Below are 57,671 nucleotides of genomic sequence, written 5' to 3'. Positions count from 1 at the left end.
TAATTGAGACGTTCCTGCTCCTCCAGCGTCCAGCGAGCCATTTCCACCAGCCGGGCGAAATGCGGAAAAGGCTGGATCAGTTTTTCTTCATTGGCACGCAGACAAGCATTGATCAGTGTTTTTCGCTCTTCCGCGTGAACCGGTTGCACCGGTGAATCCAGCGCGATCAGCAACGGATCTTTAAGCCGGCCGGTTCCCTTGAAACGACCTTTGAGCTGGTCGTCGTAATCTGCCAGCTGTTCCAGCAGGGTCGGAGCGAAGTTGACCACGGCCCTGGCATCAGGGACATTCTCCAGATGCCAGGCCATATCCACATAGTCTTTAATCGCGTGCAGGTAGGTCCAGGGTAGCTGATACAGCCCCCCCATCGGTTCACTGTACTGCGGCTGGTGCATGTGCCAGCAAAGAACGACCTTGAGTTTATCTGACATAACGATAGTTTTGTCCTAACATTTCAGGTGTAACCAGAACGACACCTTTCGGTGACACATGGTAGCGCTTGGCATCCTGCTCCGGATCCTCACCGATCACTGTTCCTTCCGGAATCACACAACCTTTGTCGATTACCACCTTTTTCAGTCGGCAATGGCGACCGATAGTCACATCCGGCAACACCACCGCATCTTCCACCAGTGAATAGCTGTGCACCTCCACATTGGAAAACAGCACCGAGTGACGGACCGTCGATCCTGAAATAATGCAGCCGCCGGAAACCATGGAATCAACCGCCATGCCCCGCCGGTCATCATCATCAAACACAAACTTGGCGGGTGGCTGCTGTGCCTGATGGGTCCATATCGGCCAGTCATCATCGTAGAGATTGAGTTCCGGGGTCACGCCAATCAACTCCAGATTGGCTGACCAGAAAGCATCGATAGTCCCGACATCACGCCAGTAGCCGGGATCATTGCCCTGGACATCTTTGTATGGAAAGGCAACAACTTTATAGTTTTTAATCAGGCTGGGAATGATGTCATGCCCGAAGTCATGAGTGGAACCGCGGGTATCGGCATCTTTAATCAGCTGCTCGTACAAAAAGGCGGCATTGAAAACATAGATACCCATGGACGCGAGTGCCACATCCTCACGACCCGGCATCGGCGTTGGGTTATCCGGTTTTTCATCGAACGCGACGATGCGTCTGTTAACGTCGACTGACATAACCCCAAGCGCTTTGGCTTCGTTGATCGGCACTTCGATACAGCCGATGGTCATGTCAGCATTCTGAGCAACATGCTCTGCCAGCATATCACCATAGTCCATTTTGTAAATATGATCACCAGCCAGAATGAGAACGTACTCAGGGCCGTGATTCCGGAGGATATCGATATTCTGGTAGACCGCGTCAGCGGTACCTTCATACCAGCCTTTTTCATTACGTTGGGAGGCCGGCAACAGTTCCACGAATTCACCCAGAGCACCCCGCATGAACCCCCAGCCCTGTTGAATATGCCTGATTAACGAATGGGCTTTGTACTGGGTTAGCACCCCGACCCGGCGAATCCCGGAATTCACACAATTGGATAGAGGAAAATCAATAATTCGAAATTTACCACCAAACGGCACAGCAGGCTTCGCTCGCCAGTCAGTCAACTGCTTGAGTCTGGAACCTCGACCACCAGCTAGAATCAAGGCCAAAGTATCCCGCGTTAATCGACTGACGAAACGCGTGCTGTTGTTCTCACTCATACGATAATTCTCCGGCCAAAGCCCTATGATTTGTGGTGTAATACTGTTAGCCTGCCATAAGCGTGCGGCAATCAGCAATTAAAAGATTATACGGGATATTATGGCGATGATTTTTGACAAGAATTTGAACGAAGACATTATAAAAATCATTGAAGCGCGCCACCACGATCCTTTCAGTGTGCTGGGCTTTCATCAGCAAAACGACAAAGCCATTATCCGCGCTTTTCTACCCGATACTGCGGAAGCGAAAATCGATAATACATTGCCAATGACCCGCATCGAAGGCAGTGATGTTTTCGTCTGGCTGGGTGATGCCAGTGAGCTCAAATGGCCTTATAAAATTCATCGCCAGCGACACAATGGTGAAGCAGTTGCCTTCCATGATCCATACAGCATCATGCCGCAGTTGTCTGAATATGACTTGCACCTGTTTTCTGAGGGCAAACACTGGCATGCCTATAAAGTCCTTGGGGCGCACGTCCATGAGGTCGAGGGCATCAAAGGCACTCTGTTTGCTACCTGGGCGCCGGGCGCTGAACGTGTCAGTGTTGTCGGCAATTTCAACCAGTGGGATGGCCGCAGACATCCGATGCGTGTTCGCGGTAATACCGGTGTCTGGGAACTGTTTATTCCTGAAATTGAACCGGGCGAACTCTATAAGTTTGAAATCCGTAGCCGCCACGACGGCGCGCTGCATCTGAAAATGGATCCTTATGGCCAGCAATGCGAGCTGCGCCCCGGCACGGCTTCCGTGGTTACCCGCCCGACTTTGCATCACTGGCAGGATGAAGACTGGATGGATGCCCGTGAACATGCGGACTGGCTTCACGAGCCGCATTCGGTCTATGAAGTCCATATGGGATCCTGGAAACGTCACCCCGACGGCAGCTTCTACAGCTACCGGGAGTTGGCTGAAGACCTCGTGCCTTATGTCAGCAAAATGGGCTTCACCCACATTGAGTTACTCCCCATTACTGAACATCCGCTGGATATTTCCTGGGGCTACCAGACCACCGGTTACTTTGCTCCCACCAGCCGATTCGGCAGCCCGGATGATTTACGCTATTTTATTGACTGCTGTCATCAGCATAATATTGGTGTGTTGCTTGACTGGGTACCCGGTCATTTCCCCAAGGATGCACACGGCCTGGCCCGTTTTGATGGCACCGCACTGTATGAACATGCTGATCCCCGCCGCGGCGAGCATCAGGACTGGGGCACGCTGATTTTCAACTATGGTCGCAGTGAAGTATTCAACTTTCTTCTGTCCAGTGCCTTTTACTGGCTGGAGGAGTTTCACATCGACGGTCTGCGTGTCGACGCAGTCGCTTCAATGCTCTATCTCGACTATTCCCGAAAAGAGGGTCAGTGGCTGCCCAATGAATATGGCGGTCGCGAAAATCTCGAGGTGATCGACTTTCTCAAACATGTGAATTCGGTGCTGCACAAGGAGCACCCAGGCTGCATTATTGCTGCTGAAGAGTCGACCTCCTACCCGATGATTTCACGGCCGGTCCATATGGGGGGACTCGGCTTTTCCATGAAGTGGAATATGGGCTGGATGCATGACATTCTTGAATACATGCAGCAGGATCCTATTCACCGTCGCTATCACCATGATGCGCTGACTTTCGGCCTGCTTTACGCCTTTACCGAAAACTTTGTTTTACCCTTCTCGCATGATGAAGTCGTACACGGCAAGCGTTCGATGATCTACAAAATGCCCGGGGACGAATGGCAGCGTTTTGCCAACCTGAGGCTGTTGTACACCTTTATGTATAGTTACCCGGGTAAAAAACTACTGTTTATGGGCTGTGAATTCGGTCAGGGTAATGAATGGAATTGTGAAACCTCGCTGGACTGGTACGTGCTCGATTATCCGATTCATCAGGGACTGCAGAAGCTGGTTGCCGATTTGAATCATCTTTACCGGGAAACGCCCGCTTTGCATTCGCATGATTTTGATCCGCATGGATTTGAATGGATTGACTGTAATGACCGAGAGCACTCAGTGCTCAGTTATCTGCGTAAAGATGCCAAGAGCTTCATCGTCGCAGCCTTTAATTTCACGCCCATCCCCCGTGACAACTACCGCATTGGCGTACCTGAAGCCGGTCATTATGAAATTATTCTTAACTCCGACTCCGAGTTTTATGCCGGCAGCAATTATCACAATGCGCTCGTGATTGAGAGTGAAGAGCTGCCCTGTGCTGATCGTCCCCATTCAATCAGGGTCAACCTGCCACCGCTTTCCGGGCTGATCCTTAAAAAGCAGCATTAAAAAGCGTCAACAATGGCCCGGCCCAAGCGAATTTCAGGCAGCTATTATCAGCAGCAAAAAGAGCTGCTGCAGATGGAGCTGCTGAAAGTCCAGGACTGGGCTATTGAAAACAGTGAACGCATTGTGATTTTATTTGAGGGACGTGATGCTGCAGGTAAAGGTGGGGCCATCAAGCGCTTTGCCGAGCATCTCAACCCACGCGGTGCCCGTATCGTTGCACTGGGCAAACCCAGCAATGTGGAACAGGGACAGTGGTATTTCCAGCGTTATCTGACACAGCTGCCTTCGGCGGGTGAAATCGTGATGTTTGATCGAAGCTGGTATAACCGTGCCGGCGTTGAGAAAGTCATGGGCTATACCACGGAAGAAAAGTATCGCTTGTTTCTGGAGCAGGCACCTGAGCTTGAACGTTTACTGATTGATGACGGTATCAGACTCTTTAAATACTGGTTTGCCATCAGCCGTAAGGAACAGCAGGCCAGATTTGAAGCCCGGCGCAAGAATCCGCTTAAAACCTGGAAATTGAGTCCGGTCGATATTGCCGCTCAGGAAAAGTGGGAGCATTACAGCGAAGCGCGCGACAAGATGTTTCAGTTAACCCACACCACGCATTCCCCCTGGACGGTCATTGAAGCCAATGACAAACGGGCGGCCAGGATTAACTGCATGCGCCATTTCCTGCACCATCTGCCCTATCCTGAGAAGAATAAAAAGCTGGTGAAGCTACCGGATGATACCCAGGTTTATTCACCGCCCTACCCGGCATTCAGGCGCCGGGCGGACGATAAGAAGTGATTACTGACGTAGCTCGCGAATCAGTCTGATCAGACTGGTGGTGGAGCTGTCGTGAGATGAAATTTCAGAACCGTCCTGTAAATCAGGAATAATGGCTTTGGCCAGTTGCTTGCCCAGTTCCACACCCCACTGGTCAAATGAATTGATGTTCCAGACAACACCCTGAACAAAGACTTTATGCTCATAAAGTGCAACCAACTGGCCCAGCATTTCCGGTGTCAGTTTAGGGAATATGAGCACATTGCTGGGGCGATTGCCGGGAAAGACCTTATGTGGCAACAGCGCTTCCAGTGCCTTGCCTTCAAAGCCTTCTTTCACCAGTTCGGCACGAACCTCTTCCGCGGTCTTACCTTTCATCAGCGCTTCAGCCTGCGCCAGACCGTTAGCCAGCAGAATCGACTGGTGATCACATTCAGGGTAATGACTGTTGACCGGCAGCACAAAGTCGACCGGGATCAGCTGTGTGCCCTGGTGAATCAACTGGAAGTAGGCATGCTGACCGTTCGTGCCGGGTGTGCCCCAGATAACCGGGCCGGTTTTGTAGTTGATTCGCGCACCTTCACGGTTGATAAACTTACCATTGCTTTCCATATCCAGCTGCTGCATATGGCTGGGGAAACGTGCCAGTGAGTGGTCATAAGGCACGATGGCATGGGTCTGAGCACTGAAAAAGTTGATATACCAGATTCCCAGTAATCCCATGATGACAGGAATATTTTCTGCCAATGGCTGATTACGGAAATGCTGATCCATCTGGAAACCGCCTTCCAGCAGCCGTTCGAAGTTATCCATACCCACGTACAGTACAATCGGCAGACCAATCGCACTCCACAGTGAATAACGACCGCCGACCCAATCCCAGATTTCGAACATGTTCTCGGTGTCGATACCGAACTTGGCTACTTCCTTGGCATTGGTGGATACCGCCACGAAATGCTTGGCCACATCTTTCTGGCTGGCTGACTTCAGGAACCAGTTACGCGCCGATTGCGCGTTGGTCAGTGTTTCCTGCGTTGTGAAAGTTTTTGAGGCCACCACAAACAACGTGGTTTCCGGGTTCAGTTTTTCCAGTGTGGTACTGAGATCAGTGCCGTCGACATTGGAGACGAAATGTACACTGATGCCATCAATACCGTAGGGTTCCAGCGCATCGCAGATCATTGCCGGGCCCAGATCAGAGCCGCCGATACCGATGTTGACAATATCGGTCATTTTCTTACCGCTGTAACCCAGCCAGCTGCCATTATGAACCTGTTCAGAAAAACGGCGCATTTTGTCCAGCACGGCATTGACTTCCGGCATCACATCTTTGCCGTCGACCATGACCGGTGTATTGGCACGGTTTCGTAAAGCGGTGTGAAGAACAGCACGACCTTCGGTGTGGTTGATCGTGTCACCCTTGAACATTTTTTCAGTCCAGTCCTCAAGCTCAACGGCTTCAGCAAGCTGGATCAGCTTATCCATGGTTTCCTGGGTAATCCGGTTTTTGGAATAATCCAGCAGCAGTTCACCGCTTTTGGCGGAAAAACGCTCGAAACGGCCGGAGTCCAGTGCGAATTGTTCGCGCATTGAGAGGTATTTCAGGTCCTCATAGTGACGGACCAGAGATTGCCATTCAGGTATATTCAAAGGTGTCATAGTTCTGCTATATCTATATTATTTATAATTATTGACTCAGGTACGTTGCCAGGTCGTACCAGCTGACGGTTTCCTGCTCGCCGGTAGCCATGGTTTTAACACCGACCGTCTCGTTGTTTATTTCTTCTTCACCCAGAATCAGGGTCCAGCGCGCACCACTGCGGTCAGCGCGTTTGAATTGGCTTTTAAAACTACCACCACCACAGTGGCTTATCAACTTGAAACCGGGTATCGCATCACGCAGTGATTCCGCCAGGATCGGTGCCTGTTCAGCAGCGATATCACCAACAGCCACCAAATAGGCATCTGTTTGTGTAATTTCCGGTAAGGCGTTAGTGGCTTCCAGTAAAGCAATCAGTCTTTCAATACCGATCGCAAACCCGATCGCCGTCGCGCCCTTGCCACCGAGTTGCGCAACCAGGCCGTCATAACGGCCACCGGCACAGACTGTGCCCTGCGAGCCCAGTTGATCGGTCACCCATTCGAAGACGGTTTTGCCGTAATAATCGAGACCTCGTACCAGACGGGGATTAATTTCATAAGCAATCCCGGCCTTGTCCAGTGTCTGGCACAGCGCCTCGAAGTGGGCTGTTGATTCCTCATCCAGATGATCGATAAGCTTGGGCGCGGCTTCATTCACTGCCTGCATATCCGGATTTTTGCTATCCAGGATCCGCAGTGGGTTACTGTAGAGTCGACGCTGGCTGTCTTCATCAAGTTGATCCTGATGAGCTTCGAAATATTTGATCAGTTGATCACGGTACGCCAGACGGGCCTCAGTTGAACCCAGAGAATTCATCTGTAATGTCACCCCGGTAAGGCCCAGCGCTTTCCATAGCCTCGCCGTCATCAGAATCATTTCAGCATCGATATCCGGGCCATCAAAACCATAGGCTTCGACACCGACCTGATGAAACTGGCGATAGCGGCCTTTCTGCGGGCGTTCGTGGCGGAACATCGGCCCCATATACCAGAGTCGTTGTGTCTGGTTGAGCAGACCGTTCTGCATCGCCGCACGGACACAGCCGGCGGTGCCCTCTGGTCGCAAGGTCAGGCTGTCACCGTTGCGATCCACAAAGGTGTACATCTCTTTCTCGACGATATCGGTAACTTCGCCGATAGAACGTTTGAATAATTCGGTTTTTTCTACGATGGGAAAGCGGATTTCCTGGTACCCGTAGCCGCTGAGCACGGTTTTCAGGGTCTGTTCAACCGCCTGCCAATAGGGCGTCACATCGGGGAGAATATCGTTCATTCCCCGAATAGAACGGATAATATCTGCCACGTTTAACTGATGTCCTTTATCGGAATGATTTTATCTTTTTCTGCTTGTTGCTGACGCAGGGCAATGCGCTTGCGAATTTCATTTTCCAGCTCATCGACCAGCGATTCATTGTCGACTTTGTGGTTGGGTTTGCCATCGACATAAAGCAGGTTCGGTGTACCACCGGTCAGGCCGATAGCCGCTTCCTTCGCCTCACCAGGGCCGTTGACCACGCACCCTATCACAGCTACATCCATCGGTTCCGTGATATCTTCCAGCCTTGCCTCCAGCGCATTGACAGTGGAAATCACATCGAACTGCTGGCGGGAACAGGACGGACAGGCAATCAGGTTGACACCTTTGTTGCGTATGCGAAGGCTTTTCAGGATATCAAAACCAACTTTGATTTCTTCTATTGGATCCGCAGCCAGTGAGATACGGATGGTGTCACCAATGCCCTCTGCCAGCAGCATACCCAGGCCGATGGAGGATTTGACCGCACCGCTGCGTAAACCTCCGGCTTCGGTAATACCCAGATGCAATGGCTGCTCAATCTGATCGGCCAGCTTGCGGTATGCGTGAACCGTCATGAATACATCAGAGGCTTTCAGGCTGACCTTGAAGTCGGGAAAGTTCAGACGATCCAGAATATCAATATGACGCAGGGCCGATTCCACCAGCGCATCCGGTGTCGGCTCTCCGTATTTTTTCTGCAGTTCTTTTTCCAGTGAGCCGGCGTTGACGCCGATACGGATCGGAATGCCATAATCACGGGCTTTATCAACGACAGCACGAACACGGTCTTCACGGCCGATATTACCCGGATTGATGCGCAGACAATCCACACCCAGTTCAGCCACCCGCAGCGCAATTTTATAGTCAAAGTGAATGTCGGCCACCAGCGGAATACTGACCTGTTTACGAATCTGACCAAAGGCTTCGGCTGCGTCCATGGTCGGTACCGACACGCGGACGATATCAGCCCCCACCTTCTGCAGCGCCTGAATCTGTTTAACCGTGGCTGCCACGTCGGTGGTCGAGGTATTGGTCATACTCTGAACCGCGATCGGTGCATCGCCGCCGACCGGCACATCGCCGACCATGATCTGGCGCGATTTTCTGCGTTTGATATAGCTTGTTGTTTCCATCAGGAATCTACCCCCAAAGTCAGTCTCGCAACATCACCCTGAGTGTAAGGTTCTAAATCGACCTGCTCATTGTTGTAGTAAATGGTGACGACATCGGCCCGTCCCAACAGAATCTGAAGCGGCTGCTCAACAGGTAATTCCAATGACTGCTCAGCCTGCATAACCTGGCTGACCAACACTTTGGCATTGGCACTGGTCACTTCAACCCAGCATTCACCGCTGAAGGTCATACGTAATGTCGGTGCCTCCGCTTCCTGTATCTGCTGTGTTTCCGGCTGGCCTTCAGCTTGGGTGATGTTGTCTGTTTCTGCGGCCGTTGTTTCGGCCACACTGTCGTCAGTTAACAGCGGCGCCGCGCCTTCCTCTTGCTCACCCATGTCGTCGGTGACTGGCTCTGCCATATCAGCCTCAGGTTCCGAGTTATCCGGCAGTGTGCTGTCCAATGGTTCAACAATGCTCTCGGCAAAGTTGTCCTGATTCGGGTCCTGTTCAGTTTGTTCGTTGATTTCAGAAGACAGCGCCGCGTTTTGCTGTGCCATTTGCGCAGCCTGCCATTGCTGGTAAGCCAGCCAGCCCACCACCAGTACAATCGCAATTAATGCCAACATAAACCAGGGAAATTGGCTTTCATCACTGATATGATGCTGCTGCCTGAGATTGACAGCAGGCTCTGTCGCCGTGTACTCCAGATTAAATACCGCCAGCATTTCATCATAGGGCAGACCCAGGAACTTGACGTAACTGGCAAAATAGCCCCTTGCATAAGTTCGACCATTAAGACGCTCCCATTCCTGATTTTCCAGGCAGGTAACAATATCTTTGGTCAGACGGAGTTGAGCTGCAACTTCAGCGATGCTGTATTTTTTTGCCTCACGGGCCTGCCTCAACCGCTCACCCAAAGTCGGAGTGGTACGGGTCAGTACGGGTTCATCGTGTGTTTGGCTCATCAGTCTATTAACCCTTGATTAACCTTCTGCAGCTCATCAGAGTCAGGGAAACGCGATCGCAGAATCAGTGTGTAACTGGAAACGGCATCCTGGTCGTCCAGTTTATTTTCGTTTTTTATTGCCAGTAACAGCGCCTGCGGCGACCAGTTGGCTGCAGCCTGGTAGCGTTGAAGATAGCCTCTGGCTTGCAGATAATTCTGCTGTTCATAACTCAGCTCGGCCATGCGCATCAGCGATTTGGCCAGTGTTGGCTCAATTTGTAATGCTCTACGGTAATAGCTTTCTGCTTTCTCGAGATCGGGTATCCGGCTGACACATAGACCCGCGTTCTCGTAAGCCAGCTCCGGTGTTTCATACAGCGGATTTTCTACCGCTTTCAGAAACCGTGCTTCGGCATCATCATAACGTCCCTGATTGCAGAGAAACACGCCGAAATTGTTTTGTGCCTGGGAGTAATCCGGTGCACGTTCTACCGCTTCCAGAAAGTGGGCTTCAGCCTTGTCGTTCTCTCCCAGCTGCTGATAAAGCAAAGCGATGGTGTTGTGTGCGCTGGGCAGGTTCGGGTTCTGCTTCAGGGCTTTTTGCAGCTTTTCCAGCGCCACCGCATAATCACCACGCTGCATATAGTTGAGGCCAAGCCGCATATTGATCTCGGCAGCTTTAGGGTCCGGTGCCACATATTCCGGACGCGTACCTGTACTGTTACATGCCGTCAGCAATGACAGCAGTAACACAATCGACCACTTATGCAAGCTTTTGCTCATCGATATAACACGACCTCTCGCTGTTGGGCCATTCGCTCACTGCGACGGCTTTTATCCTGTACTTCACCGGCCAGCTGACCACATGCTGCGACGATGTCGTCACCACGGGTTTTTCGCACTGTCGCGACCAGTCCCTTATCCATCAGGTATTGTTTAAAGCGCTCAATCTGGTTGCGGGAAGAACATTCATAGTCTGTGCCCGGAAAAGGATTGAAAGGTATCAGGTTAATCTTGGTGGGCAGATCTTTCAAAATTCTGACCAGGTCCCTGGCATCCTGCATTGAGTCATTGACACCGGCCAGCATCACATATTCAACAGTGATATGACGGCGTTTCTGATCTCCCGCAACATAACGCTTACAGGCTGCCAGTAATTCGGCAATCGGATATTTCTGGTTCAGCGGCACAATCTGATTGCGTAATTCATCATTAGCCGCATGCAGTGAAATCGCGAGACTGACATGGCAGTCCTCACGCAGTTTATCAATCATTGGCACCATGCCTGACGTGCTCAATGTCAGTCGACGCCAGGATATGCCGTAACCGAAATCGTCCCGCATCAGGTTCATGGCAGTGACGACATTATTGTAATTCGCCAGTGGTTCGCCCATGCCCATCATCACCACGTTGGTCACCACGCGGTTGCCTTTCGGTTCTTTACCCAGGGCCTCGTTGGCGATCCAGAGCTGGGCGACGATTTCTGCCGCGTCGAGATTACGGTTGAATCCCTGCTGCGCGGTCGAACAGAAAGTGCAGGTCAAAGCACAGCCAACTTGTGAAGAAACACAGAGGGTGCCCCGCCCATCTTCCGGGATGAAAACGGTTTCGATAGCGTTGCCACAGGACAGCTTGATAATCCACTTACGGGTACCGTCACGCGAGATATGCTCATGCATGACTTCAGGCAATCGTATTTCAGAGACTGCCTGTAATTTTTCCCGCAGCACTTTGCTGAGATTGGTCATCTCGGCAAAATCCGTGACGCGGTATTGATGAATCCATTGCAGAAGCTGACGCGCACGGAAAGGCTTTTCGCCGAGGTCGACGAAAAACGCTTCCAGACCTTTAAGATCCAATCCCAGCAGGTTCGTGCGCTCAGTCATGACAGTCTCTTAGCGTGTACGTGCACAGACTTCATCAGCAGAGAAGAAATAAGCCACTTCACGGGCAGCACTCTCAACAGAGTCAGAACCATGAACGGCATTTTCATCGATGCTTTGTGCAAAGTCAGCGCGAATAGTGCCGGCAGCGGCATCAGCAGGGTTAGTGGCACCCATGAGATCACGGTTAGTCAGTACCGCGTTTTCGCCTTCCAGCACCTGAACCATCACAGGACCGGAAGTCATAAAGCTGACCAGCGCGCCAAAGAAAGGACGTTCTTTATGTTCGGCATAGAAACCTTCTGCCTGCTCCTGTGACAGGTGCATCATTCTTGCAGCGACAACCTGCAGACCGGCTTTTTCAAAGCGGGTGTAAATCTCACCGATGACATTTTTTGCAACTGCGTCAGGTTTGATGATAGAAAGTGTACGTTCAATCGCCATTTCATTCCTCTGTTGGTTTGGTTTAGTTTAATAAAATCCCGTCATTCTACCATTTCTGCAGCCGCTATTATCAATGTTATCGATGAAATCCACTGCCTCTGCGTTTTCGCTTTGGATTTTATGACAAAAGCTTTACTATCAGATGACGATTTCTCAGTAACGGAAGCCTGTTTTGACCACTGATTCGACATTCAAACGTATCGGCCTGTTTATCCGCAAAGACGACACGGTGATGGAAAACGCCATCGAACGTGTTAATGCCTTTCTGAGCGGGGCTGGGCTTATTGTGGTCTGTAATGAAAAACTGAGTTTCCTGCCTGAGTTGACGGTCATTCCAGCAACAGAATTTCCTGCGGCGTGTGATCTAACTATTGCTATCGGCGGTGACGGCACCTTGCTGTCGGCCTCCCGGGCTCTGGCGGGAACAGATATGCCGATCGTCGGTGTTAATGTTGGTCGCCTGGGTTTTCTGGCGGATGTCACACTGAATAATCTTGAGCAGCAACTGCAGGAAGTCATCAGCGGTCGCTACCGTGATGATCGCCGTTTTATGCTGCAGGCCGAAATTCAGGGCCACGATGAAGCGCCCGGTATCGCCATGAATGACGTCGTTATTCATGCCCATGAAAACCTGCACATGATTGAGTTTGAGACCTATATCAATGGCAAGTTCCTCAATAGCCAGCGTGCCGATGGCCTGGTGATTGCCACCCCTACTGGCTCTACCGCCTATGCGATGTCTGCCGGCGGCCCGATTCTGGATGTCGACCTGGACGCCATCGTGCTGGCATCGGTCTGCCCGCATACCCTAAGTAACAGGCCGCTGGTTGTGGCTGCCAGCAACACCATTGAGATTACACTCAGCGAAAATAATATTACCACCGGCATGGTGACCTGCGACGGACGCCCCGGTCAAATCCTGCGGCCTGGCAACACTGTTCGCATCGAACGACACCAAAGCCAAATCCGACTATTGCATCTGGAAGATCACGACCATTATTCTATCCTCCGGGCAAAACTGGAATGGGGTAGAAAACTGACATGCTGATCAGTCTGAGTGTGCGCAACCTGGCCGTTGTTGAAGACCTGGCACTGACATTTGATGCGGGGATGACCTCCCTCACTGGTGAAACCGGCGCTGGTAAATCGATGCTGGTCGACGCCCTCAGTCTGGTACTGGGCGACCGCGCTGACTCCAATATGATTCGTCATGGTGCCGAACGCGCCGAAATCGAAGCAGATTTCAGCCTCAATGATAATCCCTTGCTGCGTGACTGGCTGATCGATCAGGAACTGGATGATGATGAACAGTGCCACCTGCGCCGCACCATCAGTCGCGATGGCCGCTCCAAGGGATATATCAATGGCCGCGTGGTACCACTGACACAATTGCGTGAAATCAGTGAACGCAGCATCGATATTCATGGCCAGCATGCTCATCAGTCACTGGTCAGACCCCAGACTCAACGCGAATTGCTGGATATCGTTGCCAGGAATAAAGGCCTGCTGGATGAATTAAAAGTCAGTTATCGCGACTGGCAGAACCTCAAGCAGCAACTGGAAAACCTGCAGCAGCAATCCGAAGAACAGCAGGCGCGCCAGGAACTGTTGCAATACCAGGTCGATGAACTTGAAGCGCTGAGCCTGTCCGATGACAGTATTGGTAGCCTGTTGCAGGAACAGGGCCAGCTTGCCAATGCCTCACAACTTATCAGCACTGCCGAATCGGGCTTACATCAAATCTTTGATGCTGATGAGGTGGCAGCTTACGACGTCATCAGTCATATACTGAGTGAACTGGAAAAACTGCAGGAATATGAGCCGCGTTTTGCCAGTGCTGTGGAAACGCTGAATGCTGCCGTCATTAATCTCGATGAGACAGCCACTGATCTGCGTCACTATCTCGATAATGTCGAACTCGATCCTGCAAGGCTCAATGACATTGAGCATCAGCTGTCCTTACTCCATGATCTGGCCCGCAAGCATCATGTGGAAATCGAACAGCTGCCGCGTCTGTTTGATGAACTCAGTGAGGAGTTGGCGCAGCTTGCGGGCAGTGAGGTAACCCTGGCCGAGTTGCACAAACAGGTAGCGGACAAAGAAAAACATTGCCGCCAGCTGTGTGAAGTATTGCATCAGCGCCGTCGTGATGCGGCAGCACCGCTGTCCGAACAAATCACCGCTTCCATCCGGCAGCTGGCGATTCCTGCAGGCAGCATCAATATTGAAGTCGAGCCTTTTGCCGACGGTAAAATCACCGAGCATGGCGCTGATCAAGTCAGATTACTGGTTAAAACCAACCCCGGTCAGCCCGCAGGTGATCTGGCCAAAGTGGCATCAGGCGGTGAGCTGGCGCGCATCAGCCTCGCCATTCAGGTGGTCACAGCCGGCCAGCGCAGTGTGCCGACCTTGATTTTTGATGAAGTCGATGTCGGCATTGGCGGCAGTGTTGCCGAGGTGGTAGGTCAGCATTTACGTCAGCTGGCCATGAGTCAGCAGGTGTTGGCTATTACCCATTTACCGCAGGTCGCTGCACAGGCGCATCATCAATTGCAGGTGAGTAAAAAGCACCTGGATGACAGCACGCACATCACTGTCGATAAATTAGATAAAAACCAGCGGGTCGAAGAAATTGCCCGCATGTTGGGGGGCGTGAACCTGACCCAGAAAACCCGCTCTCACGCAGAGGAAATGCTGGATCAGGCACAACAGTGATTTATTGTTCTTTCTGGCAGGTTTTGCAGATACCGTAGATGTAGAGACTGTGATCAGTCATTTCGAAGCCCTTTTCCTTGGCAATCGCTTTCTGACGCTGTTCAATGACTTCGTCCATGAATTCTTCGATACGGTTACAGCGTACACAGAACAGGTGATCATGATGGTCGCCACTTTCCAGTTCAAATACCGCGTGACCACCTTCAATACTCAGGCGTGATACCAGCCCAGCGCCCTCAAACTGGGTCAGAACGCGATAGACTGTGGCCAGCCCGATTTCCTCTCCCATTTCCAGCAGTGCCTTGTACACATCTTCAGCACTCATGTGACGCTGCTCAGCTGTTTCCAGGATTTCCAGTACTTTCAATCGGGGTAAAGTGACCTTGAGTCCGGCTTTTCGTAGATCTTGTCTTTCCATTATTGTTATCGCCTCGTAGAAATGCTGCGAATAGAGTATCATCGCAGTCTGGTAATCAACTACATCAAGTAATACTAAATGAAAAGTTTCGTCGTTTACAGCCTTTCCGTGACTGCGTTTTTACTCATCTCTGCCTGCAGCACCGATAATATCCCGGGTTTGTATCAGATTGATGTTCAGCAGGGCAACAATGTCGACCAGGAAATGCTCAATAAACTTGAGCCGGGCATGACTAAAAACCAGGTGGCCTATGTCATGGGCACCCCCTTGCTGATTGATACCTTCCATCCGAATCGCTGGGACTATATTTACAGCTATCAGCCTGGCGGTGAAGAACGCGAACAACGCCGCATCACACTCTACTTCAATGATGACGAGACCCTGAGTCATGTTGAAGGCGATACCCGGGTTGTTGCCAGCCGTGAAGAATTACCGCAGACCGAGCGTCAGGACAAAAATGTCGTGGTCCCCCTTAATGAACAGAAAACCGGCTTCTTCGGTGGTTTGATGAATCTGATTGGCTTGGGAGATGAAGACGAAATTGAAATCATCGAAGACGATGAAGACGCAGAGCAGGAAGCCGAAAAGGCAGCAGATAAAGCGATGATGGAAGAAGCCGCCGGCGGCGAACTCGACAGTGGCGGTGAGGCAGCCCCTGAACTGCAATAAAAAAAGGCGCTCTAAAGCGCCTTTTTATTGTGCGTTTATCTCAGCTTGAAACTATTGCGCTTCAAACTGATCATTGTCGGCGTCATAGCAAAGCAGTTCACCCGCTGCCAAGTCAAAATACCAACCATGTATTTTCAGTGAACCGTTTTCTACACGCTCCCGCACAAAATCAAAGCCCATCAGGTTTTGCAGAGATACCAGTACCGAGCGTTGTTCACAGGCTCTTAACTGCGCGGCATCACTGTCGTCAGCATGATTCACTTTAACCCAGTCCTTCGCTTCCTGGGCAATGGATACCCAACGATGGATAAACTGTGAGTCGTCAAGATTTTCACTCTCCCACAAGCCTTTAATCCCACCACAGTTTGCATGACCCATCACGATAATGCTTTCGACACCCAGCCCCTTGACGGCAAACTCGATCGCAGAACTGGTGCCGTGATGATGTTGGTCCTCCTCACAGGGTGGTACCAGATTGGCAACATTCCGGACGGTGAAAATGTCACCGGGATCACAATCAGTCAGAATGGCGGGATCTACACGGGAGTCACAGCACGCTACCATCAGAACCTTGGCTGGCTGCCCTTCTTTCATACTCGCGTAAAGCTTGTTATCGTCACCGAAGTAATTCTTTTTGAAACGTTGAAAGCCTTCCAGAAGTTTGTGTGTATGCGCCATAGTTTTTTAAGTCTATAAAGATAAAAAAGGATTTGTCTTTCGTTCCTGTGCCAGCGTGGTCACAGGCCCATGACCACTGTGCACTCGCAGATGACCTGGCAATTGCATTAATTTTGCCAGACTTTGCTTCATCAGCGCCGGATCTCCCATCGGCAAATCGGTTCTGCCTACACTACCGGCGAACAAGGTATCACCCACAAAGATATCCTGCTCATCGTAATAACAGCCCTGCCCCGGCGTGTGACCCGGTGTCGAGATAAAATGCAGCGTCGTCTCTCCCAGTTGAATGCTGTCACCATCATCAACAAAATGGTCAATGCGACCACAGGGACGATTCATCTGCGGTGCTCCGAACCAGTTGCCCTGTTGCGGCAGCGTCTCGAACAGCGGCTTCTCCAGCCGCGGCAGATAAGTCGGCACATCGAAAGACTGTTGCAGTCGGGTTAAGGCTCCCGCATGATCAAGATGGCCATGTGTGAGCAGAATCATTCGAATATCGGCCGGTGGGGTTAATGCTTCCAGATACTCAGCCAATTCTTCTGTCTCGCCGGTATCAATGATGGCTGCCTGACCTGTTGCCTCATCACGTACAAGATAGGTGTTGACGCGAAAGGCACCAACTGTGATGCAATCGATCTGCATAAATTTACCCGGTATTGATTCGCTGTTGAGCTTAAAAGGCTTTGTTGTCGTCATCCCAGACGCAAAAAAGCCGTCAGCGGCGCTTAATCGTTCGCCCCGCTGACGGCCTCTATTATCTCAGGCGCTAGTCTTCAAACTGATCCCATTTTTTACGTGCCTCGCGGGCAATAATCGTATTCTGACGGAACCATTCACTCTTGATTCTCTGAGTACGGACCAAATCAAGGTTGGCCTGCCACCATTTTTTCTTGAGTGACAGATGCGGGTCCGGATGCATATTGGCTTCATACCACTTGTGATGACTGACACGGGCCTGTTCCAGATTCGCTTTCCACCACTTTTTCTTGGTTTCAGTGGCCACCTCGTCACTGATTTCGTACCAGTGTTTCTCAGTAGGTGTGTTATCCAGATTGGCTTCGTACCATTTATGGCGTTTTTCACGCGCCTGTTTCAGATTAGCCTCACGGAATGCCAGCTTCCATTCGGTATCGCCCGCTTCTCTGAAGTCATACCAGTGACGCGTTGTCGGCGTATTGTCCAGATTGGCTTCGTACCATTTACGCTGATCACGTACCTTGGCGATGGCCTGTTGCAAATTAGCTTCGTACCATTTGCGTTTGGTCTCATGATGCACCACCTGATTGGCTTCATACCAATGCGTTTCAACCACTTTGGCCGGACGTTCATTGGCTTTGTACCATTTCAGGTTTTGATGGGCACGGTTAGCACTTTCAGAAAAGTATTTCTGCTTGGCGCGCTGGGTGCGGATCAGTTTCAGGTTGGATTCACGCCAGCGTTTTTTCAGTTCGGCGTGCGGGTCCGGATGCAAGTTGGCTTCATACCACTTGTGTCGTGAAATACGGGCCTGTTCCAGATTCGCTTTCCACCATTTTTTCTTGGTTTCCGTAGCCACTTCGTCACTGATTTCGTACCAGTGTTTCTCAGTGGGCGTGTTATCCAGATTGGCTTCGTACCATTTGGTGCGGGTTTCCCTCGCCTGTTCCAAGTTGAAGCGCATCCAGGCTTTTTTCACATCGCTGTACATTTCCTCACTGAAATGTTGCCAGCGCTTCTCCACCTCAGATGGCTGTTTATTGGCCTCATACCATTTGCGGGTAGCACGAACAGATTGGACAGCCTGATGCAGGTTCGCTGCATACCATTTGTTTTTAGTCTCCTGGTGCTGAACCAAGTTGGCTTTGTACCAAGGAATTTCTACCTCTTTAGCCGGACGTTTGTTGGCTTTGTACCAAGGTTTATCAGTCGTTGCAGCCGGTTTCAGGTTAGCTTCGTACCATTTGCTGCGGCTTTCACGTGCTGTCTTTAAATTCGCTTCGTACCACTTTGTTTTAATATCAAGTGTGCTACTCATTTTCATACCTCTCTGGGTAATTGCTAAACCCGATATTACATGAGTTGTCATCAAAGCAACAACAAAATAGCTCGCAGTATTGATCCTGATCAGTTCTTATTCGTAGCAGTGTTTTTCAGCTTTCACACGCTGTAAAGAGGCAATTTGCTGTTCGACATGGATCTGTCTTCTGTCCTCTTTCTCATCCACTAATGCCGAGTAACCCAGATAGCCCAGACCCAGCCAGCCTTCCACCAGAGGCACACTGTCAAACACCACAAGTGCAGTGGCCAGTTTATTCGTGCCATCCTCGTAGAACGGGGGTTTATAGCTATAGCGATAAGGATGTAACTGATTGATTTCCATATCCAATTGATAGCAAGTCAGTACCCGTACTCCAGCTTCAGCCTGTACCACCGGGGGCTCAAAATAAATCGGCTCGGTGGGCACCGGCGGCAAAGACATGGCTGCCGTCTGTCCCAGCCACAAACTGCTGATCAAGAAAATGAATCCACGCATAAAAGGGACTCCTGAATTATTAAATTTCAGTCAGTTTATCGGCATGCTGGATGCTGACATGAGCGCTTTACTTATTCCTGCTGACTGTCTTTTTCATGACGATGCAAATCAGCCCACTTTTTGAGTCGTTCTGCGACAGCGGCATTAAAACTGTTCGCGGTGAAATCACCCTTTTCATTGCGCTCGCCGGCATCCAGCCCGGACAACAGACTGAGCGCATCATTCACATGATGAATGGCATGAATATGAAACTGATCCTTGCTCACCGCATCAATGACTTCCTGCCTCAGCATCAGATGCTGCGCATTGGAAGCCGGGATAATGACGCCCTGCTTACCGGTGAGACCTCGCATTTTGCAGATATCGAAAAAGCCTTCAATCTTCTCGTTGACGCCACCAATGGCCTGAACATGGCCCTGCTGACTCAGTGAGCCGGTGATCGCATAAGACTGTTTCAGCGAGATGCCTGCCACCGATGACAGCAAGGCACAGAGTTCAGCCACACTGGCACTGTCACCATCCACTTCACCGTAGCTTTGCTCAAAGACAATGCTTGCCGACATCGATAATGGCGCATCGGCAGCATAGGTCTTGCCCAGATACCCACTGAGGATCAGCACGCCTTTACTGTGAATATCCCCACCCAGCTCGACTTCACGTTCAATATCAATAATATTGTCATCACCAAAACGGGCACTGGCGGTGACCCTGGAAGGCTGCGCGAAACTGAATCCGCCTATACTCAGCACTGACAGGGCGTTAACCTGACCAATCTGATTGCCAATCACATCAATATCGATAACCTGACGTTCAATCTGACTGTATATCTGTGAGCGCAAGCGATCCAGTCGCTGTTCACGCATATTAATGGCTGCCTGTACATGTTCACGTCCGACCAGCCTGGACTCTGACTGTTTGGCGAGATAAGACGCCTCCCGCAACAGATCGGTCATATCACCGAGATGCAGAGAAAACTTACTGTTTTCCTCAATCGAGCGGGCACTGTGCTCAATCACACGGGCCACTGCGGCACGCTCCATATGCAGCAGATTTTCCTTGTCGATCGTACTGGCCATCATACGGGCAAACAGCATATCGTTATCGGCACTGCGGGGCATATGTTCTTCAAAATCGGCCACCACCTTGAACAAGCCGGCAAACTCCGGATCCAGTTCATAGAGCAGGTAATACAAATGGCGATCGCCGAGCAGAACGACTTTCAGATCCAGCGGTATCGGCTCCGGTTCCAGTGAAACTGTCGCGACCAGGCTGTATATGCGTTCCAGCGCATCAAACCTGACTTCGCGTGATTTTAATGCCCGTTTCAGCCCTTCCCATCCGAAAGGCTGCATCAATAGCTGCTCGGCATCTACGATAAGATAGCCGCCGTTGGCCCGATGCACGGCACCGGCTTTAATCAGACTGAAATCGGTGACCAGCGCCCCCATCATCGCCATATTCTCGACACATCCGAGCAAGGTCTGATGGTGTGGCAGGTTTTCGTAGATAACCGGTGCGCCCTGCGTTTGTGAATTATCAACAACCAGATTGATTTGATAACGTTTGAGCAGACTATCCTCACCGGCAGCCTCTTCAGTCGAGCTGGCTTCCTGCTTGACGAAAGCATCCACGTTATCGCGGATATCTTTCAGCATCGCCTCGAAATAGAGCTGCAACTTGGTCGAACTGGGATAGGCATGTTTGATCTTATTGATATGCTTACTGATAACTTCAAGCGCGACCTCATCATTCAGCGCCTGCAATTTACGGAAATTGTCACGTTCCCACTCGCGCAGCTCCAGTAGGGTGTGCTGCAGTTCTTCATGCAGATCGGCAATGGCGTCTTCCGTTTTCTCCTGCTCATGCGCCGGCAGTTGCTCAAATTCTTCAGAGGTCATCGCCTGCCCCTTACGCTGGGCGGCAAAGGCATAGCTGCCATCCTGCATTCGCAGCAGCACGATACCTTTACGATCCGCCTCGGCTTGCAGCACACCAAATAACCTGACCCGGTGTTTACGCGCTGCTTCTTCCAGGGAGCGCATGCGGCCACGATAATATTCGTCATCAAACGCCTGTGGCAGTTCGGTTTCCAGGTGGCCGATAATGGTCTCTATATCCTGCCTGAGCTGGTTGCCCTGCCCAGCCGGTAATGACACGGCCCAGGGCTTTTGCGGATCAGCAAAGTTATTGAGATAGGCCCAGTCCTTGGCGCGTGCGTGATGGCGTGAATGCTCATCCAGAAAGCGCTTGACCATGGTGTATTTACCCACACCCGCAGGCCCCATGATAAAGAGGTTATAGCCTTCGGCATCGATATTGACACCGAAATCGATGGCGCTCAGCGCCCGGTCCTGGCCGATAATGGTGGGGAGTGTTTCGAGCTCGGCTGTGGTTTTGAATTGCCAGTTATTCGGGTCACAATGCTGATAAAGATCATTGACCTGTAGTTCGGTACGTCTCTGCATGGTGTTCCCTGTTTGAATGCGTTACCTTAAGCTTAGGTCAGCCGTTACAGATAGGCAACAGAACAATTACGGAGTCATCGATGTCACAGGATTACGAGGAAAAACGGTCATTCACCAGAATGCGGGTTGAAACAACAGTGCGTTTCAGTGTGAATAGAAACAGTGACATCACTTATGAGGGGTTAAGCCGGGATCTGAGCGCCACAGGTCTGCTGATGCAGGCGGATTATGCGCCACCGCTGGGCGCAGAATTACACCTGGAAATGCACACCGACAATGAACGCCTGCCGCCGTTTGTGGCCGATGGCGAAGTGTTGCGGGTGGAAGCGGATCCGGCTGAGAGCGGCAAATATTTAATTTCGGTGGCGCTGAACAGCACCCAGTAGCATAAAGTCAGTCAGATCCAGTAACTGCTGCGGGTCATGACTTTGGACACCAGCCCCATCAACTTGGTGACCGGTGTCGGTAACATGGCCCCGCCGGCTTCCAGTGCCTTGGTACCATGCTGGGCTTCATCGATCTTCATCTGCTCCAGCACGGCGCGGCTTTTCTGGTCCCGTTCACTGATAATTTTCAGGTGCCCGTCGATATGTTCAACGACCTGCTTTTCAGTTTCGGCCACAAATCCCAGACTCCATTTGTCGCCAATTTTGCCGGCGATCGCTCCCAGTGTGAAAGAGCCTGCATACCAGAACGGGTTGAGCACACTGGTATGTGAAGATAAAGCATCAAGCCGTTGCTGACACCAGACCAGATGATCATTTTCTTCTCTGGCCGCGACTTCCATTGCTTCTCTGACTTTAGGAAGCTTTGCTGTCAGTGCCTGACCTTGATACAAGGCCTGCGCCGACACTTCACCGGCATGGTTCACCCGCATCAGGCCGGCTGACTGTTTACGCTCCAGTGCGGTCAGTTCGGTTTCTTCAAGTTCTTCACCCGGTGTTGGTCTTGACGTAGTTTCCGGTTGACCCGCTACCGTTGTCAGGGCTTTATCAAACTCGATTATAAATTTGTCGAACAGGCTGTAGTGTCTTTCGCTCATGAGGGCGTCTGTTTGTAGCAATCCTAAAACAATTCTACATCACCGTGGGCAAGTTTTGATACTGGCTGAATATGGCCCTCTGCGACCAGTTGCCTGTAGCTTTGCACCTGATTACGACCATTCTGCTTGGCAAAATACAAGGCTTCGTCAGCTTCACCAATGACATCTGAAGGTGATTGCTGATGGCTGATCTCGACAAAACCAATGCTTGTTGTCACTTGCTTGAGCTGCGGGAAGTCATAGTCTGCGATCATCTGCCGGATGCGTTCGAAGGTATTCATCGCATCGGTTTCATCGGGAGCCTTGAGCACCACAACAAACTCTTCTCCACCGTAACGATAGACCAGATCATCATCACGGATCACGCCGGAAGTCATCAGGCGTGCGACCAGAATAATGACCTCGTCACCATAGAGGTGGCCGTAATTGTCATTAATCGATTTGAAATGGTCGATATCAATTACGCCCAACCAGTATTTAATGGCATAGGTACGACGACGGGAATCATTGGGAGAAGACACTGCCTCCTCCAGGTGATCGCTCTGTCTGACCAGAATTTTGGTGATTTCATTATCCAGCGTTTCGCGGTTGTATAAACCGGTCAGCTTGTCTTTCTGGGTTTTCTCAATCAGGGCAAGATAATTGGAATACACGCGCAGAATACCGTAGACAAGACGCTGGTCGCTGGCTGAAGGCAGCGTGTCAGTGGAGATCAGTAATACCGCGAAGATATCGCCATGGGAATCAAAGGCTGGGTAGACCACATGCCAGTCGCCTTTCTCGTTACTACTCAGTTCCACATCACCGGTTTCGATGGCACGGTAAATCGCGGCGCTAATCTCTGACTCACCACTCAACAGCTTGGGATTGTCATCGGTGGAGACAATCACACTGTTGACACAAAAGGCCAGCAGACTCAGTTCGTGACCATCACTTAGCTCACGCACCCGGAACAGCCGCAAATCCTGGGTTGGAAACAACTCATTGAGTGTTTTGAGTAGACTCTTCTCGAGTACATGCCGATCGTGATGGCTGGTGATTTCAGCCAGATTATCCACGATTCGAATACTGTTATGGATCATGCCACGTGCCTTGTCTGCTTATTCTGCATTTTTCCCTTGCTCCGCACCCATACGTGATAAAGATCACAAAATCCTGACAGATTAGTCTAATTCCTGCCGCGTAGCAATCGTTACTATTTGATTTATTGGGAGTTTCCGAATTTTATTTTTTCAGAAAGTGTTCCAGCGTATCGGCCAGTTCGCGCGGCTGAAACTTTGACACATAAGCATCAGCACCAATCCCACGCCCCATTGCCTGATTGGCCTGCGCCGTCAGCGACGAATGCATGATAACGGGCAGATGCGACAAACGGGGATCAGCTTTAATTTTCTGGGTTAACACATAACCGTCCATTTCCGGCATTTCCACATCGGTCAGCACCGCCTGGATCTCAGTGGTGATGTCACGGCCTTCCTGGTCGCATTGATCCGCAAGCTTGCTCAGTAACTGCCAGGCTTCTGCGCCGTTCACTGCGCCCAGATGATTAACGCCCATCACATCCAGCGTTTTTTTGATTTGTTTGCGGGCTATATTGGAATCATCGGCAAACAACAGGCGGTACTGGTGATGCTCACCAATGTGACGGATACCATCAAATACGCTTTCATCGTAGAACTCACCGGCATCGGCCAGCACTTTCTCCACATCCATAATCATCACAAGGCGATTATCACTCAGTTCTGCTACAGCGGTGACGAGGCCGCCCAACCGCTTGGAAATCAGTTGCGGTGGTTCTTTTACCTGCTCCCAGTTAAGTCGCTGGATAGTATCCACTGAACTGACCAGAAAGCCCTGTACATGCGTGTTATACTCGGTGATCATCAGAATCCGGGGTTCGTCCCTGGACTGTAGATGGCAGAATTTCTGCAGATTGATGATTGGAACCATATCCCCGCGCAAACTGACAAACCCTTCAATGCCGTCCGGCATTTCCGGCGCCGAAGTAATCTCGGGAATATTCAAAACCTCGCGTACTTTGAATACGTTAATGCCGAACACTTCATTGCGTCCGGTTGCATCACTGGTGCCTAGGTTGAATAAGAGTACTTCCAAGTGGTTGGTGCCGGCGAGCTTGGTGCGCTCGTCAATGGAATCGATAAATGTAGCCATAAAATTTCCCGCTATACCCGCTGTCATGATGTGACAGACTTCTCATAAATTGAATAGCGGACATTATCATGAAATCTTGAGCAAACATCGACAAATGTGATCAAGGCGGTTTGGGAATGGTATTGAAATAGCCGGCAGGCTTAGGCATATTGCTGTACTATAAGACTATGCCATGAGCGGCGAAGCCCTGTCTGGACAAATGAGACATGTGCACCGGACGGCATTCTGATATTCCGCCAGACCAGAATTAAGTTCTGTGGCGCGGGAGAAAATAAATTACAATGGATTTTTTAAATGAAGCGGCAACGAAGAAGTGTTGCCATTCGGAAGTGGTGCCCAGGGGGAGACTCGAACTCCCACGTACATAAGTACACTAGCACCTGAAGCTAGCGCGTCTACCAATTCCGCCACCTGGGCTGAAGAAGGCGCAAAGATTACAGAGTGAATTTGAAACTGTCAATGACTAATAACAAGAAAAACGATCCCAACTTCGAGCGTGAAGCCGAGAAATACGATAACCCCATCCCGAGCAGAGAGTTTATCCTCTCGATTTTAAAGCAAAATAATGTCCCCCTGACCCGTAAAGGTATTGCCAAATTACTGAACATCACAGGGGAAGACGAACACGAAGCTTTAAGACGTCGACTACGGGCAATGGAGCGTGACGGGCAACTATTGCGCAATCGTAAGGGCGCTTACGGTGTTCTTTCCAAAATGAACCTGGTCAGCGGTCGGGTGATGGGACATCCCGAAGGCTATGGCTTTTTAATCCCTGATGAAGGTGGTGAAGACCTTTTCCTGGGTGAACGCGAGATGCGCAGTGTCCTGCATGGCGATCGCGCCCTCGCCCGCATCACCGGTGTCGATCGCAGAGGTCGCAAGGAAGGCGCCATAGTCGAAGTCACCCACCGTGCTAATACTCACCTCGTGGGTCGTCTCATACGTGATGCCGGCATCTATTTTGTGATCCCCAATAATCGCCGTATCAGTCAGGATATTCTGATTCCGCCGGAAGCGCTTATCGGTGCCAAGGAAAATCAGATTGTCGAAATCGAGATCACTGAAAACCCGAATGTCCATCGTTCACCGCTGGGGCGGGTGGTGGAAATCATCGGTGACCATATGGCACCGGGCATGGAAATCGATATTGCCCTGCGCGACTTTGAACTGCCGCATGTATGGTCAGATAAAGCCCTGCAGCAGGCAGAGCAGTTTGGTGACAGCATTCCCCAGGATGCCATTGAAGGGCGGCTGGATTTACGCGATATGCCATTGGTCACAATCGATGGTGAAGATGCTCGTGACTTTGATGATGCGGTCTGCGCGGAGCGGATGGACAATGGCAACTGGCGTCTATGGGTAGCCATTGCTGATGTATCACATTATGTGCAACCGGAGAGCCCGCTTGATCTGGATGCCGGTGAACGCGGTACTTCGGTTTATTTCCCCAGCCAGGTCATACCAATGTTGCCGGAAGCCTTGTCCAACGGTCTCTGTTCATTAAACCCTGAAGTTGAGCGGCTGTGTCTGGTCTGTGAAATGGAAATCAACCAGGAAGGCAAGACCGAATCGCACAGATTCCACGAAGCGGTGATGTATTCAAAGGCCCGCCTTACCTATGACAAGGTGGCAGCCATGCTGGTTGATGGCGATAAGACACTGCGCGAGCAGTATCAGCACGTCTTGCCAACGCTTGAAACCATGTATGAACTGTTCAAAGTCATGCTCAAGGCACGCGATGAACGTGGTGCCATCGACTTTGAAATGACCGAAACCCATTTCCTGTTTGATGAAAACCGTAAAATCAGCTCGATTCAGCCACGCGAACGCAACGATGCCCATCGCTTGATTGAAGAATTCATGATAGCCGCCAATGTCAGTGCCGCCCGCTTCCTGCTTGAGCATAAGCTGCCGGTTCTTTATCGCGTGCATGAATCCCCGTCAGAAGAAAAACTGAGCGGACTGCGTGACTTTCTGGGCGAACTGGGGCTGTTCCTCGGCGGTGGAGATGATCCGCAACCACGTCACTATGCTTCCTTGCTGGCAACAGCCAGTAAACGACCGGATGGCCACCTGCTGCAGACCGTCATGCTGCGCAGTATGAAGCAGGCAGTCTACAGCCCGGAAAATATCGGTCACTTCGGGCTGGCACTGGATGCCTATGCGCATTTTACCTCTCCCATACGCCGCTATCCGGATCTGCTGGTCCATCGTGCCATCCGTCACATCATTAGCGGTCGCAAAGTCAGCAAATGGCGCTATTCACACGAAGACATGGTGCAACTGGGTGATCACTGTTCGATGACCAGCCGCCGTGCTGATGAAGCGACCCGTGATGTCAGTGACTGGCTCAAATGTGAATATATGCGGGATCGCGTCGGTGAAACCCATCAGGGCGTGATCAGCGGTGTGACTGGTTTCGGTCTGTTCGTCGAACTCAGTGACATTTACATAGAAGGCCTGGTCCATGTCACTTCTTTAAAGAATGATTATTATCAGTTCGATGCCACTGGTCACCGACTGACCGGTGAACGCACCCGCAAGGTTTACCGGCTGGGTGACACACTGACCGTGAAAGTAGTCCGCGTCGATCTGGATGAAAAGAAAATCGATCTGGAACTGGTATAGCGATAAGCCGCTCTTGCAGCGGCTTCATCACGGTTAATCTTAGCTGTAAACACAGATTTTCCTTGACCAGAAAAATAAAGACAGTAAAATTATCGTCTTTCTAAAGCACGGGGCTGCAAACGCCCCGCTTTCTGCAAAAAATTAATGGTGAGTGTAGCTCAGTTGGTAGAGTCCCGGATTGTGATTCCGGTTGTCGTGGGTTCGAGCCCCATCACTCACCCCATTTTTTGCTTTCCATCCGGTTCCCCAACTAGCAGCTTTACCAAGACTCCCTGCCTGTGCTCCTATCCAGCGCTGTATTTGAGATTCTGAGCGGCGTTGGCGAACCTCAGTTTTACCTGACTTCAATAACTTAGCGATGCCATGTAAAAGTAGCAGGCAAATGACTTGCAGAGTCACTGCCTCGTACGTATAATGCGCTTCTTCATTGCCGGTGTAGCTCAGTTGGTAGAGCAACTGATTTGTAATCAGTGGGTCGTAGGTTCAAGTCCTATCACCGGCTCCAGAACAAATAAAGGGCCATGCTTTTGCATGGCCCTTTTTTGTTTCCGTCGTCTTTCTGCTCCGCTGCAAAGCCAGAATTTTTATTCACAATATCTGTGGATAAGTCTGTGGGTATCAGACGCAAAAAGTCTTAAGCTGTTCCCAGCATGAATAATAATGCCACTGCTCAAAAAAGCGCCAGCAGCCCGTTTTGCTCAATGCGATGTCGACATTGCATCTGTCAGTCTCGCTGATTATGCTTGGTCAGACAGGCAGCGTCTGTGAGCAAAAAAAGTTTCCTTTTATCCAGCAAGCTAATCCGAGGTTGTTACGTAATGGCGGAAAATACCAAACAAATCATGATCTTACGTCACGCCAAGGCAGAGCCAGACTCTCCAGCCGGTGATTTTTACAGAGCGCTGAATGAAACCGGCAGACAACAGGCAGTCAATTTGGGCCAGGCTTTGCTTGAACAGAAACTGATTCCGCAATCGATATACAGCTCCTCGGCTAAACGCACTTTACAGACAGCTGAAATAGTCTGTGAACAACTCTCGATCGACAGACATGGTATAAGCCCGCGCGACGCCCTTTATCTGGCTGACACAGATACCTTTCTGTCACTTTTTCACGCACTCAGCGAGCGTATCAGCCGCGTCCTGATAGTGGGACACAATCCAGCACTGGAGGATCTGGTTGATGCTTTAAGCCGGACTGATTTCATCAGTGATCAGCCCAATGGCAAACGCCTGCTGCCGGCCTCGCTGGTTCTGCTCGAATTTGACGGCGAATGGGCGGATCTCAAAGCTGATAGCTGCGAACTAAAACAACGGATTCACGGTAAACTGCTAAAGAAGCACTGAATGGCAGTGCTCCGGCCTGCCAGGTATTGCAAACCCTGCTCCTCGCTGAACTGTCGAACATCAAACACTGGCGCAAAGTCGCGATTCAAGGCCGGGACCCTGAAGGTGTTCATCAACTCAGGATCAGTCTGCGTAAGATGCGTAGCGCCCTGACCATTTTCAGTCCGGTGATTAGACCTGCTTACCGCCAGCAGTGGCGACGTCGACTGAAGCAGTTGGCAAAGCAATTGGATGCGGCGCGTGATCTGGATGTGTTTCTGCTGACACATTTCAGTGGAACCGCATCAGACTCTCAGCTGTATGGGGCTTTGGATAAGAAAAAGGCCAGACTATACAAACAGCTTTGCAGCACCCTCAAATCAGGCAAGTTCAACAAACGTCGGCGTCAACTTAAAAAAGCACTGGCGCAGACAAACTGGCAAAAAAAATATTGCTGTCGTCAGACCCTGTCTTTGCGCTCGCTGGCTCAGCAACAACTGAATACGCTTTATCAGAACCTGCAGACACAGACCCAGGAATTACACTTGAATGATGAAGCGGCCCTGCACCAGCTTCGTATTAGTTTCAAGCAATTGCGTTATGGCTGTGAGTTTCTTGAGCCGGCGCTGGACGGCACCACGAGCCAGAGCTTCATCAATATGATGAAAGCATTGCAGGACCAGTTGGGTGATATTCATGATGCGGCAGTGCAGCAGACAATGCTGGCAGACTTGCCGGTGGCAGCACAGGATGAATTTCAGACTATTCTAGATGAGAGCCAGCGTAACAGTGAGCATCTAAAGAAAACGCTGCGACAACAGCTCAGGCGATTTAATAACATGCCACCGCCATGGCAAAACCTCAGTTCGGTGTCAGAATTCGGCTGAGTGGCGCTGTATCAACGAGTAAATCGGCCAGCGTATATTTATCGAGCACCTGATACAGCGCCTGTTGCGATTCCCGTAGAATCCCCGTCAGCCTGCATACCGGAATCAAACAGCACTCGCCCTTGCCCTGGACACAGGGAAGCAGCCCCTCGTCGCCTTCAGTCTGGCGGATAACCTCGCCCAGATTGATGGCCTCAACAGCCCGGTTCAGCCTGAGCCCACCCCCCTTACCACGGGTGGTTTTGATATAACCGGCTCTGGCCAGGAAATGGACCACCTTGGTCAGATGGTTTTCAGAGATTTGATAGCGTTCTGCAATATCTCCAATCGTCACCCGCTGTTCCTGCTGTATGGCAAGATACATCAGGACACGCATGGAATAATCTGAAAAAGTCGTGAGGTGCATGAATGGCGGACTGCTATCTGGTGTTGTTTAATAATCTCATTCTACAGACATCATCAGCGACTCAGAAAATAAATCAGCACCAGGTTGCAGAGGAACAGTAACACCGCCATTGCACGCCAGAACCCCACTGGATTACGCTGCATTAAAGGCAGTTGCTCTTCACGCAGAAAATCGGGGTTGGGTGTGATCAGATCCGACTCGAATTCTGATAAAGCTTCATAACGTGATTCCGGTGACAACTGCACCGCCCTGCGTATAGCTTTATCGACCCAGTGGGGAATGTCATTGATGGATTCACTGACCGAGCGATAACGCAAGCGGTTCAGGCCGGCCTGGTCACGCACCGCTGCCAGTTTGTCGCCGTAGGGCAGCTTACCGGTGAGCATCTGGTAGACAATACAGCCCAGTGCAAATAGATCCGATTGTGTGGAGCCCGGTCTGCCAATCAGATATTCCGGTGCGGTGTAATGCTTGGTACCGAGCAGTTCGCGTCGCTCCACTGGTGTCGAAATATCCGCGATACCGGCGATTTTGGTGGAACCGAAGTCAATGATTTTCAGCACCCCATCGTGACTGATCATGATATTGCCGGGTTTCAGATCCTGATGCAGCATATCCAGCCGGTGAAATGCCCTTAAACCGGAGGCAATCTGCGGTACCAGTTCACGCACCGATTTGAGATCCAGCGTGCCGACATCATCCAGCCACTGCTCCAGCGTTTTACCGTTAACATATTCAAGCACGTAATAAAGAAAGCGCCGTGGTCGTTTCTGCTCAATAGTGCGAACCACATGGGGGTTATCAATTCGACGACCAATCCATTCTTCCAGCTGAAAGCGTTCAAGATAAGCCGGATCATCCTCAAAATTCACTGACGGTGTTTTAATAACCACCCTCTCGCCGGTTTCGGTATCTACAGCGAGATAGAGCTGGCTGGTGGAGCTGGCATGCAGCTCACGGCTGATTCTATACCCGTCAAGAATCACGCCTTCGTATAATTCCGGCGGGAAAGGCAGCGCAGTCAGCTGTGCAAAAACTTCGTTGGGATCCTGTGTTGGCAGTTGTTCCACCGCCAGAATCAGACAACTGACATTATCCATACTGCCCTGTTGCAATGCCTGCTCACACAGCTGGTGGGCCAGCGTATCCGGATCACTATTTTCGCCACCGAGCAAACTCCGCAACTGCTTATGACTAAGCACATCATGGATGCCATCGGTCGTAAACAAAAAGCGGTCGCCCACCTCAACCGTCAGCGACTTGTAATCAATATCCAGACAGTAATCGACACCGAAAGCCCGCCCCAGATATTCCTTATTCTCATCTATGCGGATGCGGTGATCGGTAGTCAGTTGCTCCAATTCACCATCGCGATAAAGATAAATACGTGAGTCGCCAACATGAAACAGATGCGCCGTGATCGATTTGATCACCATCGCACTGAATGTGCTCGCAAGCCCCCGGGAGGCGTCCTTGAAATGACTGCTCTGTCCATGCAGCCAGGTATTGATTGCAGTCAGCACTTTGCCGCCGGATTGCTTGACAGACCAGGAATCCGGGGTACTGAAATAATCGCTGATAAAACCGGTCACACAGGCCTGGCTGGCCTGTTTGCCCTCGGCACTGCTGCTGATACCATCTGCCAGCGCACAGACCACACCCTTGGTATCGAGCAACGCCGGGTTGCCGGGCACGGAAAAGCCCAGTGAATCCTGATTCTCGGGCTTTCGCCCTTTATCAGAATACTGGCCAACCCTGACCTTTAACCTGGCTACCATGGAAGCCCTTATTAATGAACGTCAATCATTTGCACGGTGCCGTCAGGCAGAATTTCCGCCATCTGGCCGCGCGGCTCATCCATAAACTGTACCGCAATCAGGGTCACCACGGCAGTCGCGGCAATCACGAAGAAGAAGGTCTGCGCTGAAACAAAGGACAGCACGGTGAGGAAAGTCACCGCGCCGACATTACCATAGGCACCTGCCATACCGGCAATCTGTCCCGTCAGACGGCGCTGAACCAGCGGCACAACGGCAAACACGGCGCCTTCACCGGCCTGTACAAAGAAAGAACAGGCCATGGTCGCCAAAACGGCAAACACCAGTAACCACTCCGGCGTGATCATACCCAGCACAACGTAACCAATCGCCAGCCCCGTAATACAAATTGTCAGCGTGCGTTTGCGCCCCAGTTTGTCACTGAACAGCCCGCCCACCGGACGCGACACCAGGTTCATAAAGGCAAAACCGGAGGCCAGTAAGCCGGCCTGAACCGCACTGATATCAAAGGTATCACTGAAATACAGCGGCAACATTGAAACTACCGCCAGTTCAGAACCGAAAGTCGCGAGATAAGCCAGGTCAAGCACGGCAACCTGTTTGAATTTGTAACGATGAATCTCAGGCACTTCGCTGGTAAACACCTCCTTGTTGACCTGATAGATGTGATACACCTGATAGGCAAACAAAGCGATAAGCCCGGCATAGATTGCATAAGTGATAGGCTGCGACAGCAATTCAACACCGCTGGGAGACAGTTTCCAGGCCAGCAGCGCCAGCGCTGCATAGAGTGGAATGCTCATAATGATATAGAGGAAGAAATCGCCTTTGCTGGTCACTTCCATCGCCCCATTTTTCTTGGGTTTGAAATAGGTCGAGCCTTTGGGTGTGTCCGACACGCTGTTGTAATAAATAAAGGCATAGATCAACGCAACGGCACCGGTGGTTGCCAGTGCATAACGCCAGCCATCATCACCGCCGTAAATTAAAGCCAGTGTTGGCAGACTCATGGCAGCCGCAGCGGAGCCGAAGTTACCCCAGCCGCCATAGATACCCTCAGCCAGACCGACCTGTTTAGCCGGGAACCACTCGGAAATCATCCGGATACCGATAACAAAACCGGCACCGACAAAACCCAGCATAAAGCGGGCTACCGCCATCTGCTCAAAACTGTCGGCAATGGCGAAAAAGAAACAGATAAAACTGGAAATGCCCAGCAACATACTGAACATGATTTTGGGACCGTATTTATCGACCAGCATCCCCACTACGATGCGGGCAGGGATAGTCAGCGCCACATTGAGGATTAACAGCGTTTTCACCTGCTGGTCATCGAGACCGAGCGTGTCGCGAATCGCCACCATCAGCGGTGCATGGTTAAACCAGACCACAAAGGTGATAAAAAAGGCCATCCAGGTCAGATGGAGAGTACGGATGTTGCCACTGAAAGACAGGAGGTTTAGCTTTTGACTGGACATGAATTCAGTTCTCTCTTTAGAACACGTTACCAACATTGGCTCGCGTTCTAAGTGCTGGAATCATGCCAGTTCTCTAAGTAATTGTTTTACTTTGGGATGACTATATTAATTTGGTATCAAGAGTGCTGATTTAAGTCTAAATCGGTGCAGTCTGCACTATGATTGTGCGAGCTGAGGGCTACAACGGCGCCTCATCCTCGTCGGGCCAGTCCAGATCACAGCAAAGTATATAAACCGCCCCGCCGATTTCGACCGCCTGCGACACGGTCACACACATATGCGAACCGGCAACGGACAGGTAAGGCCGGCTCACCTGAGTCACCCCCGGGGTTTGTATCGCACGGTAGTGATAATGCCGATGTGACCAGTTGGCGTTCTCACCCGCCAGTAAAGGCGTAAAACGAATATCCAGCTTCGCAGTGTATTTGGGTGAATACAGGCTCTTGCCAATTTGAAAACCCTGCTCATCAAGCAGATAGCAACGAACCGCCTGTTCGTCCTCAAATACCGAAGCACCGCATTGATCAAATGGCATTTGCTGTTTTAGTGCTTCTACTTCGGCATTGAAACGATGCTTAAAGGCTTCAAAATGTGAGTGTAACTTGCGGTTATACTGACTGCGGACATTATGTTTCCGGTGCAGCAGATCATCGAGTTTGGCAGCGAAATCGCGATCCCGTTTCAGCTTTTTATCCGGCTTGGCAAAATAAAAGCCCTGTACCATGTCGGCATTACTGGAGATGGCAACCATCGCCTCTTTTTCATTCTCCACGCCTTCGATCACCACCAGACTGCCGGTTTCATGAATCAGTGAAACAATCCCGGTCAGGATACGTTCTACTTTGAGTGAACGGCCGGCCTGTCTGACCAGACTGCGATCGATTTTGACAATATCAGGCTGTAGCTCCCAGATCCGGTCGAAATTGGAATGGCCGGCACCAAAGTCATCAATGGCAATCAAACAGCCTAATTGGCGGAAATGCTGGATCAGTTCCTTCAGATAAAGGCGATCATCAATCTCGCTTTCCAGAATTTCGATGACGATTCTTCTGGCGGGAATGCCGGTCTGATTCATCAATTCACGCATAAAGCCGGCATCAGGCCGTTCTGTCACCAGGCACTGTGAATTGAGATTGATAAACAGCCAGCTTTCCGCTTCGCCGGTATGGGCAAAGTTACGGGCATGCAATAAACGGCAGGTGCGATCCAGTTCCAGATGTTCACGACTGCTGGACGGTCTTTGCATTACCTGTATCGGGCTGATATAGCGACCGTCACTGTCGTAGGCCCTGAGCAAGCCCTCATAACCCACAGGTCTGCGGTGCGCAATACTGAAGATCGGCTGGAATGCTGACGTCAGAAAGAGGTTATCGTAGGCGGCGGCGAAACCTTGCTCGCTGAGGGAAAGTTCTGTCATTCCAACCCGGACCTTTGTAGATGATTGTGCACAATATCCTAACATTACTGGTTTCTGTTACTGGCTGAATTTATCGTCACGCTTTGTGCTTGTTTCAATATAAAAACAGCCTGCACCGGTGTAATGCAGGCTCAGCTATCAGGCCACTTTGCGGGCGTGATGCTGATGAAGAAAATTAATCACTTCCGATCGGTAATGGTTATAGTCCTGATTGTCCGTCAAATCGAGGCGTTTTCTCGGTCTGGGCAGTTTCACTTCCATCACCTCGCCGATGGTCGCCGCCGGGCCATTGGTCATCATCACAATCTTGTCAGATAACAATACAGCTTCATCGACATCGTGGGTTATCATCATCACCGTGTTATTCAGTTCAGCCTGGATATCCATCAGAGAATCCTGCAGATGAGCCCGGGTCAGGGCGTCCAGAGCACCGAAGGGTTCATCCATCAGCAGCACTTTTGGTTCCATTGATAAAGCCCGCGCAATACCAACGCGCTGTTTCATCCCGCCGGATATCTCGGACGGCATTTTGTGCATCGCATGCGTCATGTGCACCAGCTCCAGGTTATGCTCCACCCAGTCACGGATTTGTTTACGACTGCGACTGGAACCGAACACCGACTTCACCGCCAGTTCCACATTCTGGTAACAGCTCAGCCAGGGGAACAGGGAATGGTTCTGAAACACAATGGCCCTATCCGGACCCGGCTCATCGACTTCTCTACCCTCCAGCACCACCCCGCCTTCAGTGGCTTTATACAAACCACCTACGATATTCATTACCGTGGATTTGCCGCAGCCGGAGTGACCGATAATGCTGATAAACTCGCCTTTTTCAATTTTGAGATTGACGTTATCGAGCGCCCGGAACGGTCCATTAGGCGTGGGGAAATCAATGCTGACATGGTCGATATTAAGATATTTATCCATTGTTCGGCTCCTAGCGAATGACGGCATTTTTGTCGTAAGAGAAGAATTTCTGGAAGCTCAGGGTGATGCGATCCAGAATGAAGCCGATGATGCCGATGGTCAGTACCGCCACCATAATTCGGCTAAGCGAGGAAGAGCTGCCGTTCTGGAATTCATCCCAGACGAATTTACCCAGGCCCGGGTTCTGTGCCAGCATCTCTGCGGCAATCAACACCATCCAGCCGATACCGAGGGAAATACGCAAACCGGTAAAGATCATCGGTATCGAAGCCGGAATCACCACTTTAATAACCGTTGTAAAGTAATTAAGGCGCAAGACCCGGGCGACATTAATCAAATCCTTGTCGATGGATGACACGCCGACTGCCGTATTAATCAGTGTCGGCCACAACGAACACAAGGTCACGGTCAGTGCCGAAGTAATAAAAGATTTTTCAAACACCGGATTATCAGTGACATACAGCGCACTGACCACCATGGTCACAATCGGCAGCCAAGCCAGAGGTGATACCGGCTTGAATATCTGAATCAGTGGGTTGAGTGCGGAATATAATGTGTCTGAAAGTCCCGCCACGATACCAATCGGCACAGCAATTACAGTCGCCAGCAGGAAACCGACAAATACCGTAAACAAGCTGGTCAGGATCTGATCAACAAAGGTTTCCTTGCCGGTATAAGATCGAATTGTCACTTCCGCATCCGGATTTTTCTCCAGCCTGGCGGCATTGCGCTGTTCCTGGCGCTCATAGAAGGCCTGCTCACGTTCACGTGAGGCTTTATGCTCATCTACCAGCACATTCACCTGCTCCCAGACCTGGGTTGGTCCCGGTACCTGGCCGAGGCTGGTAATCACTTTGGCAGCACCGAGATGCCACAAAAACAGAAACACCGCGATAGCAAACAGCGGCACGCCGACCATTTTTCCCAGCACCTGCATCTGATGTTTGGGTGACTCTCCCGCTGTCAATCTGACCAGGGGGATGAACCAGGTGAATCCGGTCAACTCGAGGAAGTAAATCAGTTTATCTTTCATATTGACTCTTTGATTGGATAGGAAACAGTCACCCTGCCTGACAGGCAGACAGGGTGGCTTGCTATTCCGGTATTACTCGACCACCTGCTCGCCTTTCAGACCAATCGGAAACTGCTCCAGATAGGCATTAGGCCGGGTGCCGTCATAGGTGATATTGTCGATAAACTCGGTTTGCGCGGGTTTAAAGCCGGTTTCTGTTTCAAAGTCGGGAAAGGCCGAGGCCGGCAATTTGCCCTCCTCGATCAGTTCCCTGGCTGCCAGCGCATAGATATCAGGACGCTAAACTTTCCTGGCGATATCCATATACCAGCTATCCGGTTTAGGCTCAGCAATCTGGCCCCAGCGACGCATCTGGGTCAGATACCAGACCGCATCACTGTAATAAGGATAAGTGGCGTTGTAACGGAAGAAGACATTGAAGTCAGGCACTGCGCGCTTATCGCCTTTTTCATACTCGAAAGTGCCGGTCATACTGTTGGCAATGACCTCGTAATCAGCACCGACATAACGACTCTGTGACAGGATCTCGACTGCTTCCGGACGGTTGGCATTGCTGTTCTCATCCAGCCAGTGGGCAGCGCGGATCAGGGCTTTGACTACAGCTATGTGGGTGTTGGGATTGTCTTCCGCCCATTGTTTGCTGACACCGAACACTTTTTCAGGGTTGTTTTTCCAGATTTCGTAGTCGGTAATCACCGGCACGCCAATCCCTTTGAATACCGCCTGCTGATTCCACGGCTCACCGACGCAGTAACCGTAAATCGTGCCGGCTTCCATGGTCGAAGGCATTTGCGGCGGTGGCGTGACTGAAAGCAAAGCATCAGCCTGTAACTGCCCGCTGACATCGCCTTTATGCGGGGCATAATAGCCGGGATGAATTCCCCCCGCGGCCAGCCAGTAACGCAGTTCATAGTTATGCGTCGATACCGGGAAAACCATGCCCAGATTGAAGGGCTTGCCTTCGGCTTTGTAGGCGTCCACCACTGGCTTCAGGGCTTCTGCGCTAATAGGATGCACAGGCTTTCCGTCTTCTCCCATCGGGACGTTGGGTTTCATCTGGTCCCAGATATCATTGGAAACGGTAATGCCGTTACCATTCAGATCCATGCTGAAGGCGGTGATGATGTCAGCCTTGGTACCAAAACCAATCGTGGCGCCCAGCGGCTGACCGGCCAGCATATGAGCGCCGTCCAATGTCCCGTCAATCACACCGTCCAGCAGAACTTTCCAGTTGGCCTGGGCTTCCAGTGTGACGTAGAGCCCCTCGTCTTCAAAAAAGAACTTTTCATAGGCGATAGCCAGCGGGGCCATATCCGTCAACTTGATAAAACCGAATTTGAGTTCGGGCTTTTCGATTTCGCCCGGTGCCGAATAGGCGGTGGTGACTGACATCATGCCGGTACCGAATACCAGACTGACTGCGGCCAGGGTTTTGGCCAGCTTACGGCCTGTCATGGATAACTGTTTTCGCATTATCTGCTCCCGAATTTTGTTCAAAAAAAAGACGCTCTCGCCGGCTCAGGCCGTCAAGGACGTCTTTATCCAATCATCAAGTTTTGGTTGACCCGTCGTTGGGTTGTGACTCACAGGAGTGTTAGCAGATAATATGCCAACCAGATACCTAAATAATTAATCAAGTATTATCAGTGCTTTGTATCAATATTATTAATCCATAATGAATGCATGGCTGCACACTTAAGGTTCATCTGACAGCGAACGCACAGGGCTGGTGCAGCACGCCATACACTTGTCTTCTGTCTCAGTTCGCTCAGACGGATTTTTTGGGTTCCAGCAAGCTGGCAGTCGCCAGAATATTATGTGCCAGCTGCGCCAGCCGCATATTCTGATTCATTGCTGAACTGCGCAGCAGCCGGTAAGCTTCATCTTCACTGCAATTGCGCTGCGCCATGATGAGCCCTTTCGCACGATCAATGATCTTGCGGTCAGCCAGTGAAGTTTTGAGCTCCTTGATGTGTTTCTGCATCGACTGATACTGGCGGAAACGCGCAATGGCCGTTCGCAGAATCGGCAGTACCCGATCTTCCCTGAAGCCATCGACAATATAAGCACTGACACCGGCCTGGATCGCCTGTTCAATCGCGTCATCACGATCATCGCGGGTAAAGATAACGATAGGCAGCGGAAACTGTTCATTGATCACCTTGAACTTGTTGAGCATGTCGTTATCGCTGCTATCCATGACCGCGATAATCAGTTCCGGCTCCACAGTCCATTTCAGTGTCAGCAACTGTTGCAGGGTCGAGCCTTCAAAAATAATCTTGTATGGCGTCTCGGCCAGCGTCATTTTCAGGGTATCGCTGACATCACGGTGTTCACTGATAACAATGGTATTAACGTTAGTCTCGGAGTTCATGGCAACGCTGCTCATATCATTCTGGTATGTTGTTGAGAGGCATAGTGAATGATGATGCCGAACACTTTCAGCACCTCATCAATGGCCCGGGTGGAGACGTTGAAATAGTCATTGGAGTCCACCTGCAGACGACCGTCTTTAAGCACATTGTGTTCGACCATTTCCATCAGCTTGCCGATACTGTCGCTGATGGTTGTGGAAGCATTCTGCAATGCCTGTTGCAGATCTTCGTTTTTGATGCCGTTGATTTGCTTGACCAGTTCATTGGTGTTGCTCTGTACCGAAATCCGCAGGAAATCGAGGATGATACGATCCGCCCCCTCACAGACACCGCGAGCACAAATCCCGGCGCCGACTGCCCGTGTTTGCCCCACAGTTTCGGCAACACGCAAGGTATCCAGACAGACTTCCGAGACACGGGTACAGCGATCCAGCATCATCCGGTGTAGATCATGATCGCGCATCACATCATCGAGCAATGAAAGCTGACCATCGATCATCAGGCTGTGCTGACGTACCAGATTATCTGATTTAAGATCGCCGGCCAGTGCATGTTTTTTCAGCCTGGGCCAATGCTCAGTGAATGATTCCCACTGAGGAAAACGCTTGAGTTGCAGGCTGTCACGACTGGAAATCAGCTGATCAATATCCCCTTGCAAACTCATTAACTGGGATTTCAGTTTGTCATTGCCTTGATTGACGGCATTACTGGTGCCCCGGTGTTTCTGGCAACTATCAATGATGCGTTTCAGGTGCACGGTCAGTAGAATGCCCTGCTCAATCCGGCTCTGCGCTTGTCTCCTCATCAGGGCAAGTCGATTGATTAAGACGATGAGACATACAACAGTGAGGCCACCGACAAACATCGGATACATCTTTGCTCTCCAGTGAACAAGACAGGGGCTTGAGGCCAGAAACATTCATCCGATCATTAATACAGAGATGAATGCAGACGAGCCTGACACTACTCCCAGACAACTAAAAATCCGGCCATCAGACCCAACGGGGAAATCATGACCATGAAAACCAATTTCCCCAACTCTTTCAGCAGTAACATCACATCAATGAAATAACCCATAATCTCCCTCCTGCAGCTTGGACTCACTCTGATTTTGCATAAGCTGTGCCAAAGAAATAATCAATACTTTTCAGTTACTTATAAATCAGATACGCATTTTCTGTGCTACAAAATGGTGTTGTTGTCCAAATATGGTGCAAGTCATAACAACGATGACCGGCGGGATTGTCTGGTTTTCAGTGACAAAAAAGCCGGGCAGAACCCGGCTTTTTTGTTTGTGCTTCGTGGGCTGAGGTCAGAATTTAACCTGGGCATAAACCCAGAACTTTTCTGTGTCTACACCGCCAAATTCCTCATCAGCGTTGTAATCGGCATATTTCACACCCAGGGTGTAATGCTCCTTGAAGGTTTTCTCAAGCATGATGTCATATTCATCACCTGCATCGAGACTGTCCTCGTCAGTCTCAAAATCATGATAGACCGCAACCAGCTTCGCACCCAGCACATTACCGACCAGTGTGACGTAAGTGTCTTCCAAACCTTGTGTTGGTGTATTAAGGAAGATATCAGCCCATCCCTGAAAGGCATGGTTAGTCCCCAGGGGAGTACGGAAACTGTAGGTACCGTCTCCCTCCTGAACTTCATGAGACAACTTGAGCAGCCAGCCTTTATATTTACCGCCCAACTCCAGCAGATAATAATCCTGCTGATCCATCTCCCCATCAGCATAATCATCCTGTGTCGCATATTCAGCGGTATAGAGGATTTTAAAAGCATCATTCAATGGTTGTGCGCCGGACAGTCTCGCCCCATAGGTCGCACGCGAATAGGCCGAATCATCCACGGAATCTTCATAATCCAGCAAATAAGCATAGCCTTCCAGATTACCTATCGGCAGTCCTGAGTACTGTGCATTGAACAAATGACTGTCCATTTCGATTTCGCCATCTTCCACCATCAGCGCCGCCAGATTACCGTCTTCTCCAAAAATGGTCTGAACCTTGTCGAGGTAGGCGTAGCTGAGGCTTGTGTTCGGTAGCGACTGATTGACAACACTGAATGCATCAAAGGTTTGCCAGTTCTGACGCCAGCCGACGGTCCCGATAAAGCGATGGAAGGGCGCATCACGATAAGTAATGATCTGACGGCCAAATTTGAATGTCGTATCAAAAGCGTTATAGGCCAGGTAAGCTTGGTTAACTTCGGTACCCTCTGGATCGGCAACGATAGAATACTCCGGCTCACCATTAGTGCCAGCCGCGTTGAAATTGTCTGAACCCAGGTGAGACACATCCTCAAACTCAATAAAGCCGCTTAAACCATGGAACGCACCGGTTTTGTAAGCCAGGGTGGTGCGAAGCGTATAGGCATCTGCATCTTCGAGTGCATTGTCCTGATTGACGTTTTCATAGCGGGCACGGGCAGAAAAACTCACTTTACCGCCGGTCAGGGCTTCCATAAAAGCATCTTCTGCCTGGGCAGTAACCGGAGCCATTGCCATACTGCTCATTCCCGTCGTTAACAGGCCTAGCGCTGTCAGTTTTTTCATTGTTGGCATTGTTTATCCTCTTATAAAAAAAGCCATGACAGGGCGACCTGTCATGGCTTCGTTACCTTGATTGATAAATAGTTAATATCCGAAGAAAAATGGCTGCGTCGTTGCAGAGTCACTTATCGACTATTTGCAACCATAATGCCAATTTACTATGTGACTGTTTCTATTTAGAAATTTCTATTTTGTGAAGTTTTTGTGACGATAAATGCACCATTTAAATACTTATTTATCGACAGATGCACTAGAACGAAACAGGTGCCCTGACCGAAACCAGAAACAAAAAAGGACGACATGCGGGTCGTCCTTTTTGTTGGCTGATTTATCTGACCGGGTTAGTGGCCGAGTAATTTCTTCAGTTCCGGCACACAGGAGCCACAGTTGGTACCGGCATTCAGCTTGGTGCCGATTTCATCCACATTGTGGACATGGCCTGCGCTTATCGCGTCCTTCAGGGTGTTTTCCCCAACGCCGAAACAGGAGCAGACAATAGCACCACAGTCTTTTTGACCTTTGCCTGGCTGCCCCACCAGCAGGCTATAGCGTTCTGTGTCGGACAAGCTGGTAGAAGTAAACAGCTGAGATAACCAGGAGCGGGCTGGCAGCTCATGGCTGGGGGCAATAAACACCACCCCTTCCAGTTTATTGCCGACAATTTTTCCGGCGCGATAGCGACCGGCTTTTTTATCAATAAAGTCCAGCCATTCTCCCTCGGTGCCCAGGTGCTCCTGTGCCCATAAATGAGGCTGGCTGATGGTTTTCTCACCGGCTATTTCATAACGCCAGAACTGTGCCCCTCTGACCTTAACCCAGTAATTGGCATCTTTCACCGAGATGGGCCGGCGCGACAGGATAAAACCATGCCAGATGGGCTGATAAGGCCGAATCCTGACCGGTGTATGTTTGGATTCCGGCTGCCCGGAGATGGGATCATAAACTGCCGCGACCAGCGCATCGACCCGCGCCATCGAAGCAAACTGGTTACTCCAGTGGATAGGGACAAACACGCTGCCCGGCCGCTGCTCATCGGTGAACACTACCCGAACAATCATTTTGCCCCATTGGCTGATGACTTCGGCCAGTGCGCCATCGACCAGATCCCAGTTCTGGGCATCGATCGGGTGTATCTGCACCGCCGGTTCCGGAATGTGAGCGTTCAGACGCACCGCACGTCCGGTACGGGTCATGGTGTGCCACTGATCCCGAATACGGCCGGTATTGAGCACCAGTGGGTACGCATCCGAAGTCGGATTCTGCGGCAGTTTGGGCTCAATTGGCACCATTCTGGCCTTGCCGGACGGAGTAAAGAAACGTTTGTCAGTGAACAGTCTCGCTGTGCCGGCTGGCGCTTCGGCGGTCACCGGCCATTGAATCGGCGCCAGATTGTCATAGGCCTCATCACTGATGTCGGCAAGCCCACTGAGATCAAAGTCTCTTGTGCCATTATTTTCAAAGGCTGACAGACGGGCATGTTCACGGAAAACATCGACCGGTTTTTCAAATGGAAACGCTTTTTCGAACCCCATCCTACGGGCCACCTGGGTCATCATCCACCAGTCAGGTTTGGCCTCTCCGGGCAGAGGCAGGAAGGCCCGCTGATGGCTGATCCGGCGTTCTGAGTTGGTAACCGTGCCGTCTTTTTCTCCCCAGGCTGCTGCCGGGAGTAAAATATCTGCCAGCTCGGTCGTGTCGGTATTGCTCTCACATTCTGACACCACCACCAGTTCGCATTGCTCCAGAGCAGCCTTAACGCTGTCGGCTTCCGGCAGGCTGACCACCGGGTTGGTCGCCATAATCCAGACCGCCTTGATTTTGCCTGCCGCGACATCTTTAAACATATCAATGGCCTTGGCACCGTTTTCAGTGGCCAGACGATCGGTTTCCCAGAAGCGTGACACCCGGTCGTGATGTTCCGGGTTGGTGATTTCCATATGGGCCGCGAGCTGATTACTCAGACCGCCGACTTCTCGCCCTCCCATCGCATTGGGCTGCCCCGTAAAGGAAAACGGTCCCATAGCGGGTTTGCCTATCCGTCCGGTCGCCAGGTGGCAGTTAATAATGCTATTGGTTTTATCGGTACCGGAAGTCGACTGGTTTATGCCCTGCGAGTAGAGGGTGATAACCTTCTCAGTCGACGCAAACAGTTGATAGAACTTAACAATATCTTCTTCTGGAAGTTCAGTAATGGAAGAAACCTGCGGAATATTGCCGGCACTGTCTCTGGCTGCTTTGATTGCAGCTGAAAAGCCCTCGGTGTGCTGCTCCAGGAAATCCAGATCCAGATAGTCTTCCTGCTTCAGATAATTCAGCAGGCCGTTGAACAGCGTTGCATCGCTGCCGGGTCTTAATGACAGATGCAAATCGGCAATATCACAGGTCGAGGTTTTCCGGGGATCAATCACAACGACTTTTAAATCGGGCCGCTGCTGCTTGACCTGATTAATACGTTGATAAATCACCGGATGACACCATGCCAGGTTGGAACCGGCCATGACCAGCAAGTCTGCCTGTTCCAGGTCCTCATAGCTGCAGGGCACTGAATCACTACCAAAAGCACGCTTGTAGCCGGCCACCGCCGAGGACATACACAGACGTGAATTGGTATCGATATTGGCACTGCCGATAAAGCCTTTCATCAGCTTATTGGCCGTGTAGTAATCCTCGGTCAGGATCTGACCGGAGACATAAAAGCCAATTGCACTGGGGCCGTATTTGTCGATGATGTCCTTGAATTTTTTGCTGACGGTGTTGAGCGCTTCATCCCAGGAAACGCGTTTTCCCGCCACTTTCGGGTAAAGCAGCCTGTTCGACAGATCGACCGTTTCCCCCAAGGCTGAGCCCTTAGAGCAGAGACGCCCCAGATTAGCGGGATGACGTGGATCGCCCTCGATGAGAACTTTGCCGTCAGCCTGCGGTGTCGCCAGGACACCGCAGCCGACACCGCAATAAGGACAGGTGGTCTGAATAGTATGTTCTTTACCCAAAACAGATGACTCTTTTATAGCGAAATGAAGACCACGCCGTTTTCGATTTTGGTCTCAAACGTACGTGTACAGCCTTCGTCAGGACCGGTGGCTTCACCGCTTTCCATATCGATGACCCAGTTATGTAAAGGACAGGCGACCCGTTTGTCATAGACAATGCCCTGCGACAACGGGCCGGCCTTATGCGGACATTGATCAAAGAGGGCAAAAACCTCATCTCCGGCAGTTCTGAAGACAGCCACATCGCCATCTTTGGTCACCAATACCCGTGACCCCTTGTTTGGAATATCGGCCAGCGGGCCAACTTCGGTCCAGCTCATGCTCACCTCTAGCTTACTTGTTTAATCGGAATGTAGTTTTCTTTGTACTTGGCCGCATGCTCTGCCCAGGGATCGGTCTGCGCATTTTCCTGCGATTCATAAAAACGCTGGGCCAGACGTTTACGGTTGGTTTCATCCTCCACCACCAGCGCCTGCACATGTTTCAGACCGACACGCTCAATCCACGGGGCGGTACGCTCCAGATAATGGCCTTCCTCCCGGTAGAGCTGCATATAGGCCGCGATATATTCCATCGCCTCTTCTTCGGTAGCGACTTTACACAGGAAGTCGGTAGCCCGCACTTTGATGCCGCCATTACCGCCGACATGCAGTTCATAACCGGAATCCACACACACCACGCCGATATCCTTAATCGTTGCCTCGGCACAGTTACGCGGACAACCGGAAACAGCAATCTTGAATTTATGCGGCGTCCAGCTGCCCCAGGTCATTTTCTCGACCTTGATACCGAGCCCGGTCGAGTCCTGGGTACCGAAACGGCACCACTCACTGCCCACGCAGGTTTTAACAGTGCGTAGCGATTTACCATAGGCATGACCGGAAACAAAACCGGCATCACTCAAATCGGCCCACATTTTAGGCAGATCATCTTTTTTCACCCCCAGCAGGTCGATACGCTGACCTCCGGTGATTTTAACGGTAGGTACTTTGTATTTTTCAGAGATATCGGCAATGGCGCGCAGCTCTCTCGGATTAGTCACACCGCCCCAGATCCGCGGCACAACCGAATAGGTACCATCTTTCTGAATATTCGCGTGCACCCGCTCGTTGATAAAGCGTGACTGCGGATCATCCTGGTATTCCCTTGGCCAGGAGCTCAGCATGTAATAGTTCAGTGCCGGACGGCAGGAATGACAGCCATCCGGATTTTTCCATTCCAGCGCTTCAATCAGCTGAGGAATATTCTTCAGTTCCTGCGCTTTGATCGCGGTTTTGACTTCATCATGAGACAGGTCGGTACAACCGCACATCGCTTTTTTGCTTGGCGTATCATTAAAATCACTGCCCAGGGTCGAAGCCAGAATCTGTTCCACCAGACCGGCACAGGAACCGCAGGAGGCCGAGGCCTTGGTATGGGCTTTAACCTCATCCAGCGTGTAGAGATTATGCTGGGAAATCGCCTTGGTAATATCCCCTTTACAGACCCCGTTACAGCCGCAGATTTCAGCATCATCCGGTAAGTTGTCTGTTGAGTTGGCAGCACCATGACCGGAATCACCAATATGATGCTGGCCGAACAGCATGTTTTCGCGGATGTCGGAAATAGCAGTACCGTCTTTCATCAACTGGAAGTACCAGGTGCCATCAACCGTGTCCCCATAAAGCACGACACCAATCAGGCGATCATCGCGAATCACCAGTTTCTTGTAGACATGACGGGCCGCATCTTTAAACACCAGATCTTCGGTTTCGTCATCACCGTTGAAATCACCGGCTGAGAACAGGTCGATACCGGTCACTTTCAGCTTGGTTGAAGTTACGGTACTGATGTAGCGGGCGATCCCCATTTGGGCAAGGTGATTGGCACAGACCTTGGCCTGTTCGAACAGTGGCGCCACCAGACCGAAAGTCTGGCTACGGTGCTGCACACATTCGCCGACAGCATAGATGGTCGGATCGAAAGTCTGCATGGTGTCATCGACGACAATACCGCGCTCACAGTGAATACCGGCCGATTGCGCCAGTTCGATATTGGGTCGGATACCGACCGCCATCACCACCAGATCGGCATCGATTTCAGAACCGTCCTTGAAGTGGACTTTTTCAACCCGATCTTCACCGCTGATGGATTCAGTAGCATGGCTCATCAGGAAATTCAGGCCTTTGCTCTTGAGTTCCTGCAGCATCAGTTCAGAAGCCGCATTATCAAGCTGCTGGTTCATCAGCGTTTCACTGATATGCACCACGGTCACAGCCATGCCCTGGAGCATCAGACCATTAGCTGCTTCCAGCCCCAGCAAACCACCACCAATCACCACCGCTTTTTTGTGGGTCCTGGAGGTTTCCAGCATGGTATCCACGTCTTTGATATCGCGGAAACTGATGACGCCGGGCAAATCTGCCCCGGGAACGGGCAACATAAACGGACGCGAACCGGTTGCCAGCAATAGTCGGTCATAGGATTCGACGGTCCCATCGTCAGCGATGACCTGGCGTTTGACGCGGTCGATCCGGGTGACTTTTTTGCCCGAATGCAGGGCGACATTATTCTCTTCGTACCATTGCAGATCATTAATCATGATCTCGTTAATGGTTTTCTCGCCCGCCAGCACAGGCGACAGCATAATACGGTTGTAATTACCGTAAGGTTCTTCGCCGAAGACGGTAATGTCATACTTATCGGGCGCGAGCTTGAGCAGTTCCTCCAAGGTTCGCATGCCTGCCATGCCATTACCAATCAGCACTAATTTCTCTTTCATGGATCTCTCCGGTATTAACTGAGTGTTAATATCGCAATCACCATGCCAACTTATAAGCTATTGAAATTGTTGAATATGGTAGTTTTTGAGAGCCCTTAATTGGTGCGGTAAATACTTATTTACGCACCAAAATAAAACATCCATGCACCAGTTGGTGTCGTGGATAAATTGTACTCACTATTGGTCACATCCCTGTGACAATAGATGATATTAATTAAGGTGCGGCATTCCAGACGTGCGATTGCAGTTGCCATTCCCCAGCTTCATTTTGTTCCAGCACCGTGACCAGCACGCCACCAAAGCTGACTGGCTGCTGCTCGGCATCCACGCCTTCGGCCTGCCAGTATCCAATCTGCGTGATTTGCTTATCCGCAGCAATAATATCGACCGTTTCGATCTGATGGTTATGAACACCGTTATCGATAAAACCTGAAAACAAATTTCTGATGGCTTCATGGCCTTCCAGCAAGCTGCCGTTGCCCGGAGATACCGTTGCATCAGTCTCATACAAGGCCACCAGCTCATTCAGCTTGCCCTGATTCAAAGCCTGATTCCATTGCTGGTTGGCGTTGCTGACAATGCTTGCCGGGCTGTCAGCCATGACCGCACCACTCAGCGTTAACGCTGCCATCGTTACAAATACCTGTTTCATATGATTTCTCCTTTATTTAATTAGGAAACTAATTATTAAATTAAAAATGACTCAGTCGAACACCTGAGCCTGCTGACTTAATTTCATCAAAATCTGCATCAGCATGTCACCTTCTTCGTTTGTCAGCACAGTCATTAATTGTCTGACCCGTCGATAGTATTCCGGCATCACCTCATCCAGTTTCGACTGGCCTTTGTGAGTCAGCTTGACCAGGGTCTGCCTGCGATCCCTGGGTGACACCATGCGGGTCACCAACTTGTCACGCTGAAGACCATCAATCAGCCCGGTCATCGTAGCACGGCTGACACCCGCCTTTTCTGCGAGCTTGGACGGACTGGAACTGCCATCATCCTCACGCATCAGCAGGACCAGCACCCACCAGCGCCCCTGTAATAAAGCATGTGCGCCCAGATAACGATCCAGGCCATTAGAAAGGTCGGTGGCGACACGCAGAAAAGTCAGAAATTGAATCACCCTGTCGACATCCGCATCAGGGTAGCGATCTGCAAACTTCTTCAGAATGTGTGCATCCGGTAAGTCTTTGAGCTCTAGCATAGTCAGATTATAGTTAGCTTCCTAATTAATTTCAAACTGCGATGATTTATCACATTCAGTTTCAGTTAATTTAGGCTTCAGCTTGATTTAAGTCCAGCACCCTAGCATGGGAAGCGTTCATCAACAAAGGAGACTGAACATGAAATTACTGAGTGCCATTACCCTGACTAGCGTTTTGACGGTGATGTTTTTATCTGCCTCGGTGAAGGCAGATGACGACGATCTGCGTGAAATGAAAACCTTGTCTGAAGGGCTGGGACTGATATCGCTGGAAGAAGCCAAGGCCAAGGCTCTGGAAGCGAAACCTGGCGTGATTGAAGATGCCGATCTGGATGATCGTGATATGTCGAAAGGCTGGGATTATGAGTTTGAAATCGTCGATGTCGATGGCAATGAATGGGAAGTCTATATCGATGCCAAGACCGGCGAGGTGCGCAAAATCGAAAAAGACTGGTTCTAGTCCAGACCTACACCTGCAGGTGCACCGTCACCTGCAGGCCTCCCCATTGCTGAGAGCGCTGGAATGACAGCGTACCAGCGTAGCTTTCCACAATATCATGAACGATAGCCAGACCCAGACCACTGCCGGGTTTGGACTCATCGGCGCGAAAACCGCGTTGGCTCAACACAGACAAGTCTGCTTCATCGCAGCCGGGGCCGTCATCTTCCACAGCCAGTGCCAGCCCATCCCCAGTCATACGGATATTAAGCATCACCTTTTGCTGACACCACTTGCAGGCATTATCGAGCAGATTGCCCAGTAATTCGAGTAAGTCTTCACGATCGCCATTAAAACGGACATTTTCAGCCATATGCGCGTCGATAGTCAGTGCTTTATCACGATAAATCCGCTGCAATGTTTCAAGCAGCTGGTTTACCAGCTCTGTCAAATCAATCCCTTTGCCGGGCAGGGTGACGCCGGCGACACGTGCCCGCTTCAATTCCCGGTCAATGATTTGCTGAATATCACTGGTCTGCTGATAGACAGCGATACGCATTTGTTTTGGGTCGGGTGGCGGCTCCGTTTCAACAATCTGGTTGATCAGTGTCAGCTGCGTTTTAAGTCGATGTGCCAGATTCCCCAACGCCTGACGTGAGCGGCGGGTTTTGCTGACCATACTCTGCATCAGCCGGTTCAACTCGACCAGCAATGGCCTTATCTCATCAGGGGCGTTTTCATCGATTTGTTCAATCTTCCCTTGTCCCAACTGTTCAAGCTGACGCCGCGCTTTACTGAGCGGTTTCAGTGCCTGCCGGACCAGACCAGCCTGAAACAGCAGCAAAACAACAAAACCGGTGGCAGACAAAAGCGTGAAAACAAATTGAAAATGCTGTTTGTCTTCCAGCATCCAGGCAATATCTTCGGCGACAGTGATAGTCAGGCTTTTATCCTGCTTCAGATAGCTTGCCGACACCGCCAGTAAGGGCTGATTCTGGGGACCGGTCTGATAATGTACCCGGCGCTCACCGACTGCAACCGGTCGGGTTTTCAAATTAAAGTCCCACAATGAGCGGGAATACAGTTGCTGCTCGGCTGACTCAATAATGAAGTAAAGGCCGGAAAAGCTGCGTTTGTAATTGCTACTGAGTCGCTCACTGTCCAGGGTTAACTGTCCGTCAGGACCAACTGTCAGATTGGCAAGCAGGCTCTCAGTCTCTTCCTCCAGCCGGGTGATCACCTGTTTTTCAATCAAGCGGTCAAAAGTCAAAGTCAGCCAGAGCCACTGACCGACCAGCAACAGCGCCAGAACCAGGGTCAGGCCAATGGCCAGCCGGCTGCGAATCGAGGTCATCGGCCTTCCCGGCCGAAAATATAACCCTGGCCGCGTCGGGTCTGGATCAGTCCCTGTCCCAGTTTGTGTCGCAGACGATTGATATAGACCTCAATTACATTGCTGTCCTTGTCACTGTCGAGCTGATATACGTGTTCAGTCAGTGTGGTTTTGGATAAGAGTTTGCCCGGATTGAGCATAAAGTAACGCAGTAATTTAAATTCTGTGCCGGTTAAACTGAATTTATCGCCATTGCTGAGGCTGACACTCTGATCGGCCTCATCCAGTGATAAGTCACCATAAGTCAGCGATCCGGGCTTTAGACCCGCATAACGACGCAGAACGGCATTGATTCTGACCAGTAATTCTTCGATTTGAAAAGGTTTGGCAAGATAATCGTCAGCACCGGCTTTGAAACCCAGCACCTTGTCTTCCCAGGCGTCGCGGGCAGTCAGAATAATGACCGGGGTCAGGTTGTCACGCTCACGCCAGTTTCTGAGCACATCAAGGCCGGCCTGACCGGGCAGCCCCAGATCCAGCACAATCAGATCATAGGGCTCAATATCCCCCATCGCCTCAGCATCAATACCGTCGGTCGACAGATCGGTGGCATAACCGGCGCGATTCAATGCCGCCTGAAGTTTCGGCCCCAGACCCGGGTCGTCCTCGACCAGCAGCAGGCGCATGAACTAATCCTCGCTTTCCAGTTCGATCAGTTCCGCTGTGCTGGCATCCAGCTCGAGTTCCCAGACCTGGCCGCGATCATCCAGAATTTCCAGTTCATAAATATAACGACCGTCCTCTTCATCCAGTTCCGTTTCCAGGATTTGGCCGGATTTAACGGCCATGGCCGACTGGATTACCTGTTCCAGGGGCAGAATATCACCGCGCTGTTTCAGCATCCGCGCGCGATCAGCATCTTCATCGGCTTGAAGGTTATGGCACGGCAGGATGAACAGCATCAGCAAGCCGACCAGGGAGAGAGACGAATTAAAGGGTTTCATATCGGTTCTGCCAGACTTCATTAATCACCGACAGTGTAATGCTGATGGCTTAATCCAAGATGAAAAATAAGGAGTGTCTGTCAGCGCAAAGTAAAGATTCGGACAACCTCGCCATTTTTGAAAATAACATGGGTGGCTTTACTGTCAGCGGTGCTGTACATCCATTTTTCAAACAGATCATGACCTTCTTCATCACCCAGCGCGGGTCTTTTGTGCTTGCTGATATAGGAAGGCTCCCAGGCCTGACCGCAGGTCGATTTGATCTGTTGCGGACTCATTCCAAGCGTAATCGCCTGTGTGCCACATGGCAGACTGGATAAATCGGCACTCCCTGCCAGCACCGCTGAGCTGAACATGCCGGCCAGGGTCATGAATACTTTTGATGTCAGTCGCATGAGCGTCTCTCCTCGTGGTGATGGATGCGACAATAGCATGATTTAAAAATAGTTTCTAAACCTGCTTACTGTCTTTCGCTAGAGCTAGGAGTAACGGTTAGGTTAAAGCCGGTCCATACGGAACCGCGTCCCACTTTTCCTTTCATTTTATGCGCTCCGTATAACACCGGTCAGACCAAGCTAATTCTCGCTGACAATATGCAAAAAGTGCATATGTTTCTCATACTGAATCAGCACATCATCAATTACCTGTTCTTGATTGTAACCATACAGGTCATAATGCTGACTACCCTCGGCAAGATAAACCTCGGCACGGAAGTAGCGTTTACTCTCATCGGTTATAGGGTCAAACTCCGGGAAAGCAAAACTCGGGATCAGATGCCCCACCGCATGAACGCCATAAATAAAGTCATCTTCACCATCATAGATAACTTTCAACTCAATATAATCCTCTTTATCATTGATTTCGACGTTGACACCACCATGTCGGATTTCTTCAGCCACCTCCGACAGGGACGGCTTGATTATCTGCTGTAAAAAACGCGATATTTCGGTCTTGTTGGGATGGCTGCTGAGATTTTTCAGCCGTTGTTTCCAACTGACCCGACGCCCAGTACTGACTGGGGTCTGGGGTACCCCCAGCACCTGACGTTTAATACCTTCCATTCTCAGTCCCTTATACAAGCCGTAACAGATCACCAACATGACCATCACAAACGGCAAAGCCCCGGCAATCGCCGCGGTTTGCAGTGCCGCCAGTCCACCGGCCAGGAGTAGCACTGAAGCCACCAGCCCTTCAGTCACGGCCCAGAAGATTCGTTGCCATACTGGTGGCTTGGGATGCCCGCCTGAGGTGATGGTATCAATCACCAGTGACCCGGAGTCCGAAGAGGTCACGAAGAAAGTCACCACCAGCAGCGTTGCTACACCAGATGAGATCATGCTCAGCGGCATTTGTTCGAACATGGTGAAAATCGCAATCGGTACATTTTCAGCTACCGCACCGGTAATAACGCCAGACAACTCGCCGAGTTCCATATGAAGTGCCGTGCCGCCGAAGAAGGTCATCCACATGAAGGTAAATCCCACCGGCACGAACAGCACCCCCAGCACGAATTCACGTATAGTCCGGCCGCGGGATACCCGGGCGATAAACATACCGACAAAAGGTGACCAAGCAATCCACCAGCCCCAGTAAAACAGGGTCCAGCCACCGATCCAGCTATTAGGTTCGTAGGCATAGAGATTAAAAGTCATGTCGACCACTTCACTCAGATACTGGCCGGTGTTCTGAACCAGTGACTGCAGCAGGAACAAGGTTGGTCCCGCCAGCAGCACAAACAGCAGTAACAACACAGCCAACCCCAGGTTAAGCACCGATAACCGCTTGATCCCCGCATCAAGACCCGCAACCACGGAAACCGTGGCCAACAGGGTAATCAGTGCGATAAGTCCGATCTGCAGCGGCACCGACACCGGCAGATCAAATAAGTAGTTGAGCCCGGCATTGATTTGCAGCACACCCAGCCCCAGAGAGGTAGCAATACCGAACATGGTTCCAAGGACTGCAAAAATATCCACCATATGGCCGATAGGGCCGTAGATACGCTCACCTATCAGCGGATACAGGGCGGAACGAATAGTTAAGGGTAAATTGTGTCTGAAACCGAAGTAGGCAAGTGACAGACCTACTACAGCGTAAATCGCCCAGGCGTGCAGCCCCCAGTGGAAAAAAGTGATGGACATGGCATGACGCGCGGCTTCAACGGTACCGGCCTCTCCCACCGGCGGGCTGGCAAAATGCATGATGGGTTCAGCGACACCGTAAAACAGCAGACCAATACCCATCCCGGCACTGAACAGCATCGCGAACCAAGAGGTGTAACCGTAATCCGGTTCAGAATGGTCGGGACCCAGTTTAATCGCACCATAAGAACTGATAGCGAGACCGAGACTGAAAATCAGAAAAACGCCCACCGCCAATAGATAGAACCAGCCGAAGGACTCGACAATCCAGCCCTGAACATGGGTAAATAGTTCTGCAGCAAAATCGGAGAAACTGACGGCAAATATCACCAAGGCGAGGATCAGAATCGCCGAGCCAAAAAATACCGGCGGATTGATTTCGACCTTGCTTGCCGGCTGGGTGTTTTGCTGTGTTGGTTCGCTCATAGCTTGCTCACTCTGCTGCTTTTTTTATTGTGTTCAGAAGTAATAACCGAAATTGATATTAAATCGGGTTTGCCAATCGTCATCCTGATTCACGCCCAGCCTGTCACCAAAAGCAGCGTCGCCACCAATGAACTCATTGCCGTTAGACGCACTCAGGTCTGTGTAGATATACCAGTTGTCCTTGCCCCAGGCAGCACCCAGCGTTGCCAGCTCACTGTCATTGAAGCTGCTTTCCTGTTTCACAACGGTGCTGTACTCAATATAGGGAATCACGTAATCGAGCCAGGCGATCTGCTTGGTTTCCAGATAATAGTTGAGCGAAATCGCCGGGACCCAGGCCTCGGCCGCTGCGGTGCTGGGGAAATCATACGCCCCCATCTGAACCAGCTTGTCAGTGCCCAGCGGCTGTCTGGAATCCACATCAAAACGGTAGTAAGTGACCTGGCTTGCCAGCGTGAACTGTCCCCACTTGTTCACCATATGCAGGGAGGCCGCATAACGGTCACCATCATCCTGCACTCCGCGGCTTTCAAGCTGGCCGTATTGCAGTGATAGACCCAGATCAGTTGTCACATTATTAATTGAAAACTGGTAAATGCCTCTGAGGTTAAATTGATGCCGCTCCTCGTAACCGTCATCACTCTCGTTGACGACATCGTAGGAGTAACGGGCACTGTCATGCGAGGCACCAATATAATTGCCTTCATCTGCGATGTAATAGGCAAGATCCCATTTCCAGTTGCCCGTTTCATGGTGATATTTGGCCCCCAGATCCATATCATCAGCCAGCCCCAGGTAGTAATGCTGATCAAAAAACCAACTCTGTGACACACCATAGGGTCCGGGACCGAACGGCACCCGGTTCACACCAAACTGAAGTTGCCGTTTGTCATCAAACTGATAGCCCAGCCAGCCTGTGTGCAGAAAGTTATAACCGTTGTACCAGCGGTATTCGACTTTGCCGATGTAAGGGCCATCCGCGTAGTCCAGATTGAGTCGGAAAGTATCGAGATTGAAATTGCCGCCATCTTCAAACGAACGGGAAGCACCGTCCATTTCGGGGTAATCACCAATAGCATAATTCGCCCGCATTGCACCGCCGACACGCAGGGGTCCAAAGCGAATTTCCGCAGGTTCTTTCTCAACCGCCTGTTCCGCCTCGGCAATACGTTCTTCTCTGTCCTCCCTGGCCTCGGCAATCGTTTCTTCTGCCTGGGCGAGTTTATCTTCTGCCGCCGCTTTCTGTTTCTGCGTTGCTTCGAGTTTTTGCTGCGTTTGTCTGAGTTCCGCTTCCAGGCGCTCAATTCTGGCCTGCAATTGCGTTATTTCGTCATCTGATACCGGCTGAGCCTGCACGGTGACAACGGTCACCGACATCAGTGTCAGCAACATACTGATGAAAAGAGCATGTTTGGCGTGTCTGAACATTAGGCTCCATCCTGCTTTCGATGTGACTTGCTGTCATACAGCGTAGGGCGATGCTCCGGGCCTGACTGGCGGGGAGTGTATACCGACCTTACCAGAGAAACTGCTTGGGTCCAACTTAATCGAGTTCGACCAGTGCCGTCACCGGCAGGTGATCTGAGGCTTTTCTGGCCAGCGCCGAGCGGTGTGCTGCAACAGCGATAAGATGGCGACGCGGCTGCACCCAGATACGATCCAGGGTCAGGACTGGCCAGGTCGAGGGGAAACTTCGGCAGGCAGGCGTGGTGTCAAAATAACGGTGCAGCCAGCGCAACGGCCTTCCCCACAGAAACCATTCATTGAGATCGCCCATGAGTACGGTGGTATCGGCCTGCTGCTGCTCGAATTCAGCCAGGATATTTTTGACCTGATGACGACGCTCCACCGGTTTCAGGCCGAGATGCGTGGCATAGACCAGCAAACGATGACCCTGGTAATCGAATTGAACCTGCAGCGCGCCCCGTGGTTCATGTGGCTCGAGACTGAGGTCGATCAACCGGTGCGATACTATCGGCAAGCGTGACAGGATCGCATTACCGTAATCTCGGGATTCCCGCAGCATCGTAGGCCCGGCCAGCGCGGTCATATTCGTCTGCTGAGCCAGAAAATCGAGCAGATCCAGATCATTCACCCGGTGATGTTCTACCTCCTGCAGCGCAATGATATCGGCATCGACTTCACGGACAACCTCGGCTATCCGGAAAGGATCAAAATGGCCATCAGTGCCCACCGCAGCATGGATATTGTAGCTCGCCAGTTTGAGCCGAATCACGGTGTATCGCTTTCCTCCTCAGCCTGTTTACGGTTCAGCAACATTTTCAGTCCCAACATCACACTGAACACTATCAATACTATTGTAATAAACAGGCCAATCTGAGCCGGATCGGGTTCCTGAACCGTCCTTACCAGTGAATCAGCGAACACCGTAATACCCAGTATGCCGGGCAGCATGCCCAATACCGTGCCGATAATAAAATCCCTGACTTTAATATGCGAAGCGCCCGCCACTAAATTAATCACTGCAAAAGGTGCCACCGGAATAATCCGCACGGTCACTACCGCCAAGGTCCCATGGTGCGCCAGACGACGGCTGAGTTTATTCAAACTGGAACCCGCCAGTTTCTGCACACTACTGCGGCCTAGGTAATGCCCCACCCCATAGCCCAGCAGCGCGCTGAGCACAGAACCGGTGAGCGAATAGAAACTGCCCCAGACCGGACCAAAAGTCAGAGCAGCAGTCACGATAAGCAGGGTCACCGGAAACGCCAGTAAGCCAGCAATACTGAACACGGCCACCACGATCAATGGCGTCAGTGGATAGGACTCAATCGCCTGGGCTGTCACTTTCAGTGTTTCCGGATTGAGGTAATCACTGAGCGGCGTCCAGCGCCAGATCACGGTCAGCACGATCACAGCCAGCAAAACAGCGAAAATCTTCCACCAATGACTGCGGGCAGACTTGGGTTGATCGACAGGAATAAACATCTGCGCCATTTGCTCCGGGTCAAGCGGCCGCTCAGGATCAACAACCGCTGATGACGGCAGAACCTGCTCTGCAAACTCGGCAACCTGACAATCGAGAAACCGCAGTGTTCTGGGCCTGTCCCGGCAATCGTCGATCAAGCCTACCAAAGACCCGGACTGGGACAGTGACTGACGCAGCGTTTCCCTGTCCATACCCAGATGCTCAGATAACAGGCGCTCCCGGAAGGCACTGATCTGTGCCTTTTCCTTATCAGTAGACGCCTCAATCACCATATCGCATTCACTGTCCAGCCCCATTGAGCGGTTGCTCAGGTTAGCTGAACCGATCCGCAGCAGCTTGTCGTCAATGATAGTGACTTTCGCGTGCACACTGATGTAAGTATCCCCCAGGTCAGCTTGATGCGGGTAACAAATGCGAAGACGTTTATGTATGTCAGCCTCTCTCAGACGACAGGCGACGCGGTATCGCAGGACATCCATAGTCACCTGCTCGAGCCAGCCACCGGTCATCAAAGGCAGCACCAGAACGATATCGGGGCCTTCTTGTTTTTGCAGGCTTTGGGCCAGCAAATCAGCCACTTTCCAGGACGTGAAATACTGATTTTCAATGTAAATCAGTTTTTCGGCAGCGGGAATAGTGTCAATAAAAAGCTGTTCGACCTCACGGACTTCATGGTTGGTCTGATATTGCGGCAGCGTACGGGATATACCGACTGCAATATCTTCAAACCAGCTGTCGACACCGCTGGGCCAGGCTGAGTCCTGTCTTGCCGGTGGCGCATTTAATGTTTCACCGGTCGCCCGCCACCAGCGTTCGCGTGCCAATTCGGCCAGGGCCCTGGCGGCTTCGCCGGAAACCA

50 protein-coding genes, 3 tRNA genes and 1 pseudogene (2 of these 54 cut by a window edge) are annotated in these 57,671 nt (G+C 51.1%); 12 read left to right on the top strand and 42 right to left on the bottom strand.

What is annotated here, in order from left to right; translation table 11 throughout:
• Both FH755_RS11350 and glgC read right to left on the bottom strand, forming a co-directional pair.
• On the bottom strand, positions 1-431 hold the beginning of the coding sequence (locus FH755_RS11350; RefSeq protein ID WP_292441230.1) for a glycoside hydrolase family 57 protein. Its footprint begins 1,252 nt before the window's first position; the window shows 431 of its 1,683 coding nt (coding positions 1-431); it begins with the start codon at positions 429-431; its stop codon lies beyond the left edge, outside the window.
• Complete coding sequence (gene glgC, locus FH755_RS11345) at positions 421-1,689, bottom strand: glucose-1-phosphate adenylyltransferase (RefSeq protein WP_292441229.1); 1,269 nt, start codon at positions 1,687-1,689, stop codon at positions 421-423. The genes FH755_RS11350 and glgC overlap by 11 nt, the downstream gene beginning before the upstream one ends.
• A gap of 100 nt (positions 1,690-1,789) precedes the next feature.
• Between glgC and glgB the strand changes: the two genes are divergently transcribed.
• Positions 1,790-3,970, top strand: coding sequence for a 1,4-alpha-glucan branching protein GlgB (glgB, locus tag FH755_RS11340; protein ID WP_292441228.1), 2,181 nt, complete (start codon positions 1,790-1,792; stop codon positions 3,968-3,970).
• Positions 3,971-3,982: 12 nt separating this feature from the next.
• A complete protein-coding gene (gene ppk2 / locus FH755_RS11335) occupies positions 3,983-4,765 on the top strand; it encodes a polyphosphate kinase 2 (protein WP_292441227.1) in 783 nt (260 codons plus the stop codon).
• Here ppk2 and pgi read toward each other — a convergent pair whose 3' ends face one another.
• From pgi to ndk, 7 genes are read right to left on the bottom strand one after another with little or no spacing between them, the layout of a single operon-like run.
• On the bottom strand, positions 4,766-6,403 hold the full coding sequence (gene pgi, locus FH755_RS11330) for a glucose-6-phosphate isomerase (RefSeq protein WP_292441226.1): 1,638 nt from the start codon (positions 6,401-6,403) through the stop codon (positions 4,766-4,768).
• A 28-nt stretch (positions 6,404-6,431) separates the two neighbouring features.
• Positions 6,432-7,688, bottom strand: a complete 1,257-nt coding sequence (hisS, locus tag FH755_RS11325) for a histidine--tRNA ligase (RefSeq protein ID WP_292441225.1) — start codon at positions 7,686-7,688, stop codon at positions 6,432-6,434.
• A gap of 2 nt (positions 7,689-7,690) precedes the next feature.
• Positions 7,691-8,815 carry a flavodoxin-dependent (E)-4-hydroxy-3-methylbut-2-enyl-diphosphate synthase gene (gene ispG / locus FH755_RS11320; RefSeq protein WP_292441224.1) on the bottom strand — a complete coding sequence of 375 codons (1,125 nt, stop codon included), beginning with the start codon at positions 8,813-8,815 and terminating at the stop codon, positions 7,691-7,693.
• The gene (locus FH755_RS11315; RefSeq protein WP_292441223.1) at positions 8,815-9,762 is read right to left on the bottom strand and encodes a helix-turn-helix domain-containing protein; all 948 of its coding nucleotides are present in this window, start codon (positions 9,760-9,762) and stop codon (positions 8,815-8,817) included. Before FH755_RS11315 ends, ispG begins: the two co-directional genes overlap by 1 nt.
• Positions 9,762-10,526, bottom strand: a complete 765-nt coding sequence (pilW, locus tag FH755_RS11310) for a type IV pilus biogenesis/stability protein PilW (RefSeq protein ID WP_292441222.1) — start codon at positions 10,524-10,526, stop codon at positions 9,762-9,764. The genes FH755_RS11315 and pilW overlap by 1 nt, the downstream gene beginning before the upstream one ends.
• Entirely contained in the window at positions 10,523-11,629 is a 1,107-nt protein-coding gene (gene rlmN, locus FH755_RS11305) for a 23S rRNA (adenine(2503)-C(2))-methyltransferase RlmN (protein WP_292441221.1), read from the bottom strand. Before rlmN ends, pilW begins: the two co-directional genes overlap by 4 nt.
• Positions 11,630-11,638: 9 nt before the next feature.
• The gene (gene ndk / locus FH755_RS11300) at positions 11,639-12,070 is read right to left on the bottom strand and encodes a nucleoside-diphosphate kinase (RefSeq protein WP_292441220.1); all 432 of its coding nucleotides are present in this window, start codon (positions 12,068-12,070) and stop codon (positions 11,639-11,641) included.
• Between the two features lie 172 nt (positions 12,071-12,242).
• Here ndk and FH755_RS11295 point away from each other — a divergent pair, with 172 nt between their 5' ends.
• Complete coding sequence (locus tag FH755_RS11295) at positions 12,243-13,118, top strand: NAD(+) kinase (RefSeq protein ID WP_292441219.1); 876 nt, start codon at positions 12,243-12,245, stop codon at positions 13,116-13,118.
• Entirely contained in the window at positions 13,112-14,785 is a 1,674-nt protein-coding gene (recN, locus tag FH755_RS11290) for a DNA repair protein RecN (RefSeq protein ID WP_292441218.1), read from the top strand. Before FH755_RS11295 ends, recN begins: the two co-directional genes overlap by 7 nt.
• 1 nt (position 14,786) lies before the next feature.
• Here the strand turns inward: recN and fur are convergent, their stop codons facing one another.
• Positions 14,787-15,203: a ferric iron uptake transcriptional regulator gene (gene fur, locus FH755_RS11285; protein ID WP_292441217.1), complete on the bottom strand. Its 417-nt coding sequence runs from the start codon at positions 15,201-15,203 to the stop codon at positions 14,787-14,789.
• A 78-nt stretch (positions 15,204-15,281) separates the two neighbouring features.
• On the opposite strand from fur, the gene FH755_RS11280 reads away from it, so the two are divergent.
• Positions 15,282-15,872, top strand: a complete 591-nt coding sequence (locus tag FH755_RS11280) for an outer membrane protein assembly factor BamE (RefSeq protein ID WP_292441216.1) — start codon at positions 15,282-15,284, stop codon at positions 15,870-15,872.
• Positions 15,873-15,923: 51 nt separating this feature from the next.
• Here the strand turns inward: FH755_RS11280 and FH755_RS11275 are convergent, their stop codons facing one another.
• From FH755_RS11275 to FH755_RS11255, 5 genes are all read right to left on the bottom strand, one after another.
• Complete coding sequence (locus FH755_RS11275) at positions 15,924-16,550, bottom strand: carbonic anhydrase (protein WP_292441215.1); 627 nt, start codon at positions 16,548-16,550, stop codon at positions 15,924-15,926.
• A 12-nt stretch (positions 16,551-16,562) separates the two neighbouring features.
• Positions 16,563-17,192 carry an MBL fold metallo-hydrolase gene (locus tag FH755_RS11270; RefSeq protein ID WP_292441214.1) on the bottom strand — a complete coding sequence of 210 codons (630 nt, stop codon included), beginning with the start codon at positions 17,190-17,192 and terminating at the stop codon, positions 16,563-16,565.
• Between the two features lie 124 nt (positions 17,193-17,316).
• A complete protein-coding gene (locus FH755_RS11265; protein ID WP_292441213.1) occupies positions 17,317-18,564 on the bottom strand; it encodes a hypothetical protein in 1,248 nt (415 codons plus the stop codon).
• Between the two features lie 96 nt (positions 18,565-18,660).
• A complete protein-coding gene (locus FH755_RS11260; RefSeq protein ID WP_292441212.1) occupies positions 18,661-19,062 on the bottom strand; it encodes a hypothetical protein in 402 nt (133 codons plus the stop codon).
• A 71-nt stretch (positions 19,063-19,133) separates the two neighbouring features.
• Complete coding sequence (locus FH755_RS11255; protein ID WP_292441211.1) at positions 19,134-21,527, bottom strand: Lon protease family protein; 2,394 nt, start codon at positions 21,525-21,527, stop codon at positions 19,134-19,136.
• An 80-nt stretch (positions 21,528-21,607) separates the two neighbouring features.
• On the opposite strand from FH755_RS11255, the gene FH755_RS11250 reads away from it, so the two are divergent.
• Positions 21,608-21,913: a PilZ domain-containing protein gene (locus tag FH755_RS11250; RefSeq protein ID WP_292441210.1), complete on the top strand. Its 306-nt coding sequence runs from the start codon at positions 21,608-21,610 to the stop codon at positions 21,911-21,913.
• 11 nt (positions 21,914-21,924) lie between these two features.
• On the opposite strand, the gene coq7 is transcribed toward FH755_RS11250, so the two are convergent.
• The 4 genes from coq7 to FH755_RS11230 form a co-directional block, all read right to left on the bottom strand.
• Positions 21,925-22,569: a 2-polyprenyl-3-methyl-6-methoxy-1,4-benzoquinone monooxygenase gene (coq7, locus tag FH755_RS11245; RefSeq protein WP_292441209.1), complete on the bottom strand. Its 645-nt coding sequence runs from the start codon at positions 22,567-22,569 to the stop codon at positions 21,925-21,927.
• Between the two features lie 23 nt (positions 22,570-22,592).
• The gene (locus tag FH755_RS11240) at positions 22,593-23,651 is read right to left on the bottom strand and encodes a GGDEF domain-containing protein (RefSeq protein ID WP_292441208.1); all 1,059 of its coding nucleotides are present in this window, start codon (positions 23,649-23,651) and stop codon (positions 22,593-22,595) included.
• Between the two features lie 142 nt (positions 23,652-23,793).
• Positions 23,794-24,741, bottom strand: a complete 948-nt coding sequence (locus FH755_RS11235; protein ID WP_292441207.1) for a chemotaxis protein — start codon at positions 24,739-24,741, stop codon at positions 23,794-23,796.
• Positions 24,742-25,071: 330 nt separating this feature from the next.
• Positions 25,072-25,158 (bottom strand) — tRNA-Leu (locus FH755_RS11230).
• Positions 25,159-25,200: 42 nt separating this feature from the next.
• Here FH755_RS11230 and rnr point away from each other — a divergent pair.
• The 5 genes from rnr to FH755_RS11205 all read left to right on the top strand — a co-directional run bounded on the left by rnr (position 25,201) and on the right by FH755_RS11205 (position 29,581).
• Positions 25,201-27,369 (top strand): ribonuclease R, encoded by a 2,169-nt coding sequence (gene rnr / locus FH755_RS11225; RefSeq protein ID WP_292441206.1) that lies wholly within the window; start codon positions 25,201-25,203, stop codon positions 27,367-27,369.
• Positions 27,370-27,516: 147 nt separating this feature from the next.
• Positions 27,517-27,592 (top strand) — tRNA-His (locus FH755_RS11220).
• Positions 27,593-27,798: 206 nt separating this feature from the next.
• A tRNA-Thr gene (locus FH755_RS11215) sits at positions 27,799-27,874 on the top strand.
• Between the two features lie 313 nt (positions 27,875-28,187).
• Positions 28,188-28,715: a histidine phosphatase family protein gene (locus FH755_RS11210; protein ID WP_292441205.1), complete on the top strand. Its 528-nt coding sequence runs from the start codon at positions 28,188-28,190 to the stop codon at positions 28,713-28,715.
• Positions 28,716-28,741: 26 nt separating this feature from the next.
• Positions 28,742-29,581 carry a CHAD domain-containing protein gene (locus FH755_RS11205; protein ID WP_292441204.1) on the top strand — a complete coding sequence of 280 codons (840 nt, stop codon included), beginning with the start codon at positions 28,742-28,744 and terminating at the stop codon, positions 29,579-29,581.
• Here the strand turns inward: FH755_RS11205 and FH755_RS11200 are convergent.
• The 15 genes and pseudogenes from FH755_RS11200 to FH755_RS11130 form a co-directional block, all read right to left on the bottom strand.
• Positions 29,556-29,987 (bottom strand): Rrf2 family transcriptional regulator, encoded by a 432-nt coding sequence (locus FH755_RS11200; RefSeq protein WP_292441203.1) that lies wholly within the window; start codon positions 29,985-29,987, stop codon positions 29,556-29,558. The genes FH755_RS11205 and FH755_RS11200 overlap by 26 nt on opposite strands.
• A gap of 53 nt (positions 29,988-30,040) precedes the next feature.
• Complete coding sequence (locus FH755_RS11195; RefSeq protein ID WP_292441202.1) at positions 30,041-31,765, bottom strand: bifunctional protein-serine/threonine kinase/phosphatase; 1,725 nt, start codon at positions 31,763-31,765, stop codon at positions 30,041-30,043.
• Between the two features lie 11 nt (positions 31,766-31,776).
• Positions 31,777-33,243 carry a NarK family nitrate/nitrite MFS transporter gene (locus FH755_RS11190; RefSeq protein ID WP_292441201.1) on the bottom strand — a complete coding sequence of 489 codons (1,467 nt, stop codon included), beginning with the start codon at positions 33,241-33,243 and terminating at the stop codon, positions 31,777-31,779.
• 178 nt (positions 33,244-33,421) lie between these two features.
• Entirely contained in the window at positions 33,422-34,660 is a 1,239-nt protein-coding gene (locus FH755_RS11185) for an EAL domain-containing protein (RefSeq protein WP_292441200.1), read from the bottom strand.
• 138 nt (positions 34,661-34,798) lie between these two features.
• Positions 34,799-35,590, bottom strand: a complete 792-nt coding sequence (locus FH755_RS11180) for an ABC transporter ATP-binding protein (protein WP_292441199.1) — start codon at positions 35,588-35,590, stop codon at positions 34,799-34,801.
• Between the two features lie 10 nt (positions 35,591-35,600).
• Positions 35,601-36,623, bottom strand: coding sequence for an ABC transporter permease (locus FH755_RS11175; protein ID WP_292441198.1), 1,023 nt, complete (start codon positions 36,621-36,623; stop codon positions 35,601-35,603).
• A 72-nt stretch (positions 36,624-36,695) separates the two neighbouring features.
• A pseudogene (locus tag FH755_RS11170) lies at positions 36,696-38,018 on the bottom strand (CmpA/NrtA family ABC transporter substrate-binding protein).
• Positions 38,019-38,391: 373 nt separating this feature from the next.
• Positions 38,392-39,012, bottom strand: a complete 621-nt coding sequence (locus FH755_RS11165; protein WP_292441197.1) for an ANTAR domain-containing protein — start codon at positions 39,010-39,012, stop codon at positions 38,392-38,394.
• Positions 39,009-39,872, bottom strand: coding sequence for a hypothetical protein (locus tag FH755_RS11160; RefSeq protein ID WP_292441196.1), 864 nt, complete (start codon positions 39,870-39,872; stop codon positions 39,009-39,011). The genes FH755_RS11165 and FH755_RS11160 overlap by 4 nt, the downstream gene beginning before the upstream one ends.
• Positions 39,873-40,310: 438 nt before the next feature.
• A complete protein-coding gene (locus FH755_RS11155) occupies positions 40,311-41,564 on the bottom strand; it encodes a hypothetical protein (protein ID WP_292441195.1) in 1,254 nt (417 codons plus the stop codon).
• A gap of 338 nt (positions 41,565-41,902) precedes the next feature.
• On the bottom strand, positions 41,903-44,551 hold the full coding sequence (locus tag FH755_RS11150) for a nitrate reductase (RefSeq protein WP_292441194.1): 2,649 nt from the start codon (positions 44,549-44,551) through the stop codon (positions 41,903-41,905).
• Between the two features lie 14 nt (positions 44,552-44,565).
• On the bottom strand, positions 44,566-44,871 hold the full coding sequence (gene nirD, locus FH755_RS11145) for a nitrite reductase small subunit NirD (protein ID WP_292441193.1): 306 nt from the start codon (positions 44,869-44,871) through the stop codon (positions 44,566-44,568).
• A gap of 8 nt (positions 44,872-44,879) precedes the next feature.
• The gene (gene nirB, locus FH755_RS11140) at positions 44,880-47,312 is read right to left on the bottom strand and encodes a nitrite reductase large subunit NirB (RefSeq protein ID WP_292441192.1); all 2,433 of its coding nucleotides are present in this window, start codon (positions 47,310-47,312) and stop codon (positions 44,880-44,882) included.
• Between the two features lie 214 nt (positions 47,313-47,526).
• Complete coding sequence (locus FH755_RS11135; RefSeq protein WP_292441191.1) at positions 47,527-47,964, bottom strand: DUF4440 domain-containing protein; 438 nt, start codon at positions 47,962-47,964, stop codon at positions 47,527-47,529.
• Between the two features lie 51 nt (positions 47,965-48,015).
• Positions 48,016-48,519, bottom strand: coding sequence for a MarR family transcriptional regulator (locus FH755_RS11130; protein ID WP_292441190.1), 504 nt, complete (start codon positions 48,517-48,519; stop codon positions 48,016-48,018).
• Positions 48,520-48,658: 139 nt separating this feature from the next.
• Between FH755_RS11130 and FH755_RS11125 the strand changes: the two genes are divergently transcribed.
• Positions 48,659-48,979: a PepSY domain-containing protein gene (locus FH755_RS11125; protein ID WP_292441189.1), complete on the top strand. Its 321-nt coding sequence runs from the start codon at positions 48,659-48,661 to the stop codon at positions 48,977-48,979.
• A 7-nt stretch (positions 48,980-48,986) separates the two neighbouring features.
• Here FH755_RS11125 and FH755_RS11120 read toward each other — a convergent pair whose 3' ends face one another.
• The 8 genes from FH755_RS11120 to FH755_RS11085 all read right to left on the bottom strand — a co-directional run.
• On the bottom strand, positions 48,987-50,312 hold the full coding sequence (locus FH755_RS11120; protein WP_292441188.1) for a sensor histidine kinase: 1,326 nt from the start codon (positions 50,310-50,312) through the stop codon (positions 48,987-48,989).
• Positions 50,309-50,977 carry a response regulator transcription factor gene (locus FH755_RS11115; RefSeq protein ID WP_292441187.1) on the bottom strand — a complete coding sequence of 223 codons (669 nt, stop codon included), beginning with the start codon at positions 50,975-50,977 and terminating at the stop codon, positions 50,309-50,311. The genes FH755_RS11120 and FH755_RS11115 overlap by 4 nt, the downstream gene beginning before the upstream one ends.
• Positions 50,978-50,980: 3 nt before the next feature.
• Entirely contained in the window at positions 50,981-51,316 is a 336-nt protein-coding gene (locus FH755_RS11110; RefSeq protein ID WP_292441186.1) for a PepSY domain-containing protein, read from the bottom strand.
• A gap of 59 nt (positions 51,317-51,375) precedes the next feature.
• Complete coding sequence (locus FH755_RS11105) at positions 51,376-51,690, bottom strand: DUF2845 domain-containing protein (protein ID WP_292441185.1); 315 nt, start codon at positions 51,688-51,690, stop codon at positions 51,376-51,378.
• A gap of 180 nt (positions 51,691-51,870) precedes the next feature.
• Positions 51,871-53,862, bottom strand: coding sequence for a choline BCCT transporter BetT (gene betT, locus FH755_RS11100; RefSeq protein ID WP_292441184.1), 1,992 nt, complete (start codon positions 53,860-53,862; stop codon positions 51,871-51,873).
• A 33-nt stretch (positions 53,863-53,895) separates the two neighbouring features.
• Positions 53,896-55,290, bottom strand: a complete 1,395-nt coding sequence (locus FH755_RS11095) for a hypothetical protein (protein WP_292441183.1) — start codon at positions 55,288-55,290, stop codon at positions 53,896-53,898.
• A 115-nt stretch (positions 55,291-55,405) separates the two neighbouring features.
• Positions 55,406-56,098 (bottom strand): endonuclease/exonuclease/phosphatase family protein, encoded by a 693-nt coding sequence (locus FH755_RS11090; protein ID WP_292441182.1) that lies wholly within the window; start codon positions 56,096-56,098, stop codon positions 55,406-55,408.
• A protein-coding gene (locus FH755_RS11085) for a VTT domain-containing protein (RefSeq protein ID WP_292441181.1) crosses the window boundary here: on the bottom strand, positions 56,095-57,671 show its 3' portion. It continues 559 nt past the right edge of the window; the window shows 1,577 of its 2,136 coding nt (coding positions 560-2,136); the start codon falls outside the window, past its right edge; the stop codon is at positions 56,095-56,097. Before FH755_RS11085 ends, FH755_RS11090 begins: the two co-directional genes overlap by 4 nt.

The sequence above is a fragment of the Methylophaga sp. genome, from assembly GCF_009711715.1.
GTDB lineage: Bacteria > Pseudomonadota > Gammaproteobacteria > Nitrosococcales > Methylophagaceae > Methylophaga.
Note: the sequence above shows the minus strand (reverse complement) of the source record. Positions and strands in the feature narration are given on the sequence as shown.

Excerpts from the sequence above, each read along its gene's own strand:
- glgC (WP_292441229.1), bottom strand. The coding sequence starts at position 1,689 with ATGAGTGAGAACAACAGCACGCGTTTCGTCAGTCGATTAACGCGGGAT.
- glgB (WP_292441228.1), top strand. The coding sequence starts at position 1,790 with ATGGCGATGATTTTTGACAAGAATTTGAACGAAGACATTATAAAAATC.
- ppk2 (WP_292441227.1), top strand. The coding sequence starts at position 3,983 with ATGGCCCGGCCCAAGCGAATTTCAGGCAGCTATTATCAGCAGCAAAAA.
- pgi (WP_292441226.1), bottom strand. The coding sequence starts at position 6,403 with ATGACACCTTTGAATATACCTGAATGGCAATCTCTGGTCCGTCACTAT.
- ispG (WP_292441224.1), bottom strand. The coding sequence starts at position 8,815 with ATGGAAACAACAAGCTATATCAAACGCAGAAAATCGCGCCAGATCATG.
- FH755_RS11315 (WP_292441223.1), bottom strand. The coding sequence starts at position 9,762 with ATGAGCCAAACACACGATGAACCCGTACTGACCCGTACCACTCCGACT.
- pilW (WP_292441222.1), bottom strand. The coding sequence starts at position 10,526 with ATGAGCAAAAGCTTGCATAAGTGGTCGATTGTGTTACTGCTGTCATTG.
- rlmN (WP_292441221.1), bottom strand. The coding sequence starts at position 11,629 with ATGACTGAGCGCACGAACCTGCTGGGATTGGATCTTAAAGGTCTGGAA.
- ndk (WP_292441220.1), bottom strand. The coding sequence starts at position 12,070 with ATGGCGATTGAACGTACACTTTCTATCATCAAACCTGACGCAGTTGCA.
- recN (WP_292441218.1), top strand. The coding sequence starts at position 13,112 with ATGCTGATCAGTCTGAGTGTGCGCAACCTGGCCGTTGTTGAAGACCTG.
- fur (WP_292441217.1), bottom strand. The coding sequence starts at position 15,203 with ATGGAAAGACAAGATCTACGAAAAGCCGGACTCAAGGTCACTTTACCC.
- FH755_RS11280 (WP_292441216.1), top strand. The coding sequence starts at position 15,282 with ATGAAAAGTTTCGTCGTTTACAGCCTTTCCGTGACTGCGTTTTTACTC.
- FH755_RS11275 (WP_292441215.1), bottom strand. The coding sequence starts at position 16,550 with ATGGCGCATACACACAAACTTCTGGAAGGCTTTCAACGTTTCAAAAAG.
- FH755_RS11270 (WP_292441214.1), bottom strand. The coding sequence starts at position 17,192 with ATGCAGATCGATTGCATCACAGTTGGTGCCTTTCGCGTCAACACCTAT.
- FH755_RS11265 (WP_292441213.1), bottom strand. The coding sequence starts at position 18,564 with ATGAGTAGCACACTTGATATTAAAACAAAGTGGTACGAAGCGAATTTA.
- FH755_RS11260 (WP_292441212.1), bottom strand. The coding sequence starts at position 19,062 with ATGCGTGGATTCATTTTCTTGATCAGCAGTTTGTGGCTGGGACAGACG.
- FH755_RS11255 (WP_292441211.1), bottom strand. The coding sequence starts at position 21,527 with ATGCAGAGACGTACCGAACTACAGGTCAATGATCTTTATCAGCATTGT.
- FH755_RS11250 (WP_292441210.1), top strand. The coding sequence starts at position 21,608 with ATGTCACAGGATTACGAGGAAAAACGGTCATTCACCAGAATGCGGGTT.
- coq7 (WP_292441209.1), bottom strand. The coding sequence starts at position 22,569 with ATGAGCGAAAGACACTACAGCCTGTTCGACAAATTTATAATCGAGTTT.
- FH755_RS11240 (WP_292441208.1), bottom strand. The coding sequence starts at position 23,651 with ATGATCCATAACAGTATTCGAATCGTGGATAATCTGGCTGAAATCACC.
- FH755_RS11235 (WP_292441207.1), bottom strand. The coding sequence starts at position 24,741 with ATGGCTACATTTATCGATTCCATTGACGAGCGCACCAAGCTCGCCGGC.
- rnr (WP_292441206.1), top strand. The coding sequence starts at position 25,201 with ATGACTAATAACAAGAAAAACGATCCCAACTTCGAGCGTGAAGCCGAG.
- FH755_RS11210 (WP_292441205.1), top strand. The coding sequence starts at position 28,188 with ATGGCGGAAAATACCAAACAAATCATGATCTTACGTCACGCCAAGGCA.
- FH755_RS11200 (WP_292441203.1), bottom strand. The coding sequence starts at position 29,987 with ATGCACCTCACGACTTTTTCAGATTATTCCATGCGTGTCCTGATGTAT.
- FH755_RS11195 (WP_292441202.1), bottom strand. The coding sequence starts at position 31,765 with ATGGTAGCCAGGTTAAAGGTCAGGGTTGGCCAGTATTCTGATAAAGGG.
- FH755_RS11190 (WP_292441201.1), bottom strand. The coding sequence starts at position 33,243 with ATGTCCAGTCAAAAGCTAAACCTCCTGTCTTTCAGTGGCAACATCCGT.
- FH755_RS11185 (WP_292441200.1), bottom strand. The coding sequence starts at position 34,660 with ATGACAGAACTTTCCCTCAGCGAGCAAGGTTTCGCCGCCGCCTACGAT.
- FH755_RS11180 (WP_292441199.1), bottom strand. The coding sequence starts at position 35,590 with ATGGATAAATATCTTAATATCGACCATGTCAGCATTGATTTCCCCACG.
- FH755_RS11175 (WP_292441198.1), bottom strand. The coding sequence starts at position 36,623 with ATGAAAGATAAACTGATTTACTTCCTCGAGTTGACCGGATTCACCTGG.
- FH755_RS11165 (WP_292441197.1), bottom strand. The coding sequence starts at position 39,012 with ATGAGCAGCGTTGCCATGAACTCCGAGACTAACGTTAATACCATTGTT.
- FH755_RS11160 (WP_292441196.1), bottom strand. The coding sequence starts at position 39,872 with ATGTATCCGATGTTTGTCGGTGGCCTCACTGTTGTATGTCTCATCGTC.
- FH755_RS11155 (WP_292441195.1), bottom strand. The coding sequence starts at position 41,564 with ATGAAAAAACTGACAGCGCTAGGCCTGTTAACGACGGGAATGAGCAGT.
- nirD (WP_292441193.1), bottom strand. The coding sequence starts at position 44,871 with ATGAGCTGGACCGAAGTTGGCCCGCTGGCCGATATTCCAAACAAGGGG.
- nirB (WP_292441192.1), bottom strand. The coding sequence starts at position 47,312 with ATGAAAGAGAAATTAGTGCTGATTGGTAATGGCATGGCAGGCATGCGA.
- FH755_RS11135 (WP_292441191.1), bottom strand. The coding sequence starts at position 47,964 with ATGAAACAGGTATTTGTAACGATGGCAGCGTTAACGCTGAGTGGTGCG.
- FH755_RS11130 (WP_292441190.1), bottom strand. The coding sequence starts at position 48,519 with ATGCTAGAGCTCAAAGACTTACCGGATGCACACATTCTGAAGAAGTTT.
- FH755_RS11125 (WP_292441189.1), top strand. The coding sequence starts at position 48,659 with ATGAAATTACTGAGTGCCATTACCCTGACTAGCGTTTTGACGGTGATG.
- FH755_RS11120 (WP_292441188.1), bottom strand. The coding sequence starts at position 50,312 with ATGACCTCGATTCGCAGCCGGCTGGCCATTGGCCTGACCCTGGTTCTG.
- FH755_RS11115 (WP_292441187.1), bottom strand. The coding sequence starts at position 50,977 with ATGCGCCTGCTGCTGGTCGAGGACGACCCGGGTCTGGGGCCGAAACTT.
- FH755_RS11110 (WP_292441186.1), bottom strand. The coding sequence starts at position 51,316 with ATGAAGTCTGGCAGAACCGATATGAAACCCTTTAATTCGTCTCTCTCC.
- FH755_RS11105 (WP_292441185.1), bottom strand. The coding sequence starts at position 51,690 with ATGCGACTGACATCAAAAGTATTCATGACCCTGGCCGGCATGTTCAGC.
- betT (WP_292441184.1), bottom strand. The coding sequence starts at position 53,862 with ATGAGCGAACCAACACAGCAAAACACCCAGCCGGCAAGCAAGGTCGAA.
- FH755_RS11095 (WP_292441183.1), bottom strand. The coding sequence starts at position 55,290 with ATGTTCAGACACGCCAAACATGCTCTTTTCATCAGTATGTTGCTGACA.